This is a genomic window from Hyphomonas oceanitis (assembly GCF_036964545.1).
In the GTDB taxonomy this organism is placed as follows: Bacteria; Pseudomonadota; Alphaproteobacteria; order Caulobacterales; family Hyphomonadaceae; genus Hyphomonas; species Hyphomonas oceanitis.
In genome coordinates this window covers 1-48,133 of sequence record NZ_JBALTL010000009.1, presented here as the reverse complement: position 1 = coordinate 48,133, position 48,133 = coordinate 1, and the positions used below count along the sequence as shown (strand labels likewise).

At 58.4% G+C, this 48,133-nt stretch carries 40 protein-coding genes, 2 tRNA genes and 1 pseudogene; 12 read left to right on the top strand and 31 right to left on the bottom strand.

Annotation, left to right across the window (positions count from 1 at the left end; all coding sequences use genetic code 11):
• Positions 1–264: 264 nt before the first annotated feature.
• The 3 genes from V7651_RS18040 to V7651_RS18030 all read right to left on the bottom strand — a co-directional run bounded on the left by V7651_RS18040 (position 265) and on the right by V7651_RS18030 (position 2,834).
• Positions 265–798 carry an Lrp/AsnC family transcriptional regulator gene (locus V7651_RS18040; protein ID WP_335613943.1) on the bottom strand — a complete coding sequence of 178 codons (534 nt, stop codon included), beginning with the start codon at positions 796–798 and terminating at the stop codon, positions 265–267.
• Positions 799–1,034: 236 nt separating this feature from the next.
• Positions 1,035–1,781, bottom strand: a complete 747-nt coding sequence (locus V7651_RS18035) for an SDR family NAD(P)-dependent oxidoreductase (RefSeq protein ID WP_418887262.1) — start codon at positions 1,779–1,781, stop codon at positions 1,035–1,037.
• A 72-nt stretch (positions 1,782–1,853) separates the two neighbouring features.
• Positions 1,854–2,834 carry an LLM class flavin-dependent oxidoreductase gene (locus V7651_RS18030; RefSeq protein WP_335613941.1) on the bottom strand — a complete coding sequence of 327 codons (981 nt, stop codon included), beginning with the start codon at positions 2,832–2,834 and terminating at the stop codon, positions 1,854–1,856.
• 235 nt (positions 2,835–3,069) lie between these two features.
• On the opposite strand from V7651_RS18030, the gene V7651_RS18025 reads away from it, so the two are divergent.
• The 7 genes from V7651_RS18025 to V7651_RS17995 all read left to right on the top strand — a co-directional run bounded on the left by V7651_RS18025 (position 3,070) and on the right by V7651_RS17995 (position 14,920).
• Positions 3,070–4,257 carry a CaiB/BaiF CoA transferase family protein gene (locus V7651_RS18025; RefSeq protein WP_335613940.1) on the top strand — a complete coding sequence of 396 codons (1,188 nt, stop codon included), beginning with the start codon at positions 3,070–3,072 and terminating at the stop codon, positions 4,255–4,257.
• 201 nt (positions 4,258–4,458) lie between these two features.
• The gene (locus V7651_RS18020; protein WP_335613939.1) at positions 4,459–5,568 is read left to right on the top strand and encodes an efflux RND transporter periplasmic adaptor subunit; all 1,110 of its coding nucleotides are present in this window, start codon (positions 4,459–4,461) and stop codon (positions 5,566–5,568) included.
• Between the two features lie 5 nt (positions 5,569–5,573).
• Complete coding sequence (locus V7651_RS18015; RefSeq protein ID WP_335613938.1) at positions 5,574–8,702, top strand: efflux RND transporter permease subunit; 3,129 nt, start codon at positions 5,574–5,576, stop codon at positions 8,700–8,702.
• Positions 8,703–9,028: 326 nt separating this feature from the next.
• Positions 9,029–9,637 carry an ANTAR domain-containing response regulator gene (locus V7651_RS18010; RefSeq protein ID WP_335613937.1) on the top strand — a complete coding sequence of 203 codons (609 nt, stop codon included), beginning with the start codon at positions 9,029–9,031 and terminating at the stop codon, positions 9,635–9,637.
• Positions 9,638–10,084: 447 nt separating this feature from the next.
• A complete protein-coding gene (locus V7651_RS18005) occupies positions 10,085–12,700 on the top strand; it encodes a TonB-dependent receptor plug domain-containing protein (protein ID WP_335613936.1) in 2,616 nt (871 codons plus the stop codon).
• Positions 12,701–12,842: 142 nt separating this feature from the next.
• Positions 12,843–13,685 (top strand): sulfite exporter TauE/SafE family protein, encoded by an 843-nt coding sequence (locus tag V7651_RS18000; protein WP_335613935.1) that lies wholly within the window; start codon positions 12,843–12,845, stop codon positions 13,683–13,685.
• A 74-nt stretch (positions 13,686–13,759) separates the two neighbouring features.
• A complete protein-coding gene (locus V7651_RS17995; protein WP_335613934.1) occupies positions 13,760–14,920 on the top strand; it encodes a pyridoxal phosphate-dependent aminotransferase in 1,161 nt (386 codons plus the stop codon).
• A 96-nt stretch (positions 14,921–15,016) separates the two neighbouring features.
• On the opposite strand, the gene V7651_RS17990 is transcribed toward V7651_RS17995, so the two are convergent.
• The 17 genes from V7651_RS17990 to traG form a co-directional block, all read right to left on the bottom strand.
• Positions 15,017–15,093: transfer RNA gene (locus tag V7651_RS17990), tRNA-Arg, on the bottom strand.
• Between the two features lie 16 nt (positions 15,094–15,109).
• Positions 15,110–15,418, bottom strand: coding sequence for an ETC complex I subunit (locus V7651_RS17985; protein WP_335591412.1), 309 nt, complete (start codon positions 15,416–15,418; stop codon positions 15,110–15,112).
• 29 nt (positions 15,419–15,447) lie between these two features.
• A tRNA-Ser gene (locus V7651_RS17980) sits at positions 15,448–15,582 on the bottom strand.
• A 152-nt stretch (positions 15,583–15,734) separates the two neighbouring features.
• The gene (locus V7651_RS17975; protein WP_335613933.1) at positions 15,735–16,784 is read right to left on the bottom strand and encodes a nucleotidyltransferase family protein; all 1,050 of its coding nucleotides are present in this window, start codon (positions 16,782–16,784) and stop codon (positions 15,735–15,737) included.
• A 113-nt stretch (positions 16,785–16,897) separates the two neighbouring features.
• Complete coding sequence (locus V7651_RS17970; RefSeq protein ID WP_335613932.1) at positions 16,898–17,146, bottom strand: hypothetical protein; 249 nt, start codon at positions 17,144–17,146, stop codon at positions 16,898–16,900.
• Positions 17,147–17,189: 43 nt separating this feature from the next.
• The gene (locus V7651_RS17965) at positions 17,190–17,408 is read right to left on the bottom strand and encodes a DUF2274 domain-containing protein (protein WP_335613931.1); all 219 of its coding nucleotides are present in this window, start codon (positions 17,406–17,408) and stop codon (positions 17,190–17,192) included.
• Positions 17,405–18,664, bottom strand: a complete 1,260-nt coding sequence (locus V7651_RS17960; protein WP_335613930.1) for a TraB/TrbI/VirB10 family type IV secretion system protein — start codon at positions 18,662–18,664, stop codon at positions 17,405–17,407. The genes V7651_RS17965 and V7651_RS17960 overlap by 4 nt, the downstream gene beginning before the upstream one ends.
• Entirely contained in the window at positions 18,661–19,689 is a 1,029-nt protein-coding gene (gene trbG, locus V7651_RS17955) for a P-type conjugative transfer protein TrbG (protein ID WP_335613929.1), read from the bottom strand. Before trbG ends, V7651_RS17960 begins: the two co-directional genes overlap by 4 nt.
• A 12-nt stretch (positions 19,690–19,701) precedes the next feature.
• The gene (trbF, locus tag V7651_RS17950) at positions 19,702–20,388 is read right to left on the bottom strand and encodes a conjugal transfer protein TrbF (protein WP_045698735.1); all 687 of its coding nucleotides are present in this window, start codon (positions 20,386–20,388) and stop codon (positions 19,702–19,704) included.
• A 1-nt stretch (position 20,389) separates the two neighbouring features.
• Complete coding sequence (trbL, locus tag V7651_RS17945) at positions 20,390–21,715, bottom strand: P-type conjugative transfer protein TrbL (protein WP_335613928.1); 1,326 nt, start codon at positions 21,713–21,715, stop codon at positions 20,390–20,392.
• A 4-nt stretch (positions 21,716–21,719) separates the two neighbouring features.
• On the bottom strand, positions 21,720–22,445 hold the full coding sequence (gene trbJ / locus V7651_RS17940) for a P-type conjugative transfer protein TrbJ (RefSeq protein WP_335613927.1): 726 nt from the start codon (positions 22,443–22,445) through the stop codon (positions 21,720–21,722).
• Positions 22,430–24,859 carry a conjugal transfer protein TrbE gene (trbE, locus tag V7651_RS17935; RefSeq protein WP_335613926.1) on the bottom strand — a complete coding sequence of 810 codons (2,430 nt, stop codon included), beginning with the start codon at positions 24,857–24,859 and terminating at the stop codon, positions 22,430–22,432. The genes trbJ and trbE overlap by 16 nt, the downstream gene beginning before the upstream one ends.
• The gene (locus V7651_RS17930; RefSeq protein ID WP_335613925.1) at positions 24,853–25,125 is read right to left on the bottom strand and encodes a VirB3 family type IV secretion system protein; all 273 of its coding nucleotides are present in this window, start codon (positions 25,123–25,125) and stop codon (positions 24,853–24,855) included. The genes trbE and V7651_RS17930 overlap by 7 nt, the downstream gene beginning before the upstream one ends.
• Positions 25,125–25,436, bottom strand: coding sequence for a TrbC/VirB2 family type IV secretion system protein (locus tag V7651_RS17925; protein WP_045655697.1), 312 nt, complete (start codon positions 25,434–25,436; stop codon positions 25,125–25,127). The genes V7651_RS17930 and V7651_RS17925 overlap by 1 nt, the downstream gene beginning before the upstream one ends.
• Positions 25,433–26,458, bottom strand: coding sequence for a P-type conjugative transfer ATPase TrbB (gene trbB, locus V7651_RS17920; RefSeq protein ID WP_335613924.1), 1,026 nt, complete (start codon positions 26,456–26,458; stop codon positions 25,433–25,435). Before trbB ends, V7651_RS17925 begins: the two co-directional genes overlap by 4 nt.
• Entirely contained in the window at positions 26,451–26,912 is a 462-nt protein-coding gene (locus tag V7651_RS17915) for a CopG family transcriptional regulator (protein WP_335613923.1), read from the bottom strand. The genes trbB and V7651_RS17915 overlap by 8 nt, the downstream gene beginning before the upstream one ends.
• Complete coding sequence (gene traG, locus V7651_RS17910) at positions 26,909–28,972, bottom strand: IncP-type conjugal transfer protein TraG (RefSeq protein WP_335613922.1); 2,064 nt, start codon at positions 28,970–28,972, stop codon at positions 26,909–26,911. The genes V7651_RS17915 and traG overlap by 4 nt, the downstream gene beginning before the upstream one ends.
• A gap of 248 nt (positions 28,973–29,220) precedes the next feature.
• On the opposite strand from traG, the gene V7651_RS17905 reads away from it, so the two are divergent.
• Both V7651_RS17905 and V7651_RS17900 read left to right on the top strand, forming a co-directional pair.
• Positions 29,221–31,065 carry an SIR2 family protein gene (locus V7651_RS17905; protein ID WP_335613921.1) on the top strand — a complete coding sequence of 615 codons (1,845 nt, stop codon included), beginning with the start codon at positions 29,221–29,223 and terminating at the stop codon, positions 31,063–31,065.
• Positions 31,062–32,501, top strand: coding sequence for an argonaute/piwi family protein (locus V7651_RS17900; RefSeq protein WP_335613920.1), 1,440 nt, complete (start codon positions 31,062–31,064; stop codon positions 32,499–32,501). Before V7651_RS17905 ends, V7651_RS17900 begins: the two co-directional genes overlap by 4 nt.
• On the opposite strand, the gene V7651_RS17895 is transcribed toward V7651_RS17900, so the two are convergent.
• Entirely contained in the window at positions 32,494–33,063 is a 570-nt protein-coding gene (locus tag V7651_RS17895) for a hypothetical protein (RefSeq protein ID WP_335613919.1), read from the bottom strand. The genes V7651_RS17900 and V7651_RS17895 overlap by 8 nt on opposite strands.
• A 215-nt stretch (positions 33,064–33,278) precedes the next feature.
• Here V7651_RS17895 and V7651_RS17890 point away from each other — a divergent pair, with 215 nt between their 5' ends.
• Positions 33,279–34,073 (top strand): hypothetical protein, encoded by a 795-nt coding sequence (locus tag V7651_RS17890; RefSeq protein WP_335613918.1) that lies wholly within the window; start codon positions 33,279–33,281, stop codon positions 34,071–34,073.
• Between the two features lie 115 nt (positions 34,074–34,188).
• Positions 34,189–37,371 (top strand): DEAD/DEAH box helicase, encoded by a 3,183-nt coding sequence (locus V7651_RS17885; RefSeq protein ID WP_335613917.1) that lies wholly within the window; start codon positions 34,189–34,191, stop codon positions 37,369–37,371.
• A 172-nt stretch (positions 37,372–37,543) separates the two neighbouring features.
• Here the strand turns inward: V7651_RS17885 and V7651_RS17880 are convergent, their stop codons facing one another.
• From V7651_RS17880 to V7651_RS17850, 7 genes are all read right to left on the bottom strand, one after another.
• Complete coding sequence (locus tag V7651_RS17880; protein ID WP_335613916.1) at positions 37,544–39,355, bottom strand: DUF3363 domain-containing protein; 1,812 nt, start codon at positions 39,353–39,355, stop codon at positions 37,544–37,546.
• Between the two features lie 89 nt (positions 39,356–39,444).
• Positions 39,445–40,185: a S26 family signal peptidase gene (locus V7651_RS17875; protein WP_335613915.1), complete on the bottom strand. Its 741-nt coding sequence runs from the start codon at positions 40,183–40,185 to the stop codon at positions 39,445–39,447.
• An 81-nt stretch (positions 40,186–40,266) separates the two neighbouring features.
• Positions 40,267–40,482 (bottom strand): helix-turn-helix domain-containing protein, encoded by a 216-nt coding sequence (locus V7651_RS17870; RefSeq protein ID WP_045695780.1) that lies wholly within the window; start codon positions 40,480–40,482, stop codon positions 40,267–40,269.
• A gap of 243 nt (positions 40,483–40,725) precedes the next feature.
• Positions 40,726–41,049 carry a DUF736 domain-containing protein gene (locus V7651_RS17865; protein ID WP_034744474.1) on the bottom strand — a complete coding sequence of 108 codons (324 nt, stop codon included), beginning with the start codon at positions 41,047–41,049 and terminating at the stop codon, positions 40,726–40,728.
• 453 nt (positions 41,050–41,502) lie between these two features.
• Positions 41,503–43,482: a ParB/RepB/Spo0J family partition protein gene (locus V7651_RS17860; RefSeq protein WP_051615562.1), complete on the bottom strand. Its 1,980-nt coding sequence runs from the start codon at positions 43,480–43,482 to the stop codon at positions 41,503–41,505.
• 35 nt (positions 43,483–43,517) lie between these two features.
• On the bottom strand, positions 43,518–43,994 hold the full coding sequence (locus tag V7651_RS17855; protein ID WP_045695779.1) for a hypothetical protein: 477 nt from the start codon (positions 43,992–43,994) through the stop codon (positions 43,518–43,520).
• A 3-nt stretch (positions 43,995–43,997) separates the two neighbouring features.
• Positions 43,998–44,564 (bottom strand): antirestriction protein ArdA, encoded by a 567-nt coding sequence (locus V7651_RS17850; RefSeq protein ID WP_335613914.1) that lies wholly within the window; start codon positions 44,562–44,564, stop codon positions 43,998–44,000.
• 251 nt (positions 44,565–44,815) lie between these two features.
• Here V7651_RS17850 and V7651_RS17845 point away from each other — a divergent pair, with 251 nt between their 5' ends.
• Positions 44,816–45,286 (top strand): GNAT family acetyltransferase, encoded by a 471-nt coding sequence (locus V7651_RS17845; protein WP_335613913.1) that lies wholly within the window; start codon positions 44,816–44,818, stop codon positions 45,284–45,286.
• A 328-nt stretch (positions 45,287–45,614) separates the two neighbouring features.
• On the opposite strand, the gene V7651_RS17840 is transcribed toward V7651_RS17845, so the two are convergent.
• From V7651_RS17840 to V7651_RS17830, 3 genes and pseudogenes are all read right to left on the bottom strand, one after another.
• Positions 45,615–46,433: a DNA -binding domain-containing protein gene (locus tag V7651_RS17840; protein ID WP_335613912.1), complete on the bottom strand. Its 819-nt coding sequence runs from the start codon at positions 46,431–46,433 to the stop codon at positions 45,615–45,617.
• 307 nt (positions 46,434–46,740) lie between these two features.
• Positions 46,741–47,778 (bottom strand): 4-hydroxy-2-oxovalerate aldolase, encoded by a 1,038-nt coding sequence (gene dmpG / locus V7651_RS17835; protein WP_335613911.1) that lies wholly within the window; start codon positions 47,776–47,778, stop codon positions 46,741–46,743.
• A pseudogene (locus V7651_RS17830) lies at positions 47,778–48,133 on the bottom strand (acetaldehyde dehydrogenase (acetylating)); the annotation flags it as partial. The gene dmpG and the pseudogene V7651_RS17830, both read right to left, overlap by 1 nt.

The following is a 48,133-nucleotide window of genomic DNA, read 5'->3' as shown; positions in this document are numbered from 1 at the left end:
ACTATGAAAGGGGCAGACTCTCGAAATGAATGAGGGACTGAAGGGTCTCAGGTCAAAGCGTGTATGACCGATCGGCGAGGCAAGCTTGAACTGATTGTGTAGGACAAAACAAATGAAGCGACGCTGACCCTATCCGGCGCCAACTCAAGCGCTTAAAGAGTGTCCGGCTAAGACACGGCAGTTTATCGGGAGCCACCAGACATCCATGCAATCGGGTTATCACTTGCGTGGGGGCACTCCACCCTTGCCATGTGGTTAAGGCGCCTAAAGCGCCAGATTGCCTCGTACCGGTACAGCGGTTGTGGATTTGATCTCGCCAAGAGTGGCTGTGGAGTTCACATTATCCACACTGGGCAGGTTCATCAGGAAATTCATCAGGAAGTCCTGGTACCAGCTCATCGATTTGGCCTGTATTTTCATCATGATGTCCATCTCGCCGAAGATGGAATAGCATTCCAGGATTTCCGGTGTGTTCTCCACTTTCCGACTGAACGTCGCGCGGTCCTTTTCTGATAGTCGCTGTACCTTAAGGTACGCGAATATATGCAGGCCGAACCCAAGTTTTTCACGGTCGAGGATGGCGACCTGCCTCTTGATGTACCCTTCGTCCTTCAGGCGCTGCAGTCGGCGCCAACAGGGTGATTGGGAAAGTCCGACTATTTCCGCCAGCTCAACTGTTGAAACGGAGCAGTCCTTCTGGAGCTGTTCGAGGATTTTGACGTCAAATATCGATAGAGGATCTGTCATCAGTGTAGAATGCAAGCAAAAGTGCGACAAAGAAAGGTAGATAATGCTCATATACTTCCAGAACCGCAATATACATGTGGCATTGGTAAATAAATTATCTATATTATGTCTGAATCATATCGGCACATCTCTATTCTCAGGTCGATCTCTCTCAGGTCTTAGCTTGACAACCTGGTTTCGGAATTTGCCGTTGTCTCTCATCTTTGAGGGTGGGGTAATGCCGGGCATGGGACTGCTACACAAGCAGTTTTCTGGTCCGATTGCGTGCCGCGACTTTCGCTTGTCTTCTAGAGGGATAGGCCGCCATCGACGATGAGCGTCTGGCCGCAGACATAGGCGGCTAAGGGGCTTGCGAGGAAGATCGCGGCACCGGCCATGTCTCCGGGGGTACCCATACGGCCTACCGGTATGGCCCGCAAAGCGCCCTCAAGGCGTTTTGGGTTTTCGGTTGTTACCTTGGTGAGCTTCGTATCGACAAGGCCCGGAGCGAGGCCGTTGACGCGGATACCGTCAGGCGCCCAAGCTTGGCCCAGCGTCTTTGTGAGACTGATGGCGCCAGCTTTTGAGGCGGCATAGGCCGGGTTGCCGACATTGGCCGACAGGCCTGAGATCGAGCTGACAATAATGACCGAACCCTGTGTCTTTGCGAGCATGGGTTTGCAGACGCGGGAGCAGTGCATCAGGCTGTCGAGATTGACGGCCATGACCTTGTCCCATCCGGGTTTTTCGAATTCTCCGCGTTTGTAGACGACGATGCCCTGGCTGAGGATGAGGCAATCGAGGGTGTCGAAGTCAAGCTGTGCAGATTCAATTTCGTCGGGGCTTCCGACATCAACCTGCTGATAGAGGAGGCCTTCGAGATCGCTGCCATCGGCTGGATCATAGTCAGACGCCTTGGCGCGTGTTCCCCAGACATGTACTTCAGCGCCGCGGGCGCGGAAGGCCTGTGCGATGCCATTGCCGATGCCGCTAGACCCTCCAACGACGAGTACGCGTTTTCCGGTAAAATCTGTATCATCAAAGTTCAAAGTCATTTCCTCCGATTTTATTTTCTGCAGCAACATCACCTATCTTGGCGGTGTTATGCAATCCCGGAGGCAAGGGGATTAATTTTGCGTGCTGGCGATCAGTTCGAAAGAGCGTAGGCGTGCGCCGTGATCATAGACGTCGGATACAATGATAAGCTCTTCAGCGCCGGTTTCGGAGACGAGGGTTTCAATGCCTTTGCCGACGGTGTCCGGTGACCCGACAATGGAGCGGGCCAGCATGTTCTGGGCCTGTGCTTTTTCCGCAGGGGACCAGTAATCGTCGATATTATCGATGGGAGGTTGGCTGAAAGAGCGTGTGCCGCGCAACAGGTTGGCAAATGACATCTTCTGCGTGGTCGAAAGGCGCTGGGCCTCGGCATCTGTTTCGGCAGCGATGATGTTCACGCCGACCATGGCGTATGGCTTGTCCAGCTGTTCAGATGGCTTGAAACGGCTGCGGTAGATTTCGAGCGCGGCCATGAGATGCGCAGGCGCAAAGTGTGATGCGAAGGCGTATGGCAGGCCAAGCTCTGCTGCCAGCATGGCGCCGAAATGACTGGAGCCGAGGATCCAAAGTGGCACCTTTGTGCCTGCGGCGGGTACGGCCTGGACGCGTTGGCCCGGTTGGACAGGTTTGAAGAAGGCTTGCAGTTCCATGACGTCCTGAGGGAAACGTTCGGCCGCTTCCTGGGTTGTGCGCAGGGCGCGTACGGTGATCTGGTCGGTGCCGGGAGCACGGCCGAGGCCGAGATCGATGCGTCCGGGATAGAGTCGTTCAAGGGTACCGAACTGCTCGGCGATCACGATCGGCGCATGGTTCGGTAGCATGATGCCACCTGCGCCGACCCGGATTTTCTTAGAGCCTGCAGCCATGTGGGAGACAACCAGCGACGTCGCAGCACTGGCGATGCCGGCCATGTTATGGTGTTCAGCCACCCAGATGCGGTTGTAATCCCAGTTTTCGGCGTGTGCGGCGAGGTCGCGCGCATTGTCCATAGCGGTGCGAGCATCAGTGCCTTCGGTCACTCGGACAAGATCAAGTATGGACAGTTTGGGCATAAGTCAGCGCTCCGGAATGGCGTCGCGCGATCAGGCAGCAACGGTGAGCAGGTTACTTGGGGACGCGCGGAGCCGAAGTCAAAAAACTGGCTGAGTGCCGCCGGGGAAGGGGATTGGAAGTCTCCTCTCCGCATTGAAACCCCCCACTCAAACCCGTAGCAAACCCCTGAGAAACCCGTCGGAATCCCGTCCGCAAGGACGTGAAGCCGTTGATAGAATGATCGAGGAAATGCCCATGCCCGGCACCAATGTACTCTCCGATATCCGCATCGCTGACATGACGACGGTCATTTTCGGTCCCTATTGCACGCAGACCCTTGCTGACATGGGCGCAGATGTCGTGAAGGTCGAGCCGGCGGCAGGAGATGATTTCCGTAACGTCGGCAAGCCTGTGAACACGAAAAGCATGGGCCCGTGCCACCTTACCATCAATCGCGGCAAGCGCTCGGTTGTCTGGGATCTCAAATCGGACGAGGGCAAGGCGGCTATCACCAAGCTTATCCAGCAGAGCGATGTGTTCATCCATAATGTCAGGGAGGATGCGGTGGAGCGGATCGGGCTGACCTATGAGGAGGTCAAGGCGATCAAGCCGGATATTGTCTATGTGCATTGCACGGGCTTCGGATCGAGCGGTCCCTATGCCGGGCGTCCGGCCTATGATGACCTGATTCAGGGTCTTTCTGGCACGGCCAGCCTGCTGCCACGCGTGGACGGCAATCCCGCACCGCGCTTCCTGCCGACGGCCATTGCAGACAAGGTGTCCGGCCTGCACGCTGTCTATGCCACGCTCGCGGCGCTGCGTAAGCGCGACCGGACCGGGGAAGCCGTGCATGTCGAAGTGCCTATGTTCGAATGTGTGACCCATTTCCTGCTGGAAGAGCACCTTTACGGCGAGACGTTCGATCCCCCGAATGGTCCAGCCTGCTACCAGCGGCAGGTCGACCCCTCACGGCAACCGCTGGAAACAGAAGACGGCTGGATCACTATTGCGCCTTATGTCGACGCGCGTTGGATTCGCCTGTTTGACGTGCTGGGAGCGCCGGACGAGCTAAAGGACGAACGCCTCAATGACCGGCGGGGGCGTTATCACAACATGCCCTACATGATGGAGCGAGTTCAGTCTTACCTCACCGCTAAACCGACGCAGCATTGGCTTGAGGCATTCTCTGCGGCGGACATTCCAGCGGCACGCGTAAATGATATTACAGAGCTAAGGGATGACCCGCATCTGAGGGCGGTCGGTTTCTTCCAGAAACGTGCGCATCCCACCGAGGGGAATTATTGGGAGACGCAACCCCCGGTGATTTTCAGAGACGAGTCGGCCCGTACAATCCGCCCGGCTCCCCTCATAGGCGAGCATACAGACGAGGTTTTTGCTGAAATCGGTCTCACTGCTGCTTCAAAAACAGATTCCAAGGATTGAAAGCGGCTCTCAACCGATAAATTTCTCGTTACCATTGGGAAACTGTTCGTTTTTTGATGCTAAGCGAGGCGCTCAACATGGTATTGCCTATTGGACTTGGCGAACTACTTCGTGAAGTGCAGGGACAAAGCCATGTCGGCGCTTGTTTCCGGGCATTCGTGCGGAAGTCTCGCAGATGACGGAACATCATAAGGCATTTGAATGGCACATACTGGCCGTATCTGGAGTAAGCTGACTCTGCCGCGCGCGCTTGGCGCGGCCGTTGCGGTCATGACGCTTCTCACAGCGCATGCATCCGCTCAGGGGCGGGGGCCCTCCAGCGTGTTCGTCGCGGAAGTGGGTAAACAGGATTTTGCCATGCGGATCGAGGCGCTGGGTACGTTGAAGGCAAATGAGCGCGTGGAACTCACGCTCAATGTCGCCGACCGCGTAACTGCGATCTATTTTGACGACGGTGAGCGCGTAACGGCTGGCAAGACCCTTCTCTCCCTCGCGCAACGTGAGCAGGTCGCTCTGGTCGAATCTGCCCAGGCCACAGCTGATGAAGCGCGTCGGCAGTATGAGCGCGCCCAGCAACTCGCGAGCCAGGATGCGATCGCCCAGACATCTCTTGATGCAGCCCGCCGTGATCTCGACAGCGCTACGGCTCAGCTTCGCGCAGTTCAAGTTCGCCAGAAGGACCGCGTCCTGGTTGCGCCATTTGATGGCGTTCTCGGGTTCCGGATGGTCAGCGTCGGCTCCTACGTCAAACCGGGTGATGTGGTTGCGACACTGGTCGACGATAGCGAAATGAACCTCGATTTCGGCGTACCCTCGAATTTCCTTTTGTCACTTAGGGCTGGTGTGACTGTTACGGCGACGACCGATGACCTGCCCGGCATGGAATTTGCCGGGAAGATCGACAGCGTCGACAATACAATTGACCCCGTCACGCGATCGGTACGCGTACGTGCCGTTCTCCCAAACCCTGACCGTGACCTGAAGGCTGGCATGTTCATGCGTGTCACCATTCTGGCCGACGCTCGCACCGCCCTGTCGATTCCTGAAGGGGCAATACAGCCACTTGGACCTGATAACTTCGTTTTCGTCGCCATGGAAGAAAATGGCAAGAAAATCGCGCGAAAGCGAAAGGTCCAGATTGGCCTTCGCCAGGGCGGGAATGTTGAAGTCCTTTCCGGACTGTCACAGGGCGATCTCATTATTACCGAGGGAGCGATCAAGGCGCGCGATGGGGGTGAAGTCCTTGTGCGTGAACGTTCTGCTGTTTTCCCTGGCGCGTCCGGCAACGGCGCTGCCCTCAACGCACAATAGCCCGGATGTTGCTGTCAGACGTCTCCGTCAAGCGTCCGGTCTTCGCATCTGTCCTGTCGCTTATCCTGATCATTTTCGGCCTCGTCGCCTATGATAGGCTGGCGCTGCGCGAATACCCGGACATTGACGCGCCAATCGTGACGATCAGCACGCGTTATCCCGGTGCCTCGGCCAATGTGATTGAGACGCGCATCACGCGAGTAATTGAAGACCGTATCGCCGGCGTCTCCGGCATCCGCTTTATTAATTCGAATTCCACTGATGGCCGCTCGCGCATCAGTATTGAGTTCAGCATCGACCAGGACATTGACGCGGCGGCCAATGATATTCGCGACCGCGTATCAGGTGTCCTGAACAATTTGCCGCCGGAAGCCGATCCACCCGAGATCGAGAAGGCGGATGCGAACGATGACGTCATTATCTGGCTGAACTTCGGCAGTGACCGCATGACGACGCCTGAACTGACCGATTATGCGGACCGTTATATTGTCGACCGTTTCTCGGCTCTTGATGGCGTTGCGCGTGTTCAAGTTGGTGGCGCGCGCGACTATGCATTGCGCATCTGGATCGACAGGCGGGCACTTGCCTCTCGCGGACTCGCGGTCAGCGATATCGAGAATGCGCTGAGGCGGGAGAATATCGAAGCCCCAGCCGGTAGCCTGGAGTCGGATTCGCGCAACTTCACGGTGCGAATTGAGCGGGCCTTCAAGACGCCGCAGGACTTTGCGGGACTGGTCATTGCACAGGGAGATGACGGCTATCTCGTGCGCTTGGGCGACGTGGCGCGCGTTGAGCGAGGTACGGCCGAAGACAGGACAACCTTCCGCGGCAATGGCGTGCCCATGGTCGGACTGGGCATCATCAAACAGTCAACGGCCAACACTGTGGAAGTGGCCGCCGCGGCGAGGGATCTTGCCGACGAGATCAGCAAGACATTGCCGGAAGGCATGGTGATCGCGCGCGGGTCGGACTCATCGATCTTTATCGATGCGTCCATACGCGAGGTCTACAATACGCTATTCATCGCTGTTGGGCTGGTGACAGTCGTCATCTTCATGTTTCTGGGCAGCCTGCGATCGACGATTATCCCGGCCATTACGGTGCCGATCTCGATTATTTCCACATTCATCGTGCTGTTGGCGCTCGGGCTATCGATCAACCTGCTCACGCTGCTTGCGCTGGTTCTGGCCATCGGCCTTGTCGTGGATGATGCCATCGTTGTGCTTGAGAACATTCACCGGCGGATGGACGAGTATGGTGAAACACCGCTTGTGGCTGCCTATCGCGGCACGCGTCAGGTGGGCTTTGCCGTGGTTGCGACAACGATGGTGCTGATCGCTGTATTCCTTCCTATCACGTTCCTGCAAGGCAATGTCGGCCGCCTGTTCACCGAGTTCGCGCTGACGATGGCCGCTGCCGTTTTCTTCTCGAGTATATTGTCGCTGACGATCGTGCCGATGATGTCGTCAAAGCTTTTGAAGCCCAAGGCGACGACGGGCGCTATGCGCTATATCCCGCTGGCGATTGATAGCGTCTTTGCCCGTCTCAGGACCGGATATGGCTGGATTCTGAGCAAACTCATCTACCGGCCGATATTTGTGATGCTCATACTGTTGGGCATTTTCGGAGGCGCTGCCTCGCTTTACCAGAATATCGACGAAGAATTCGTGCCTCAGGAGGATCGCGGTACATTTTTCATCAGCATCCGCGGTGAGGAAGGCGCGTCGTTCGATTACATGGCGACCTATCTCGACGAGATTGAGCAGCGCCTTTTGCCCTATACGGAGTCGGGCGAGGCAACCCGCCTTCTGGTTCGTGCGCCGGGCTTTGGCAGCTCGAGCTTCAATCAGGGGTTTGTGGTCGTCGTGCTGGATGACTGGTCGAAGCGGCGATCCGGTGACGAGATCATTGCGGAGATAAATCGCAAACTGTCTGACATGCCTGGGATAAGGGCCTTTGCGGTTATGCGGCAGGGCCTCGGCGGGGGTAATGGAAAGCCTGTTCAGTTCGTGCTTGGCGGGCCGTCCTATGAGCAGCTGACGCAGTGGCGCGATACATTTGTGGCGGCTCTGGAGGACAATAACCCGGGCCTTGTTGATATCGACTGGGACTATAAGGAAACCCAGCCACAGTTCCGCATCTCGATCGATTATGACAGAGCTGCCGACTTGGGCGTGACTGTCTCCGATGTCGGCAACACTTTGCAGACCATGCTCGGATCGCGCCGCGTGACTACTTATACCGACCAGGGGGAGGAATATGATGTCATCCTCGAGGGGCTGAGGTCGGACCAGAATACGCCCATGGACGTGCAGAACATCTATGTGCGGTCGTCCCGCTCGGGCCAGCTTGTTCCGCTGTCCAGTCTGACCAAGATCGAGTCCATCGCCGATAGCCCAAGCCTCAACCGCTACAATCGCGTCCGATCCATCACCATCGAAGCGGGTCTTGCACAAGGCGTTTCGCTAGGTACGGCGTTGAGCGGCATGGAGCGTATCGCCAAGGAAGTTCTGCCGACAGAGGCCACGATTGACTACAAGGGTCAGTCGCTGGACTTCAAGTCGTCCGGAGGTTCTATCCTGTTCGTATTTGCGATCGGTCTGGTGATTGTGTTTCTGGTATTGGCAGCCCAGTTTGAAAGCTACCGACATCCTATCATTATTATGCTCTGCGTCCCCGCAACGATTGCCGGCGGTTTGTTGGGGCTTTGGCTCACGGGCAACACGCTGAATATCTATACGCAGATCGGATTGATCATGCTGGTCGGCCTTGCCGCCAAGAACGGCATCCTGATCGTGGAATTCGCCAACCAGTTGCGCGATGAGGGCGAAGAGTTTGATGTGGCACTAAGGGAAGCGGCACTGGCGCGCTTTCGGCCAATCGTGATGACAAGCTTGACCACAGCTGCGGGTGCTGTGCCGCTCATTCTGTCGGAAGGGGCAGGGGCCGAAACTCGCCAAGCGATCGGCGTCGTCATCTTGTTCGGTGTGATCACGGCTGCCTTCATTACTGTCTTATTCGTGCCGACGGCTTATGCGCTGATTGCACGGAAATCTGGTTCACCGAATGACGTGGCCCGCCGGCTTGAGGCCGAGGAAAAAGAGGCCGATTTGGTTCCTGCGCCTGCTGAATAGGGTTTCCACTCATTCGTCAGGGGCGGAATCGAAAGGTGCGAGATAATTACTCGCAATTGCCGCGTTGTGGGCAGAAACCCAATTTGTGTGCCCAAGGTTGCATCTCGCCAGGCTTCCGGTGGTGCCGAGCGGTGATTCGCCTTGAATTCACGGCGACGTGCCCCTGAAGCTACCTGAAATCCAGTAATAATCAGAGGTCCGGTGATATTCAGCTTCATGGAGATACCTAAGACACGATCGATGCAAGTTGGACGCGGTAGGCTGGTTTTGGCCTCATGGCCATGCGCGTGGCTGCAGAGCGTGGTTCAGCTATCGGGAGGCACACCATGAACGTGCCGAACTACGATCCGCCTGTTATTCCGCTGGAGATTCTGCTCGTCGAGGATGATGTCGCCCGAGCGGCAATATTCGATGAAGGACTTAGCAATACGGCAAATGTGCGCCGCATAGGCGAACTATCAATGCAATCCGTTATCGCCGCGACCGATACTCATAAAGCCGATCTACTTATTATCAGCCGTCATGTGCCCGATGGCGACATGATTCGCGTTGTGGAAGAGCTTTCCGGCAAGCGCCCGATGCCGATTGTTGTATTCGTTGAAGCCGACCAGGGCGATCTTGCGCGCCGGGCGATCAGGGCAGGCGCCAGCGGATATATTGTCAGCGGTCTATCTCCTGCCCGGGTTGGCCCAGTACTTGACGTTGCGATGGAGCGTTTCCGGCTGATGGATGCGCTTCATAAGGAGTTGTCACGGTCCAAGAGCGACCTGGAAGCCCGCAAGCTGATTGAGCGCGCCAAGGGGTTGTTAATGGAGCAACGGGGCGTCACAGAACATGCGGCTTATGAAGCTCTCCGAAAGATGGCCATGTCGCGAGGGAAACCTGTGCGCGAGATTGCAGAAACGATTGTCGCCATATCGAATATGCTTCCGTGAACATTATGCGTTTCGCGCGGTGAAGGCTGATTTGCTTAGCCTACAGCGCTCTCACCTTCCCAATACTCAGCACGTGTTAGTGCACCGACATTAAGCTTCCCTCATGTTGCGGTGCATCATTCCTGTGCGTCCACCCATAGTAGAGCCAGAAGCATATAGATTTCAGTATGAACCGGCCTTTGCTCCGGCTCTCCTGAAAACTGGTTCAATGTAGAACCGATAATGCGGCTCGATGTTGGGCCCGTAATGCGGTCGCCTGGCGACAGCGAATTTTCCAAATATCGTGAGGTCTTCGGGATCTCTTATCGACTTATCCAGTGTGACGCTTTGCGACGCATACGGAGAAGTACTGAATTTGTCCGCTCTGCGGATGGGGTCGCGCTGCCCGACAAGCAGCGTAACAAAACGGGGTAGTAAACAATGAGAACTTCTTTTCGAACATATTTGATGTCTGGTGTCTTTCTTGCGGCAGGCGGGCTGACGGCAACCGCGCAGGAAATTGCCGCGGCGCAGGAGCTTGCCGTTGCAGATTCGGTGTCGGTGCAGCAGACCATTACTGTGACGGGCTCACGCGGCAAACCAAGGACGGTCGCCGATTCTGCTGTTCCTATCGACGTCCTGGACGAAGCCACTATTAAGGACGTCTCGTTCACTGATACGAATGACGTGCTCAAAACACTTGTGCCATCCTACACGATTGGCCGTGAGCCGATTTCTGATGGATCCACGTTCGTGCGCCCAGCCGCACTTCGTGGTCTCTCGTCCGACAAAACTCTGGTTCTCGTGAACTCGAAGCGCCGCCATCGCGCTGCGCTCGTCTCGATTGGTGGGTCGGGTACGCAGGGTCCTGACGTTGCGACCATTCCGGCATCCGCTTTGAAGACAGTTGAAATCCTGCGCGATGGTGCTGCGGCCCAATACGGTTCCGATGCTATCGCCGGGGTTATCAACTTCATCCTCAAGGACTCGGCAGAAGGTGCGGAAATTACGGTCCAAGGGGGACAATATTATGAAGGCGACGGCGAAGACCTCCTGATTGCAGGCAATATCGGTCTGCCGCTCGGCGAGAATGGCTTCATCAATATCAGCCTTGAAGGCACAAGTGCGCAGCCGACGAGCCGTGGCAAGCAATGGGATGAGACCACTTCGTTCGATGTCGATGCCTACGTCGCAGCAAATCCGGACAAGGCCTATCTCTACGGTCCTGGCGGGGATTATGATTCAAGCAACGTCCAGATCTGGGGGCAGCCCGAATCGGAAGCTTTCCGTTCGTTCGTGAATATGGGCTACACGCTGCCAGGCGGTCAGGAACTCTACGCTTTCGCCAACTATTCGAACTCATCAGCGGACGGCGACTTCAACTATCGTTTCCCGGGAAACTCTGTAAACGGTCCGCTGATTCGGTTGCAAGACGGCTCAACTTACAAATTTGACAGCCTGTTCCCGGCCGGATTCACGCCGCGCTTCTTCGGTAACGTTGTCGACTATTCAACAACCGGCGGTATCCGTGGTGAATTCACGCCAGACTTCACTTATGATTTCTCGGCTCGTTACGGGAAGAACCAGATCAACTACAAGCTTGGGAACACAGTTAACCCATCGCTGGGCGATAGCTCGCCAACAGTCTTCCATCCTGGCGATCTAATCTCGGATGAAGTCGCAGTCGCGGCGGATTTTGTTTATTCTTATGAGATGGGCAGCTTCGCCAGCCCAGTCGATTTCAGTTTCGGCGCGGAATGGCGGGACGAGGGCTATGAGGCTGTTGCGGGTGACGAAGCCTCCTACATTGCTGGCCCGTATGCCTTTGCAGATCCATGGGATTTCTGCGAGGGCGCAGCTCCGACGGTAGCAGGACTTGGTGTTATTGCCGATGGCTCCTCGCTCGATTGTGCCGATCCTTCGGACCCTGTGTATACACTCAATGGTGTCGGTTCGAATGGCTTCCCGGGCTACTCGCCTGATTATTCGGGTTCGCTTAATCGCGACAGTTACGGCATCTATGCTGGCGCCGCAGCTGACCTGACGGACGCTCTGTTCGTGGAAGTTGCTGGCCGGTTCGAGAACTATTCCGACTTTGGCGAAACGACCAATGGCAAGATCGCCGCGCGCTGGTCGGTCACCCCGAACGTCAATATCCGGGGCTCTGTCGGCACAGGCTTCAGGGCACCAACGCCAGGCCAGCTCGCCACGACGAACGTATCCACACGCTTCCCGGCAGGTGAACCGGTCGCATCTGGTCTTTTCCCGGCCTCCAACCCTGTGTCGCAGTTCCTTGGCGCCGAAGAGCTGAAGCCAGAAAAGTCGACGAACTACTCGCTTGGTGCAACGGGCACCTTTGGCCCGTTGAGCGTAACGCTTGACCTCTACAAGATTGACATCAGTGACCAGTTCTATGCATCACGTTCTATCACCGTGACGCCGGAAATCCGGGATCAGCTGATTGCGGCAGGCGTACCGGGCGCTGATACGATCGGTGCTGTTCAATTCTTCCAGAACGCGTTTGACTCCTCAACAGAGGGTGTCGATCTGGTCATGACCTATCTCGCTGATTGGGGCACGGCGGGTTCGACGGCCTTCACGCTGAGCTCGAACTACAACACGTTCTCGGTTGAGAAGGTCAACATTGACGGTCTGTTCCTCGAGGAAGATGTGTATGACTTCGAGAATGGCACGCCTAACTATCGGACGACGTTCACGGTATCGCACACGATCGGGGCATATACTTTCCTCGGCCGGGCAAACTATTTCGGCGAGTACAATCCATCACAGTGTTTCACTGGCGCAGGAGCAGATGGTTACACTTGTCCAGAAAGCGCAGCATACCCAACCGGACTCGTTACAGAAGATTCGGGCAGCGAGATTCTGTTCGATATCGAGGCGAGCTACGCCTATGACGATACAACCAAGTTCACGGTCGGTGCACGCAACGTGACAAACGAATATCCGTATGAGCCGGACTACAATACGCTCAAGGAAACGGGAAACGGTCGGATCTACCGCTCTGACTCAATTGTCGATTGGCAAGGTGGTTTTATCTATTTGAAGGCAACCAAGAGCTTCTGATGCTTATGAGCACAATCTGACTGTCCTTTAGGCAGATGACAAAAAATACAGGGAGCGAGGCAACTCGCTCCCTGCTTCGCTTTCAGGACTGTGCTTATCGTCCTTGCGAGCCCCTCATCATCAAATAGAAGCACTCAATTACATGTCATTATCAAATCTCGATCTGGCTCACATCAGCCAGCTGATCGCCGTTTTGCTTGCTGCAGGCCTTGTTGCAGGATTCGTCGCAGGACTTTTTGGTATCGGGGGCGGCTTCGTTGTCGTTCCGGCCCTTCTGCTCACTTTCAACGTCTTCAATGTCGACAGTAATGTGATCACTCACTTGGCGATCGGCACATCTCTCGCGACCATCATTGTCACCTCTCTGCGCTCGCTGCATGCGCACAACAAGCGCGGTGCAGTCGATTTTCAGATCATTAAGGACTGGACAGTTTGGCTCGTGGTCGGCGCAGTCATCGGCATTCTCATTGCCCGCTACATGGACGGCCGTTCGCTGAAATGGATTTTTTCCCTCGGTGTTTTCCTGATGGGCGTGCACTTCATCGCACCCGTCATGCAGCCGAAAAAGGCGATCACGACGGATATGCCTAAGGGGCCACTTCTTGCGGCCATTGCGACATTCCTGGGCGGGTTCTCGGCTCTGCTCGGCATTGGTGGCGGTACAATTGCCGTGCTCGTCATGACGGCATGTGGTCGTCCGATTCACCAGGCTGTCGCGACGGCAGCTGGTTTTGGCGTGATCATCGCAGTGCCGGGGGCGATCGGTTTTGCGATCCTCGGCCTCGGCGAGGCGGGCTTGCCATTCGGTTCGATTGGCTACGTCAACGTGATTGCCGTTCTAGCAATTACTGCTATGTCTTTCATTACCGCGCCTCTCGGAGCGCGCGCCGCGCACAGTCTCAACGCCGTAGCACTGAAGCGTATATTCGGGATTTATCTCGTCGCAACGTCTGCGATCGTCCTGTACAATTCGTTCACTTCCTGATCCTTCATTGGGAGCCTCGGAACGCCTGCCGGGGAACATCCCATTTATAAACAACCAACGACTGGGGAAATAAAATGGCATTTGATATTTCACGACGCTTAGTTCTGACGGGAGCCGTTGGCGCTACCGTCGCGTGCGCAACGGCGTGCACGACAGCACAATCCGCATCAGCCCAAGGTGCTTTTCCAGCAAACGCTCCGTCTGCTGATCCTGATCCGGAGCTGCTTGGCCCGCGCGGCGGGGTAGCCCTCCTGTCGCGCAACGAGAACCCTTATGGTCCGGCGCCATCAGCTCTGAAAATGATCGAATATGCCGGCAAGAAAGGCGCATATTATCCGGACATCGCCGGCGCAAAACTTGCAGAAATGATCGCCGAACGGCACGGCGTGACGCCTGACATGATCGCCATCACAACCGGGTCGGGCGAAGCGCTCAGCGCCATCGCTCTGATCTATGGCAAGAACGGGCCTATCGTTGCACCGCACCTATTCTGGGACACGACGGCACTTTACGCCGTGAACCTCGGCATGGCGGAAATTGATCGTGTGGCGCTTGCGCCTGACATGAGCACTGACCTGGCCGCAATCGAAGCGAAGGTCACGACCAGCACGGGCCTCGTGCAGCTTTGCAACCCGAATAACCCGACCGGCCTGGTTGCTGATCCGGTTGCCCTGAAGGCCGCCGTAGTGCGCATGTCCAAGCTCACGACTGTGCTCGTTGACGAAGCGTATATGGAACTGGCTGACGACCCTGATGGCAACACCTGTATTGGTCTTGTGAAGGCAGGACACAATGTCATCGTGTCGCGCACCTTCTCGAAGATTTACGGCATGGCCGGCATTCGCGTTGGCTACACGATCTCGTCGCCAGAAATCGCCGCCAAGATCCAGTCGACTGCCATGTCATGGATTTCCGGCGTCGGTCTTGCTGCTGCAATCGGCAGCTACAATGACACCGCCTTCCTCGACTTCTCGAAGGGCAAAATTGTCGAGGGCCGCAAGATGGTTCTCACCACGCTCGATACGCTCGACCTGGAATACCTGCCGTCCCAGACGAACTTCGTCTACTTCAAGTCAGGCAAGCCGGCGAACGATGTGGCCAAGGCGATGAAGGATCGTGGCATCTATATCCGCGGCCAGTACATGGATTACACAGATTGGACGCGCGTTTCGATGGGCAAGATCGAAGATGTGGAGCGTTTCTGCAAGGCGCTTCCGGAAGTCGTCGGCGCCTGATCGCCATCTATTTTGAAACGACTGAAAGACCGGGGCGAAAGCTCCGGTCTTTTTCGTTTGGGGGAAGGGGAGGTGTGTCGCCAATTTTCGAATCAGTGGTGACCCCTGCAGGACTTGAACCTGCAACCGTCGGATTAGAAGTCCGGTGCTCTATCCAGTTGAGCTAAGGGGCCACGCTTGTGACGCGCCTTAGTGCGTCCAGGGTTGCTTGCGGTCAAACGCGAAATTCTCGCTGTACGTCTTTACCAGACGTTTGCGCTCACGTGACTCTTCGACACGGAATGTCATGCCTTCGCGCTGCGCATATTCGACGGCTTCATCCTGTGTATCAAATTCGAGGCGGACCTGGCCGGATGTATCGTCGATGCTGGTCCAGCCCATGACGGGGTCGGCACTGCGATGTGCGCTGGGTTTTACGAATTCGAGGACCCAAGCCTTGGTATTGCCGCGACCGGACGTCATGGCGCTTTTGCTGGGTCTGTAGATCCGCGCTTCCATGTGACCGCCTCGTCTCGTCGAGAAGTTGTTGGTCGGAGCGAGAGGATTCGAACCTCCGACCCTCTGGTCCCAAACCAGAAAGTTGGCGGAACGAATCTTTCGCAAGACCCCTTAAAAAACAATGCATTAAGTGGGTTTGGACCCCGCTTTCCGCAATACCTCCAAACGCCAAGCCACCAATAAGCCACCGTCTGAGTTACAATGCAGCCGGAATAGCGAAGCTTGGCCCCGTGCGCAACCATTATGGTGCTTTAGGCTATTGAATTACCCCCTCCAAGAATTCCACCGTATGAGGCGAAATTTTTGACAGAGCAGGTCAGTTGTCTGCTTCCAGGAGTGTTTGAATGATTTCCCGTGATTCATTCCCAAGGCGTGCAGCGCCCTGGCTGAGCCTTTCCTGCCAGGCCGGTCCTCGCGCGGCGGCCTCGTTGAGGGCGCCGATCAGATCGTCTTGCCTGCGTTTGGCAACGAGCGCTTCGACGAGAAGGCCAGCCTGAATAATATCCTTGTCGGACTTTACGGCACTCTCGCCAGTGTCCTTCCGCATGGTTGAAACAATCAGTTTGTGGACAGCGTACCGCTCCGGGGATGGAACGTTTACGAGTGCTCCGAAGCGCGTGAGGATCGCTGCTTCGACCGTGTCTCTCAGCAGGAAGTCCAGAAAACGCAAGGGCAGCGCATCGGATCTGAGGCTGGGCAGGTTAACTGGGGCGTCCCGATCAGGGCCGCGATTTGTCGTCAGGACGTCTACCCGGTATCCACCGGGGCGAGCGTACGTTGTTGCAATGTTGGGGCCCGCAAGGGAGGGGACCGGCGCGAACGCCGCGTCGACTGTTTTCAGGACATCAATCAGTGAGACGTCGAGTGAATCATTGAGCGCAACTGACACGCCATAGTCTTGGGCAAGGTCGACATCACCGGTTCGTATGGCGACGCTCGGCAGCTTGACACCGAGAAGGCCGGCATAGGTCTGGAACGCGATTGTGCCGACAATCACGCCCCTCAAACGGAACACGCCTGCATCCGCGAGCGCCTCGATAACGGCTCCCGTCAGCCCATCTGGCTCGGGCAGGCCGGCGCCGGAAAGCGATCGACGGATCGCCTTGCGCGTATCGGCATGGGCCTTCGCACTCATCGCGCTGTCAATGGCGGTACGGCGCTCTGGTGTGTCAACACCCAGATATCGTTCCGGTGGACGTCCCTGTGGGGTCGTCGGTTCCTGAACGTACCAGTAGTTCTTGCCGGAGATGGTTCTCTTTCGGAAGGTCGAGCCTTCCGGAAAGTCGGACGCTGTGGCCAGCCGCAGCTGATCCAGCAGCTCGGCGTAACTGGTCTGGATGACAAGAGGAAGTTCTTGGATAGTCATTTACCGGCAAAATACAAAAATGCCGGTAAAAGTCAATACTTACTGCATTATGCCAATTGGAAGACCTTCAATCGCGGTCAACACACCGGGCCGCGATTATGACCATGGGGCTGCTAAAATTTGTCGCTGGTAGTCGACGCCTGAACGGTATTGGTCACCACTGCCTCGGCGAATTGCCGCCGGATATAGTCTCCAGGATATCGCGGACGACCGGCGCGTATGGAAAATGGGGGCCATTGACCGCGTACCCGGCGTTTTTCCAGACCAGACACGGTCCACCCAGTAAGGTCGGCGCACTGTTTGGGTGTTAGCCAGCTTGTCTCACTGGTGAAATCGGCTTCACTGGTTTTGCCTTCTGCCATTGGTTATACTCCACAATCTGACGATGATCCGTCGCCGTCGCGATCAAGATTTTTTTGCCTTCCGGAATCCAGTGTCACTCGCCAGAAAGGTTTCCAACATCAGCGGCACCAGTGCCGAGGCCGAAACTTCCGCCCCGTACTTCTGCGAATGGATCCGCGCATACGCGTCCAACTCCGACGCAAGCAGGGGATCGACGAGCACCGTCAGTTTCTGCGGTGTCCGGTCGGGCAACGCCCCGATCTTCAAACTGATGTCACTCATGGCTGGTCTCCTCCTTCATAGGGTTTCAGGACAATGTCCTTGTTGACGAGGATGCCGAACCGCCAGCCAGGCCGGATCGTGATCGAGGGCTGGACGTCGAGATTGCGGCGCACGATTTCCTGACCGGCCTCATTGGCGCCGGTCTGTGCCGAACGGCGAAGCGCCCGGGCAATGTCGCCTTCGTCATCGCTTGCGAGTTCGGAGCCGACACCCAGCAGTGTCGACAGTGCGACACCCTGCAGCAGTTTCCAGGAATGATAGTCGACCTTGTCTTCGAGCCCGGCGTAGCCGCGCGCATCGACCCCGGCGAGATTGTCAATCCGGATGGAGGATCCGTCCGGCATGACGATCCGGCTCCATACAAGGAGTGCGCGTGACTGGCCGAATGCGATGACGCTGTCATAGCGCCCGATCAAGCGCGCGCCCTGTGGTACGAGTACTGTCTCGCCCGTGACAGTATCGTAGACCGGGCTCGTCACCTGCGCGATGATCTGGCCCGGAAGATCGGAGTTCACGCCTGTCAGCAGGGTTGCCGGAATAATTGTTCCCGCCATCAGCTGGTAAGGTGAGACCGGCGTTTCCAGCCGATGCGGATTGTAGATCGACGGATCAGGCTCGGCACCGAGAAAGTCAAGCTTGCGAACCTGACGGTTCGGGTCTTCACTTAAGGATGACCCGAACGCGCTGCCGTCAGATGGCGCAAATGCCGAGAGGTCTGGAAAGTTCAGCGAAGGCGCTGACAATGCCGCAACTGAACTGCCGATGCTCTTCGCTCCTGCGCCTGATCCCACCTGGAAAAACACTCCGCTCCCGCGCGCCGCATCGGAGAGCGCTGCTTCACGCGCCCGCAACTCTGCCTCGAGCTCCGCCAATTGTTCATGCATGGGGTCAGATTGAGGTGCATCCTGCTCAGGCAATCCCATCCGCCCTTCACGCTGCGCCTTCAGGATTGGCGTGCCGAGGTCTCCCGGCAGCGGCGGCCCGAGGATATCGTCTTCCGGCGCAATCTCACCATAGGATTTCGGAAGCGTGGCCAATCCATCCGCCTCTGGATTATGACCGGTATTGTAAAGCTCCCGCGCCGGACCGTCAGTGCCTTCCTTCGGTCCCTGCAGCGCAAAGGCTAGCGAGCCAAGCACGATTGCGCTGCCGGTTCCGAGCAGGATCATCAGCGCCCGTTTGGAGAACCGCTTCACGGGTCTCGGGCGCCCGCGGATTTCGAGCGGTTGGGCTGGAGGAGAAACGGCCTCTGTCATGGCTTCGCGCTGCCAATGTCATTGCGTGCGATCTTCACGACATCCTGGCGTTTTTCGCCGAGACGCAGTTCGGCGCGGGCGAACAGGCGGTCAACGACATAATAGTCGCCGGACATGCGATAATTCACGAGCTGGGACTTGCCGTCCCGGCCGATGACGAAGAGAGCCGGGGCCTCACCCTGGTCGAGCCGAGCCGGGAACTGGATATAGACCTTGCGACCATCATCGAACACGCGGTCCGGTCGCCAGTGAGGAAAATCGCCATCAAGGTCGTAGCGGAACTTCAGCCGGTCGAGCTGCAACCCCGCAGACGACGGCGATTCCGACGCACCTGCCGGCCCAGACCGCGCCACCCGCGTTACCAATTGCTGGTCGGCATAGCGCCAGGAGACAGCCGCCATATAGGTTTCTTCGAACGCGCGCAGTTCAAGATGGTAGGCGCGAAGGCTCGTCGTGATGATGAGGTTGGTCTTCAGGCCCGCCTGCGTCGGCTTGATCAGGATGTGCGCCTGGGCGTCCGTTCCGGTCCCTGAGACCGTATCCCCGAGTACCCAGCGAACTGTGTCACCGGCTGAGACGGACACGAGTTCCTCGCCGGGCTGCAGGACAATGTCGGTGACCTGCTCCGGCGCGCAATAGACCTGGTAGAGCGCACCGACCGTATAGGGATAGACCTGGATTGCGTTCATGTAATTGTCGAGCGAAGGCTCGATCGCCGCCTTGCCGTTTGCGGTCTCAATGGCCTGGTAGGGCTTGAGGGATGGCGCCTCTGCCTCCGTTGGCATGGGCTTCAGCTGTCCGGGCATCGCGCCAGTAACGGTCGTCGGCGTATAGGTCCGGTAGACGACCGGGGTCGGGGAAACGTCCGCGCCGGCGATATCGATCTCTTCCGCGTCAGGAGCGAGATAGAGGTCTTCGACATAATCCGGCTCATCAAGTGTGATGTCGGGACCGACGGCGGCAGGGAACGTCTCGCAGGCCGCAAGGACCGTCGAGGCGAGGAGGATCAGGGCAAGGCGTTTCATGGGGGAGTGCTCCTATTGATGGTCTTTCGACCAGTTGAGGCCGTGGACGTAGAGGCCGAGGGGATTGGCCCGGAGGGCTTCTTCGGTGCGCGGCGGGTCGATGATGATCGAGAACACGCCGGTATGGTTCGACTGGCCGGTCTCGGTGCCGTTCCGGTAGGCGGTCTCGCGCCAGCGGACGGTGAAACTGTCGTCCGACGCCCGCACGACGCTCGCCACGTCGACAGACACAGAGCGCCGTCCGAGATCCGCAAATGGATCATTCTCACGGGCATAGTCGTTCAGCGTCGCAGCGGCCCGGTCGGTCGCATAGGCATAGGCCTTCAGCCAGTTCTGCCGGACGACCACCGGATCGATGGAGATGGACCGCGTATTCTTCACAAATTCTGCGAGGTGGAACGCGATCTGCGCATCGGTCGGTTCATAGCGTCCGTCGGCCGGGCCGACGGCGCGCACGGCGCCTTCGCCGGTCAGCTCGACCACATAGGGCGTGACGAAGGACTGGGTGGAGCGCCAGACAAGGCCGCCTGCGAGCAGGAACGATAGGGCAAGGCTGCCCAGTGCGGTCAGCCGCCAGTTTGCCGCCTGCACGCGCGCCGACCCGATCCGGTCGTCCCAGGCCTGCGCGGCGCGCTGGTAGGGGGTGACCGGTTCCGGTGTCTCGCCATAGCGGGTGGAAGTTCGCCTCCAGAGCTTCATGTCAGTCCTCGTCGTTCCTGAGTTGTATCGAAGTCCCGCCGCCGGGCCGGTCGCCGTCGCGCACGGCAGAGGCCGCCATCATCCCGGCATCACGGGTTGACTGGTCGCGGCGGATACGCCGGGCCCAGTCCGGGGATGAGTTCTGCCCATTGGCAGGACCTGCATTTGGCGCGCCCGTACCGCCCGTCGCCGCAAAGGCAGCGCGTGCTCCGGCCTGATGACGCTCACTTGGAGTTCCAAAGGCCCGCCGTGCAAAGCCCTTGGCACCCGAGGCGGCGGCGCGAACGCCTGCGCCTGCGACACCGCTCATGCCCGCCATCTTGGCGGCGGCACCGGTCTTGCCGGAAGCGGCAGAATTCATCTGGTAAGCCGTACGGGCGCCGCCTGCCATGGACGCTGCCGCGCCGACCGCGCTGCGCGTGCCACCCGCAGCCGCTCCAATCCCCGCCTTGGCGAGCGTGCCGCCCGCGACCGTTCCGGCGGCGACACCGGCGGCTGTGCCGATGGCGGCACCAGCCCCAAGCTGTGGTGCGCCGGAGACGAGGCCCGTCGCGATCCCAGGCCCGAACAGGCCGAGCGCGAGAAGGGAGAGCGATCCGAGGATGACGGAAGCTGCCTGTTCAAGCGTCACCTCATCCGGCTGGAAGGTCGATGTGATCGATCCGAAGATGGTCGAGCCGATGCCGACAATGATCGCCAGCACCATGAGCTTGATGCCGGACGCGATGACGTTACCGAGCACTTTTTCGGCGAGGAACGAGGTCTTGTTCCAGAGCGCGAACGGGATCAGCACGAACCCGGCCAGCGTCGTCAGCTTGAACTCAATTATTGTCACGAAGAGCTGGATCGCCAGGAAGAAGAACGCCAGCAGCGTGATGATCCAGGCGAGGAACAGAACCGCGATGATGACAATGTTCTGGAAGAAGGCGATCGGGCCTGTGAGCTTTTCGATTTCGTCAAGCAGGGGCAGCGCCGCATCGAAACCCGTCGCCGCGACGAAGCCGGGTTTCATGATATCGTCAGCGGTGATCGTGCCGCCGGTGGCATTGAGGCCGAGCTGCGCAAAGCTCATGAACACGACGTCCGACAGGAGCGCGAAATTGCCGAGGATCAGCGCGAAGGCGCCGACATAGAGGACCTTCTTCAGGAACCTGCCGACAATGTCGGTATCGGGGCCCATGGCCCAGAAAAGTCCGGCGAGCGTGATGTCAATTGCGATGAGGGCGCTTGTCAGGAAAGCGACATCCGGCTGCAGGAGACCGAACCCGCTATCGATGTAAGCCGAGAAGGTCGCAACAAACTGGTCGATGACGCTCAGGTCTTCCATGGCCCTAATCCCGCCTGTAGGCGACGCCGTCGCCGCGGAAGCGTTTGTGACGAATGCGGGCCTGTTCCTCGATGGCCGCCCGGCGGGATTCTTCGAGCGCCACCATCCGGTATTGCGCCGCCATCAATTGCTGCATCTGCATCTGTTGTTCGACGGAAAGTGCGACGAGCTGGTTACCCGCCTGGGCGACTGACAGGTTGCCGGTTGCCGCCTGGCTCTCGCGGGCGAGGTCGCTCAGCGTCTCACGGGATTCCGCAATCGAGGTCACAATCCCCGACTGGACCTGGATCGAGGCCCGGAACGCGTCCCGGCTGATCCGCCACTGGTCTGCGGCTTCGACGACGATTTCCTCATTGGAGAGGTCTTCGTACGTTTCCGGGAAGGCTTCGCGGTACTGGCGCCCGCTCTCCTCGACTTCATAGGTCACCTCGCCCGCTTCGCGCATCAGCGTGTCGATCCGTTCGAGCAGGCGTTTCAGATGCTCGATCGAAGCATAGTCGAGGCGCTTCAGGTCCTCGGCCTGGTTCACCAGCATCTGCGCCTCGTGCTGGAGTTGCTGGATCTGGTTGTTGATCTGCTCGAGCGTATGCGTGGCGGTCAGGATGTTCTGCACGAGGTTTGTCGGATCGATCACGACATCGCCGACGCCGAACAGGGCATGGGCGGGGGGCGCGACCAGCCCAAATGTGGAGACCGATCCGAGCATAAGGGCAATCATTCGGCGGCGCATGGCATCTCTCCTCTTGTTTCGATCAGGTCTGCGGCCCAATGGAGCCCGCACGCGTCCAGCCAGGCCGGCGCGAAACCCTCCGCTCCGGCCGCGGCATAAATCTCCGAGATCAGTTTCTGGTCGGCTTTCGAACCGGCCGCGCAAAAGGCGAGGGCCACTGGCCCGAGGTCGAGATCGAACAGCCGGTTTCCGTCCGGTGTCTGAACATAATAGTCTCGCTTCGGCGTGGCCCGTGCGATCAGTTCGACCTGTCGGGCTGTCAGCCCGAAAGCTTCATACGTCGCCCGCTGCGAAGGCTCTTCGGCCCGCGCATTGGCGAGGAAGATGCGCGTCGGCGCGCTTTCGATCAGGCTCGGCGCAATCGAACTCGTGGAGACATCCGACAGGCTCTGCGTCGCGAACACGACGGACACGTTCTTCTTGCGGAGTGTCTTCAGCCAGTCGCGAAGGCGCCCCGCAAACATGGGATGATCGAGGAAGAGCCAGGCCTCGTCGAGGATCAGCAGGCTCGGCCTGCCGTCAAACCGGGCTTCGAGCGTCGTGAAGAGATGCGCCAGAACCGGCGCTGCCAGACGCTTGTCCTGCATCAGCGCGTCCATTTCGAAGCAGAGCATATCTCCTCTAGCCAGACTGTCCTCATCGGCATCGAGCAGGGCGCCATAGGGACCGGCCAGCGTGTAGGGTTCAAGCGCCTGCCGGAGCTCTGACGACTGCACCAGTGCTACAAGGCCCGTCAGCGTGCGTTGAGAGACCGGTGCCGCGCCAAGACTTTGCAGCGCGGTCCAGATGGCCTGTTTCACCTCTGGGGTAACCGTGACGTTCTCCTGAACAATCAGGCCGAGCACCCAGGCTTGCGCTGAGGCGATACCAGATTCGCTGCCTAAATCCCGCAAAGGCTGGAACGCGAGGTCACCATCGAGACCCAGATCATACCAGGTTCTGCCGAGCGCGAGCGTCGCGCAGCGTGCCGAACCGCCCTTGTCGAAAATGAAAACCTGCGCGTCTTGATAACGACGGAACTGCAACGCCAGGAGAGATAGCAACACCGACTTACCAGCGCCCGTCGGCCCCACCACCATCATATGCCCGACATCACCCTGATGCGTGACCAGCCGGAACGGGGTCGAACTGGCAGAGCGGGCCATCAGCAGCGGGGGGCCATCGAGGTGGGTGTTACGCTCCGGACCAGCCCAGAGCGCCGAGAGGGGCGCCATATGGGCGAGATTAATTGTGTTGAGTAGCGGTTGGCGGACATTGGCGTAGGCCTCGCCCGGCAGCGTGCCGAGCCAGGCCTCCACCGCGTTGACGCTCTCCGTCACGCAGGTGAAGCCGCGTCCCCGGATCACGCGCTCAACGGCGCGGATCTGGTCTTCGGCGATCGCGGCATCCGCATGCCGGACCACGATCGCCGTCGTGCAGTATCCGAACGCGACATGGCCTGCGCCAAGCGCCTGCAGGGCTTCGTCCGCATCGGCTGCCTGGTTGTCCGCATCTGTGTTCAGCAACGTGGCCGGTTCGTTGGTGAGGATTTCCCGCAAGTAGGAAGTCAGCGACCGGCGCTTTGCAAACCAGTTGCGGACATAGGCGTTCAGCGTCTTCTCCGCCTCGGGCTTGTCGAGGGGCAGGAACCGCGTCACCCAGCGATAGGCAAAACCGAGCTGGTCAAGTTCGGAGAGCAGTCCCGGCTCGCCGGTTGCCGGGAACCCGTTGATGGTGAGGACTTTCAATGTCTCTTCGCCAAGGCGTGGGCTGAGCCCGCCGGTCAGTGGCGTATCGACCAGGAGCGCATCGAGGCACATCGGTAGCAAAGGGGCATTTACGTTCTGGCGCGCCGTAGAGATGCAGGCATGGAGATAGGTCAGCGTCTCATCATCATCGAGAAAGCGCGCTTCCGGCATCAGGTCCGCCATCATGTCGCGCGCCCGGGATGTTTCGGTTTCGAAATGTACGAGATGCTCGCTCCAGAACGCCGCCGGGGCTTCCGCCGGATCCTCGATGAAGAGCTGTTCGATCCTTGCCGTCCGGTCCGCCGGCGGCATCCAGGTGAGGGTGAGGTAGCAGTCGGTCTCGAAATGGCGCCCGGCTTCCTCAAACGCTGCGCGGCGCTCCTCGTCCACGAGCCAGGCCACCGGATCGCGCCAGACACTTTCCGGATAGGTGACCGACGGCCTGCGACCCGCTTCGATATGCAAGGCCCAGCCCGAGCCGAACCGGCTGAGGAGATTGTTCATGCGGGCCGTGACCGCGACCCGTTCTTCGGGGGTCGCGCTTTCAAGGTCGGGCCCGCGATAGCGGATCGTGCGCTGCAGGCTGCCATCCTTGTTGAGGACAATGCCGGGCGCAATGAGGCAGGCCCATTTGAGATAATCTGCAAGGCTTGTCGGACGCTGGCGGTATTCACGAAGGTTCAGCATGCGTAATAGCCCCTGTGCCGGACATGCCGGATCAGAACGTCGGCAAATTGCGGATCGCGCCGGGCGGCGAAGACGCAGATGCCCTGCGCCACGATCCAGAAGACGAGCCCCACGCCCCAGAGCTGCAGGCCGATGCCAAGCGCGGCCGCCAGCGTGCCGTTGACGATGGTCGCAAGCCGTGGCGCGCCTGCGAGCAGGATCGGCGCGGTGAGTGAGCGATGCACAGGCACGCTAAAGCCAGGCGGCAGGGGGCGCGTGTCAGCCATCAGAGCGTTGCCCCGCCGCCGAACGAGAAGAAGGAGAGGAAGAACGAGGTCGCGGCAAAGGCGATCGAGAGACCGAACACGATCTGCAACAGTTTGCGCATTCCGCCGCCGCTCTCGCCGAAGGCAAGGCCGAGGCCGGTCAGGATGATAACGATCGTTGCGAGGATCTTGGCGACCGGCCCTTCGATGGAGTCGAGAATGGATTGCAGTGGGGCTTCCCAGGGCATGCCGGAGCCAGCCGCATGAGCTGGGAAGGCGAGCGCTGCGACGAACGCCGTCAAGCTCAGGGCTTTGATTATATCTCTGTTCATTTTGGATGTATCCTTTCGGGAGCGGTGGAGAGAAGCGGTTCGGAAAAGGGCAGGCTCGGCAGGACGAGCTGCAGGTCGGGCTGGACGGGCATGAGGTCATAGCCGCCGCGTCCGAGCCCGTTCATGCGCGCGACTGTCTCGACGCGGTGGATCCCGGCGCGCCGGGAAATGTAGACGACGCAGTCAATCGTCTCGGCGATGAGATCGTGCGGCACCTGGGCGGAGGTCTCACCGATCAGCTGTTCTAGCCGGGAAAGGCCGCCAAGGGCCGAGTTGGCATGCAGGGTGGCGATGCCACCCGGATGGCCGGTATTCCAGGCCTTCAGCATGTCGAGCGCTTCGGCGCCGCGCACTTCGCCGATAATGATCCGGTCGGGCCGGAGGCGCAGGGTCGAGCGGACAAGGTCTGCGAGCGTCACCGAACCCGGCTGCGTCCGCAGCTGCACGGCATCGCGCGCAGTCGAGATCAATTCGCGCGTGTCTTCGAGGATGACGAGCCGGTCGCCTGTCTGGGCTATCTCGGCGAGCAGCGCATTGGCGAGTGTCGTCTTGCCGGAGCCCGTGCCGCCGACGACGAGAATGTTCTCGCGGTGCAGAACGGCCTGCCGCAGGGCTTCTGCATGATGCGGCGCCATTACGCCGGAGGCGACATATTCATCCAAAGCGATCACCCGCCCGGCAGGCTTGCGGATCGAGAAACAAGGCCCCGGCGCCACCGGCGGCAGGACGCCTTCGAACCGCTCTCCGCCCATTGGCAGCTCTGCTGACACGATGGGAGAGGCCGCATCGACGCGGCGGCCCATATGGCTTGCGACCAGCCGTATGACGCGCTCCACGTCGCCAGCGGTGATGATCAACCCGGACTCGGCCCGGCCAGACCCGTGCCGTTCGATCCAGAGCTTGCCATCGGGATTGATCATGATCTCGACGACGGACGGATCCTCCAGTGCCGCCACGATCTCGGTTCCCAGCGCTGTCACCAGCATGGCGCGGGTGCGTGTCAGACTCTCAACCTCACGCATCGGCCCGCTCCCCATTCAAATGCTCAGGGTGGGTTTCAAGGGGAGCTGCTTCTGCCGTCACGTCCTCGACGGCGTTCTGGAGAATGCGCTGCCCGGAGCGGAGGGCCTCGGCGACCTGCCGGACGAAGAGGTCAAACCGCATGTCGCCCTTGGCGCGGGCTGCCTCAACCTGGTTGGCAGGCACCGGCGGTGTCACCGTCAGGAAATAGTGCACGAACGTCGCGAGCGTTTCGGCAATGACCAAATTATCCCGTTCGATCCGCCCGAACTGGCGCGTCAGACGGTCGAGTCGGCGATTGATCGCGGCTTCACGCTTGTTCTCCGCTTCGCCTGCCCTGTAGGCCGTTAGCGCCCGGTCAACGATGACGCTTTCAGAAAGACCCGGGCGTTTGGCCATGGCCTTGAGCGAGTGATAGTTCTCTGGTGAGATATAGGGTTGGATGCGGGGCTTCATTCGCCACTCCCCGTCAGGTCAATGCCGGTCGCCTGTTCGAGACTGTCGGCCTGTACCAGCGCATCGAAGAGGCTGGCCTGCAGGGGATTGCGCGCCTGTGCCCGAGACCTGCCAGGCTTCGTGGGTGCTGAGACCCGTGCGCGATCCTCGGCCGCATCGCGTGCCTTCTGAGGCCCAAGGCCCTCGACTTCAGGATCGAGCTCGGCTGCCTGCATCAGGTCTTCATGGATGGCGCGGACTTCGGACCCCCAATCATCGACCCGCACGTCCGGAATGCTGGCCGCGAAGGCAGGCGCATCTTTGAGGCGCTCGGTGAAGTTCTGGTCTTCATAGTAGCGAAGCTTTAGGGCCCGCACCGGCGGCGACCCTGCGACAAGGACAAGTTCCTGATCGGACGGCAGCTGCATCACTTCACCGGGGGTCAACAATTGGCGGGCAGTTTCCTGGCGCGACACCATCTTGTGGGACAGCCACGGCGCAAGCCGGTGGCCGGCATAATTTTTCATCGCTCGCTGTTCGGTCTTGGTGCCGAGCGCATCGGAAATCCGCTTGGCCGTCCGCTCATCATTGGTCGCGAACGCCACCCGGACGTGACAATTGTCTAGGATCGCATTCGAGGGGCCATAGGCCTTTTCGATCTGGTTGAGCGATTGCGCGATCAGGAAGGCTTTGAGACCATAGCCTGCCATATAGGCCAAAGCGCTTTCAAAGAAGTCGAGCCGGCCGAGGGCAGGGAACTCGTCCAGCATGAACAGGACCCGCCGGCGGGATTTTGGTTCGGCTAGAGCAAGCTCAGGCGAGACGAGCCCGCATGCCCCGAGCATATTCGCGATAAGCGACTTGCCACGCGCCAAGACCGACGGGCGCACTTCGAGATGTTCGGTCAGGCGCCGGCCCACCTGGTTCAGGATAAGGCGCATCAGCGGCTTCGTGCGCGACAGGTCCGAGGGCGGCACGACCAGGTAGAGCGACAGCGGCCGGTCGCCGGACACAAGGTCCTCGATCCGGAAATCGCTCCGCGAGGTCACTTCCGCGATCACAGGGTCGCGGTATAGCGACAGGAACCGAAGCGCCGTCGAAAGCACACCGGAGAGTTCATTCTCCGACTGGTTCATCAGTTCACGGGCTGTTTCGGCGACAACGGGATGAACCTTTGGTGCATCTCCCGTGCCGAGATGGTTTGTCCGCAGCATGATCGACAGGGTCGTACGAAACGTCCGGTCGGGATCGGCGAGGAAGCTCGCCACCCGTGCCAGCGTTTTTTCCCGCTCGGCATAGAGGACATGCAGGATGATCCCGACGAGGAGCGAGTTCGCCTTGTCGACCCAGTGCCCGAGATCACCGAGTTTGCCCTGAGGGTCGACCAGGATGTCGGCAATGTTCTGGACATCCCGCACTTCGCAGGGGCCCTTACGCACTTCCATCAGGGGATTGAAGTGAGCCGAGGCCACATCGGTCGGATCGAACCGCAAACAGTGGGAGAATTCCGACCGCCAGCCGGCTGTCAGCTGCCAGTTCTCGCCCTTGATGTCGTGTACAAGAACAGAATGCGGCCAGGAGAGTAGGGTGGGCACGACAAGCCCGACGCCCTTGCCGGACCGCGTCGGGGCAAACGCCATAACATGGTCGGGGCCGTCATGGCGGAGATAAGAACCCTCAGCTTGGCCGAGGAATACGCCTGTAGGCTTCAGCAAACCCGACTTGCGCAGATCCTTGCTCTCAGCCCAGCGTGCCGAACCAAACGTTGAGACCCGCTTGTCCCAGCGTGCGCGGAGGATCGACCCAGTCACCGCAATCACAATCGCAGCAACCCCGCCCGAACCGGCGATAAGTCCGCCGCGGTCAAACACATCCGGCGCATAGGCATCGAAGGAATACCACCAGCCGAAAAAGGCCCACGGCACATAGACTGGCATGTCCAGGATGACGAAGAGCGGCTCACCGAGCCGGGGCGACCAGTCAAGCGACCATGCCGTCCATTCCGTTGCGCACCAGAGCGCCGTGAGGACAACAGCCAAGACGAGGAGGATCTGCCAGAAGAGGTTTGTGCCATGTTTCATGACACAGAACCTGACCAATCAGGGCCTCAGTCTCCAGAGAGGGAATTGGGGGAAATAGGGGGGTATTCTGAAGGTTTGGGAACAGTAAGGCGGCGAGCGTGAAGTTCCGGGAAGAATTCGGAGGTCAGAAAATCTTGTTGAGGAGAGATGAGAGTCGGGTCGCCCGGAATGCTTAAGATGCATTTAGAATAAGCCGCAACTCCGGCGCCACGGGCTATCGCTGGATGACGATCCGGAATCAATGTATCATGCTTCAACTTATCGTTTATGGCCGCATACGAGGGTTTGTACCGAAGTGGCATGCCGTTGATGTCGAAGGTACCGAAATGTCCGCAGATGAATTGTCTGAGATGCGCCCAGATGAGTTGCTGGATCTCGCAACTTTTCTTCGGAAATTTGAGCAGCGTGCCTCCGGGATCATGTGGCTACTAGGAGCGGGAGCGTCTCGTGCTTCTGGGATTAGGACGGCGAACGACATGATCTGGGACTTCAAGGCTCGGCTTTATCGCTCGGCGAAGAGCGTTGCTGCCTCCTCTGTCTCTGATCTAGGTGATGAACGTACTCGCCAAATTCTTCAGAACTATTTTGACAAGGAAACCAGCAATCCGGCGAGTGGCAGCGAAGAGGAATATGCAGTCTACTTCGAGCAGACTTATCCAGAGGCACAGGACCGACAGAGATATATCGCGAACGCGATGCGCGACGCAAAACCGAGTTATGGACACCATGCGCTGGCTCATCTCGTCAAGAAAGACATGGTGCGGATAATTTGGACGACGAATTTTGATCGGCTCGTTGAAGATGCAATCCACACGGTGTTCGAAACAACAACTGTTTTAACTATCGGCGATCTAGGAGAACCGACAAAAATCTCTCGTGCTTTTGCGGACCAACAGTGGCCGATTTATGCCAAGCTCCACGGTGATTTTCATTCGGAGGCGCTTAAGAACACGAGTGGGGAATTATTGGCTCAGGATCAAAACATGCGTCGCATCCTCCTCGACGCGTGCCGCAATCAAGGTCTTGTCGTGACAGGATATAGCGGGCGGGATGCGTCCGTGATGGACGTGCTGCGAGAAGCCGTCAACGAGGGGGTAGGTTTTCCTAACGGCTTATTTTGGTTCGTACGCGAGCAGGACACACCTTACGCTAGTGTGCAATCCTTGATACTGGATGCGAAGGCCGCCGGCATCGATGCGAGCTTCGTCAGATATGGCGGATTTGATGAATTACTCTCCGATATCGTTCGATACCTTCCTCAGACCGAGCAGTTGTCAATTAAGCTAGACGACAAACGAAAAATCAGACCACGTCCGATCGATCTCAGTGCCCGAACCTGGCGAACACCGTTTGTGCGCACCAATGCAATTCCTGTTTTAGAATACCCAAAAACTGCTCGCCTAGTAGATTGCGACATCGGCGGCGCAAAGGAGATTCAAGCCGCCATATCCGAAGCAGGATCAGATCTTCTGGCATCGCGAATCGGCAAAGGTGTCCTTGCATATGGTGATGATGTGGAGATCAAGCGGGTGCTTGGGGATCACAATATTAAGAGCTTTGATATGCATGGTATCCTAGCGGACCGATTGCTGTTCGAATCGGGGGAACGCAGCCTGCTGCGCGACGCGCTGTTCCGAGCTCTTTCAAGTTTTTGTGGTCTTGATCTCGTGAAACGGGGATCGCGCTCAATGTTTCGAACAGATAAAGGGTTTTTCAAGTTCAACAGCCAGAAGCTTGTCAAAGCAACTGGGCGGCTCAACGGTGAATTAGGCGGCGGTATAAGCTGGGCTGAAGCATGCGACGTGCGGCTCGATTACCGACTTGATCGGCTCTGGATCATGCTTGATCCGAGTATTATCTTCGACGATGACGAAAACACGGCGCCAGACGATTTGCAGGCTGCGAAGGATTTCGTGCGGGAGAGACGGGTAAAACGCTACAACAATGTATCGAATGAGATTCTCGACGGGTGGGTAGAAGTCTTGTTTGGTCCAGGTAAGGCTCCGATTCAGCTGGGCATTAATGGCGGTACGGGAATCGGCGCGCTATTTGAAATTCTGCCTGTAACTGCATTCAGCGGGCTTGCTGCATGACAACAGAATTTCAACCCTACCATCTACCTCAACATCGCCGACTTGGTGAACCTGAGTTGAAGTTTGGAAACCCCGAACCGGCCGCAACAGATGTTCATCCGCTCCGCGGACTTCTGGACTATGGTCCGTTTGGAAAACTTCGGCTCGCAAGCGTTCCGAGCCCCATACGCATCGCTTTCATCGGTCAGGCGAGTATGCTGGCTCGCCTGCGCCAACTCGGCCGTGAGTTGCAGACCAAGCATGACCCAAAGGAGCGAAGGCAATTCCTTATCACGTACCCAGGATTCACGCGGGTGTTCGGAACGTCTGTGGCTCCAGCTGATGAAAAAACCACAATCATGTTACCTGACGGTTTGGACCAAGAAATAGTGGCTTCGAACGTACCTCACCGTGTCCTGGCGGACGTCCTAACTGGCGCTATATCTTCTCTTCGGTCGCAGCGGCACGCCTTCGACGTCGTGTTTTTAGGCCTTGATGAGAAATGGTCGGCAGCGTTTGAGGGTAATGACACCGATGACTTTGATCTACATGACTACCTAAAGGCCTATTCGGCCTCTGCCGGCATATCGCTCCAAATTGTTCGTGGTGGGCAGTCTCAACGGGCGCTCGACTATTTCTGCCGCTGCAGTGTTATGTGGCGGCTCGCCATTGCCACCTACACTAAGGCAGGTGGTGTGCCTTGGGCTCTGGCTGACGCTGTCCCAGACACGGCTTACATCGGTATCGATTACGCTCTTCGACCGAACGTCGCCCCGAGTGAACGTTTCGCGATCTGCTGCGCGCAGGTATTCGATTCGGATGGAGCGGGGCTCGAGTTCATCGCCTACGAGGCTGATGATATCCGGATCGACCGAAGCAATCCTTATCTTCGCGAGGATCAAATGCTTCGTGTCATGTCACGTAGTCTTCAGATTTATCAGCACCGTCATGCTGGTGCTGTTCCTGCTCGTGTAGTGGTTCATAAAAATACCGAGTTTCGCCGTGATGAAGTCAACGGGTGCATGGCGGCGTTTAGCAATGTTAAAGATGTTGAGTTGCTTCAGGTTCAAACGCGTCATGGCTGGCAGGGGGTTCTATTTAGCGAATCTGGCAAAGCTGACGGTTATCCTTCACATCGGGGGCAGGCTCTAGCTTTAGGCGAGAATGAAGCGCTGCTCTGGACCCAAGGGATCATACCCACAATTGGCAAGGGGAGCGGCTACTACAAGGAGGGAAAGGGCATCCCTCGCCCGCTCCTGATCACGCGGTACGCCGGACGCGGAGACTTTTATGACCTTTGCCGAGAGACGTTGGCGCTTACCAAGATGAATTGGAATAATGATGGGCCTTATACCCAGATGCCGGTTACGCTTGAGTATGCAAACGTGCTCGCTCAAGTTGTGAAACGCATGCCGAAGCTAGAGGCGCGACCGTATCCCGTTCGGCTCTTCATGTAGTGGTTCGAAAAATAGACGTGAACTTTCGGCGAAAGGGAGTATCAATCTCGCTGGGTGCACTAAGAATGTACTCGATCGCGAGGCGTTTTGTTTCGGCTGGCAGCGAACCTAAATACGTAATTGCATTCTCAGTTGAAAAACTGGAGAGGCCTGTTCTGCGTTCGAAATTGCTTCCTAATGCGGTCCAAATTACCGCGTCCCATTTATGCTTGGTTGCCCAGGACATGATTTCTTGAGCTGCACCTGGATGTCGTTCGAAGGCAGACGAAGATATTTCCTGACCGCTCGTCTTGACCCAGCCAATTCCATTGAGAGTGGTGCCTTCACGAGAACGTAAGTTCTCTACAGCTTGAGCTAGTTTACTGTGTGTACTTTGGGCAAACTGCGTGGAGCAGAGAGTCCCGTGAACGGGATCAATTACAAGTGTAAGCCTTCCATTTCTCGATACCCTTGAGAATTCGATGGGCAGCACTGGTCCGCCAGTTTCGAATGCTCCATTGCAGGCAAGTGTACGAGGATCCCAAATTAGGGAACCCCATGCGAGAACGGCGATGTTCATCATTATCCTCCCGTATGGGGCAGCGAGTCGGCTATTGGGTCTGGCCAGCTAACTGTTTTTCCTTTCCTCAACGCACGCCGGCATGAATTTCCGGACGAGTGAAAGGTGCGATGGCCGGAATAGTAAACCATATTCCGGAATAATATCGACATAGTGAGGTTTCATTTCACTTTCCATTCTAAGAGTGTGGCATAGAGAATAGTAATTGGATGGTAGATATGCCGGTTTCATTTACCCCGATCAACAATGGCAAGAAATGGACCGGCGCCGCATGGGTAGTTGCGTGTGATGAAACGCTTGCCTTACACATCGCTAAAGTCGCCCTTGGGCAGGCACGTCACGTCGCACGTATACTAAGGGAAACTGACTGCGCAGCCGTGGCGGCGCCGAAGTCGGCCTATGCGGGCGCGCGAGACGTCCTCACGGTTCAAGCAGGAGAGAAACCCTACCATCGGGACGGCTGGATCTTTCAAGTTATTTCCTGGATCGCCGCTCACAAACAGTCCCCCGGTGACCTGATCCGCGCACCGCAGATGATCAAGGCCGACAAAGGCTTTGATGGCATTCAAGTCCGTTTCATCCCGACCAAAGGGGGCTCAGCGACGGTTATTATCTGCGAAGAAAAAGCGACAACTACACCTCGCGGAAAGATCACGAGCCAAGTGTGGCCCGAATTTGAATCACTTGAAACCGGCACGCGCGACAATGAACTGGTTGCCGTAGTGACCGACCTGCTCACCATTCACAGCCTGGGCGAAGAAGCCGACCAGATTGTATCGAGTATATTATGGGAGAGTGCCCGCGCGTATCGCGTGTCTATGACTGCAGGTGACCGTCAGAGCACGCCGGATGGTCTGAAGAAGCTTTTCAAAGGTTATGAAGACGTGGTGACCGGAGACGTTTCACGGCGCCGCGCTGAAATTCTACACTTGTCCAATATAAGGGGCTGGCTTGACGCCATAGCCAATCAGGCTCTGAGACAGCTCGATGAGATGGAGGCCGCCCATGTATGACGCGGTGACCACAGCGCTGATCCAGTCAACGCCTGCTTTGCCTGAACTCGATCGCGAGGCCCTTCCTGATCGATTATCCCGGGCCTATGCCGAGATTGCTGCCGCACGTGTCAGATTGCGCGAAGATGGCCCTGATGCCGGTCTCGAAGAGATCATTGATTTTGCGACGCGACTTGCTCAGACAAATGAGGCGCTTGTCGCCATCTCACCTGATCGGGACGACCGCGCCTCCGCTGCTTTCGTCGCCGCGACCGCCTATCAATTGATCTTCCAGGCAGAACGCGTAGGCGGAACGGAATTGGACGGGTCAGTGCTCTGGCAGCAGGGGATATCCTCCAGTGTCTCTGCTATGCTTCTGTTTCTTATTGGCGACGCCACGGCGGATGCAATCGAAGTCTCCAAACATGTCGGGCTCCCAGCTGGCCGGCGGGTCGAGCGCGAGCTTGTGCGGACCTTGCGCTGGCTCGCGCGCGGCGAGGTGCGGAGGATCACGGATCGTGACCTTCTCTCCCGGCGGTATGTCGCAGGAGATACCGATGCTGAAATGGCTGCATCAGCGCTTTACTATACGCTGTTGCGCGCAGTTAGATCGCTCGCGACGTCTCTCCTAGGCGGCACAAGCGATGTCGATCCTGTCCAGGCTTGCCGTCAAGTGCAGCAACTGAGCCATGCATCGGCTCATGCCGCAGATCGCATGGTGCCTGAAATCATATCTAGCTTTTCGGGCCCGCATCAACTGGCGTCCTTGTTGCTTGGCGTTGTAAGCTCATTGGACGGCGGCGCCGTGGTCACCATTCCTTCTCCGCCAGGGACAGATCCTGGCAAATGGCGCGGCGCCCTGAAAGTGATCGCGCGTACCCGGCCATATCTGTGGCCAAATCACCGCGACGCGATCACCCAGCGTCTGCTGGAAACCGGGGTCTCCGCTGCGGTGGGATTTCCGACAGGCGCCGGAAAATCTACCGTGTCTCAGCTGAAGATTGCCGCCCATCTCTTTGCGGGTCGTAAGGTCGTATTCCTGGCGCCAACGCATGCGCTGGTCGATCAAACATCCCGAGATTTGAGAAGCGCGTTTCCCCGCGCGACCGTGCGAGGCGAACGTATTGACGAATTCGGCTTCGACACTGGCAGCGAAGAGCTTCCCGACATTCTTGTGATGACGCCCGAAGCGTGTCTGACCCTGACCCATTTTGAACCGACCGCCTTCGATGATGTCGGCCTGCTTGTGTTCGACGAATGCCACCTGCTTCACGACAAGGGAGATGGAAGCCGCAGGGCGATCGACGCCATGCTCTGCCTCCTCAATGTCGTCCGTCTCCGGCCGGAAGCCGATCTTCTATTGCTGTCGGCGATGGTCAAGAATGTCGATGAGATTGCGGCCTGGATGGCGGAACTGACAGGCCGAAAGGCGCTTGGCCTTGCGCTCGGATGGAAGCCGACAAGGCAGTTGCGGGGATGTATCGTTTATGAAGCCGACACGCTGGCATATCTAGAAGACCTTCTCAAAACAGAGCATGAGAAGAAACCCAAAGGCGGCGTCCCGCAAAGCGTCAAAGCACAGCTGACGGCCCAGCCCTTCGGATTTTTCAGTGTCAAACAGACCTGGGCTAGTATGGAGCGCGATGATTACGCCTGTCTGCCCTTTTTGGATCAAGAGGTTGCCCTCTCCACGAACGCCAACTGGAAGCTGACGCCGAATGCTAACGAGCTAAGCGCACATCTGGCGGCGAGAGCGGCGCAGTCGGGTTTGAAAACGCTGGTCTTCTCTCAATCGACCATCAATGCCAATTCGATTGCCAATCAGGCGTCGGACTTGATTGGCGCCGTCAAAATCGATCTGACTGACGCTGAAAAAGTCTACCTCGCGACCGCCCTTGATGAAATCGGAAGCCCCGACCAGCTCTACCTGGCCGTCGACGGGGACAGCGTCATCGCATCGGCATCGGTTCATCATGCCCAGCTCCTTCCCGAAGAACGCCGACTCGTAGAATCCCTTTACAAGCGCCGGGAAGGCCTGACGGCTCTGGCCGCGACGCCGACACTCGGTCAAGGCATGAACTTGCCAAGTGAGATGGTGATCATCGCCGACGATAGCCGATTTGATGAAGCCAAAGGCCGCAAGGAAGTTCTTGAAGCGCAGGACCTGCTAAATGCGGCGGGTCGTGCAGGACGCGCAGGGCAGAATGCAACAGGGATCGTCATCGTCATTCCCGGAAAAATCGTAGCGCTGGATGAATCCGAGAGCACGATCGGTTCAAGATGGACGGCGCTCAGAGAAGTGTTCGGCCAGTCCGATCAGTGCCTTGAAATTGATGACCCTTTGACCGCGCTACTCGATCGCATCCACGCTCAGGCGGATGATCTGGGGGATACTGAACACTATGCAATCTCCAGACTCCTGCAATCGGGCCGCGAGGACGGGGCTGATCCTGCAGATGACGAGATCGCGCTGACAAAAGCACTTCGGCGCTCGTTCGCCGCCTATCGGCGTAAAAAGCTGGACGAGTCATGGATCGAGACTCGGATTTTCGCCGCTGTCGCCTTCGCGCGGGGCAGCGAAGATCTCACCGACGAGGCGCGCGCCAATCGTGAGCTCTCATCGACGACAGGTGTACCGGAAGACATCGTTGCAGCGCTCAAAGCCAGCCTCCAGTCCTCACCCCCAGAAGACAATGCCCACATCATGGATTGGTCCGTCTGGATGATGGATTGGCTTGATGCCAATCCTGATGCCCTCGAACGAGTGGTTAAATACGGGGACCTGGAAAGCCAGTTTGGCAAGCCCTTCAAGGATTTGGCATCAGCCGCCGCACGCGCAAAATACGCTCTTCCCCGGTTACGCCTTCTTCTGAGGGTGTGGATGGCCGGCAAGACGCTCAACGAAATGCAGGCAATGCTGCCGCCCAATAGCCGGCAAAAGCGCTACAGCACCAGCGCACGGAAATTCGTGATGAAAATCATTCCCTCTCTGGCGTATCTATTCGGCGTTCCGGCCTTGATCCTCCGCAGCAAAGCTGCCGCGGCGGGCATTGAGGACTATGATACCCCCCCGAACATCGCTCACCTGGGACGATGCGTCAGGCGCGGTTATGATTCTGTCGAGAAGTCCGCACTGGCGCAGCACTTGGCGTCGGCGGGTCTCGCGCGCCGCGCCCTGCATCGTCACTTCGGTCTCGTCGTGCCTTTTCTAGCAGCAGGCAAACCTGATGAATCATGGGGTGACATTTTGGACCGTGTCGAGCACGCCATGGACGAGGAGCTGAACAATCGAACATGGGATATCGATGATTTGCTTTGATATGACTTGTGCAAACTTTCTGCTTCAACCATGCATGTAGTCAAAGGGAAGCATCGAAATGGAGTGACCCAGCACCGCTGATCTGATCCCTTAATTTAGACACTCCTGCTTCTAAGTCTGAGACGGTCGTTTGAACGGCTGAGTTGAGCTTTCAGTATGACTAGTGCCGCGTTCAATCCGCATTCCCGATCCCACGGCCCAATGTCCAGGAAATCCGCCCCCCACGCACAACACCAGACACCGCCATCCCGCGCCGCTGCTCCAGCACTTGTCTCCATGGCACAATCGTAAAATCCCGCTGCCGTTCGATCACTGCAAACTTCCCGCTCACCCTGGACACGGGCTCGCGATAAGTGCCGTCAACATGACCCCGCTCTGGCGCTGGCGTATATGGCTTTCCGATTCCCTCACTCAACGTCCGGCCAGCCTGCGCAAGATCGCGCTTCAGTAACTCAGTTCTCTGCGCGGCAGACAAGCCAGCGTCGACTCCCACCTCCATACCAATGCCAGCCAGAAATGCGCGCCGTTTCACCCGCGCCTCAGCCACCTCTCTCCCAAATCCGAGCGGCACGCCGGAGGGGGGAGGCGCCTCGTCCAGCCACGTCACGCCGAGCGCCGTTTCCTGCTCTCTCAGGCCCAGCTCCGAGCGCACCAGTAATTGCGCGGACCTGAACCGCGCTTGTACCCGCTCATACGCTCTCGCGCGATCCAGATAGTCCGGTGGAATTTTCCAGTCGGCATCGGCCGTCCGCTCGACATGACCGGCGCGCCGCAATGCTTCCAACCTTCGCACATGGGTCGCGATAAATTCCGGACTGGACCGCGGATCATCGGTCTGGTGCAGCCCCGCAGAATAGACTCCATCATTTGCCCGCGCGATCCGGTCTATCGTGAGGTCCGATGGTTTCGGTTCAAAGTTCGGCGGCGACACGGTTACAATAGAGCCGCGTTTCAGTTCTTCGACGTCTCCCGCGACACCCAGTTCGACAAACACCGCTCGGCCATCCAGACCATCGATTATGGCGTAGGCGCGGTCATGCGCTTCACCCGTCAGACCCGTCTGCAAGACAGCACCCGTCACGCTCCGACCGTCCGGATCAGACTTGTCAAAAATCACATCGACATCGAGACGTCGGTCGCTGCGTCCTGCGAGTGCGCGATTCATCGTCTTGATGATGTCGTGCCGTTCGGACAGCCCTTGCAGAACCTCGCGGAAATTCTCCCGCATCTGCCAGCGTCCAGCACCGAGTTTCTGGGCGAGCCCTAGCCGCTCCAGCGTCCGCAACCGGGCGGCATGCAAGGTGCGATAGTGCGACGGGCTTTCCTTCAACCGGAACTCATGTTCGGGACTTACCTGACGCGCGATAAAATGATCGAGCCGCGTCACACGCTCGGCAGCGATATCCGATTGGAGTTTCCGCTCCTGTTCAAGCCTTGTCTCCGGGCCTAGCTCCAGCGTGACGAGATCTACGGCACGCTCGCGGATCCCATGCGAGATGTACGCCCGCGGCATGACAAGGTCCGAGCCGTCTTCACGCCGCCCGCGGATGGCCAAGTGCGCATGCGGCCTGCCGGTGTCATGATGAACGGCGCCAACCCATTCGAGCCGCGTGCCGAGATCGGTTTCCATCTGTGAAACGAGATCACGAACGAAGGGTTTGAGGTCGGCCATTTCGGCGCCATCCTCCGGCGAGACAATGAACCTGAAATGGTGACGATCATCGGTGATGGTTTTGACCAGACCTGATGCGTTTGCATCCTCGCTCGTGGCATCAAACAGTTTTCCGCGGTCCTTCTCCTCGAGCGCGGCGTCGCGCCGGATATATCCGATATGGGCTGCCAGGGCCGCTGCGCTGGACGCCGACATCCGCACGATGCGTGCCTTGACGATCACGCGTCTCTGTCCGCCGCGCGGGCCGATACGGGGCCGGGCGGGCAGGGCCGTCCGCCTGACGCCGCCAGCCGAGGACAGAGCCTTCGTCATTCGCATCAGGTACGTCTTCGCCCGTCTCCCTGATCCGGCCGATCGAATCCTGCCAGATCTCGGGATGAAAGGATTGTCCGGCGGCGTGCTCATTCGGGCCAATCCGGTGGAAAACAAGCCAGATTGCGCATATGGAACCATGCCAACCTGTTGTCCTCATTGAGGCTTCCATCAGACCACAGAGCTGCGCAAGTATCTGTGGAGCCATAAAAATCGATGTGCAGACAAGGCGATAGCCCCTCATTGGCTCCATGAGCTTTTATCTTGCATTCCGATCTGTCCCCATTTTTCCCAATCAACCCTTCTGCATGCTCCTTCCGATCACCGCCTATCCACACCGCACGACCAATGATGTCGCCCTCCCTGACCGCTCCAAAATACCGTCCATCAAAGGAATCCGGTGTGCGATCAGAAAGGAGCAGAACCTCTTCTGCCTGAAGCTGCCTGCAGCCCGTCCAGGGAGACGGCAGGGCGCGTCCCATACTATCTGTTGATAGCAGGCGGACAGTCGAAGTCCCGTTGATCTGTAACACACCCTTGATCTCACAAACCGTGTCGCCTTCGAGCGCCCGGACGTTCTTGATGACGGGGATGCCTGGCGCAAGATAGCGCCTCTGGATCGCGAGTCTCGAAGCGGCCTCTGGCAGGTTCGAGACAACCAGATCACCCCGCGAAATCACCTCCAAAGGTTCGACGCGATACCACCCAAGCGGAGCACTTTCGCTCGGATTGTAGAGTAATATGGGCGGTAAAACACCAGTCGCCGGAAGGCCTGTCAATGCCACTCCGAGCACAGAAATACCGCTCCAAAATACTGCGCGGAGGCTCATGAAAAGCCCCTCCAGTTGCTCGAAAGAAGTCTCCAATTGGCCATCGACAATGTGATTGAATCTGTTCTCAATGCCCTGATTTCAAGCGCCATGACCGCCTCCCCGGGACCTATTCCAGACGGTCGAATAATCATTCAAATCATCGACATGATAGACGACGGTGCCGCCATGTTTTCTGTATTGCGGTCCATTGTTCGACCAGCGCCAGTTCTCCATCGTGCGAACCGTGATACGCAGATAAGCCGCCGCCTCTTTCGTCGTCAGGAAAGGACTTGGACGTCCTTTTGCCTCGTTCATTCCCCGTACCCCGTCTTGCCGGGCACAGATCAACGTGGCGGCTTCAACACGTCCCAGAAAACAAAAGAAAATTCTAATTGGGAGTCACGAAGATATGCGGCTTCGCGGCGATACCCTGTTTAACCATGCGCAGCGCGCATGACTTCGTAAGCATACAGATGCCCCTCTATCGAGCGAATTAAACATGCCAGAAGCCGCCCCGGAATGATCTCCGGAGCGGCCAGTTTGGCGATGAGTGCGGGGCTAGTCCTTGGGGTTCCAGAGGATCACGTGGCGGCCTTTCTTGCCTTTGACCGGTGCGAGGTTCGCGTAGATGCGGCGCGGGCCAATCTGCGGATCTGCGAGGGTCAGGGAGACGTATTCGCGGCCGGAAGACTTTGCCTTGCGCATCCAGCCGCCGCCGATTTCGGTCGCGGTCTCACCGGCGAAGATGCGGTAGTCCGGCTGGGCCTCTTCAGCTTTGTCCGCGTTCTTTTCGATGCGGATGGCGGCTGAGAGGTTCATCATTGCGAGGGCGCCTTCGAAGCCGGTTTTGGTTTCGCTGACATATCCGAGTGCGTTTGCCATGGGGGTCTCCTTTTCGTTTCCGTGGCTGTCTTCGAGGGACACCTTGTCCCCGTCGACGCCGGACCGCCCGGACGGCGCGGGGCGGGCCTGAACCTGCAAGGGCGCAGCAAAGCGGAGCACCGGACAGGCGCATGAATTTGTCTCGCGAGGAGCCGCAAAGCGGCGGGGAAATTCGTGGGACTGTCCGGTTTCAGGGCCGTTTCGTGTCGTCCAGGTCACACGGCAATAGACGGGAACAAGGGGTCTTTCGGGGCAAGCGGAGAGCGGAACAGACCGCTTTGGCAATCGCACTCGGAGGCAAAAAGAAACCCACAGACGGGCGATTTTTCGGAGGCGCATCTGTCTTGATCTGAACCGCAGGAGTACACACTCATCCGGTAGAAGCATGTGGAAATGCCGCCCGGCATGCTGCCGAACGGCTTTCGCTTCCACGGACAAGGAGACTGCAACATGTCAGGCGGCGTCCTGCTCTGCGACAGACTGGTCTTCGGGAGAAGCTTCGTCCTCGCCAGAGGTAAACAGGCTGGCGATCCGGACCCATGCATCTGCTGGCGGCGACCCTGCGTTTGTAACAAGGCGCGTAGGCGGCACCTGCATCCATCCCGGACGCCAGCCCGGATTGGCCTCACACTCTTCGCCAGTGATCCGGTTCCAGACCAGTTCCTTCTGGGCTTTGCCCGTGTCTGTGAGCGCTGCTTTCGCCGTCGATGGAGACGCAATGTCTGCCACCATGGCGTTAATGGCGCGCTTGTCCCGAACGAGATCAAGGAAGACACGCTCCGGCTTCCAGTAAGCGGCCATGTCGGTTTCGGTGGCGACAGCGACGGCTTCCACAACCGGGCCGCCCGCTTCCAGCGTATCCGCCATCACAAAAGCCAGCACGGTCAGGGTTTCCGCATCGTTCATTTCGAGCAGCGCCGCAAAGACCTCGCTGAGGTGATAGGCGTCCCCGTTTGCGCGCAGGGATGCGACCCCATGGGCGTCAAACAGGCTGCGGACATGGTCCCCGGCGGCCCGCATTTCTGCGGCGGCGCGTGATGCCTCCACGCTGGCCTGTATGTCCTCCTTCCGGGCGAGGAAGTCGTGCCGCCTGACAGTCCAAAGAGCGGACCCGACCATGGCATGCGCCACCATCAGCCGGAGGGCGATTCCAGGGTGTCCAAGCAAGGTTGTACGCGCTGCGCCATGGCGGTGGAGGGCAATGTATTGTGCGAGCGGCCCGGACATTTCGGGCTTGGTGTCGGCTGCTTCCGCATCACCGTCCGGCCTTGCGCGCTTCTCCAGTTTCCGGGCTTCGGCCTGCGTAATGTAGCCCTCATGGAAGGTCACAGTGCCATCATCGCGGACTTCGACAATCACGCTGCCGCCCTTCGTCCGGGGGCGCTTCAAATACTCCCAACTGGCAAAATATTTCCCGCGTTCGAGAACCTCTACATTGCGCCACCCGGCGTCAATGTAGGTCTCGACCTTGGCCGCAAGCGCTGCCGATTGGGCTTTCCAAAACGTGTCGGCCTCTGCGAAGACACCTGTCTCACCGAAGAGGTCAGCTGCCACTTTGCCTTCATAGATCGCCAGATCAAACAGCGCCTTGTCGGTCGTGATGGTGGCCCCGCCCGTGATCCATGCCTTGCAGGCGCGGCCCATGGGCGCGCGCTCTGTTTCACTTCGAAACAGGGCCAGCCAGTCTGCCTGCTGGTCCTTCGTAGCAAGTGTGAGCGCGCGGATTGTCTCCGGGTCGATTTCGTCTTTGGCGTAAAGCGCACGGATCGGGCTGGAGAGATTGGCGAGGGCGAGGATACGCCGGACTTTCAGGTCCGTGACCCCGAAATGTCCGGCAATCTCTTCCACCGTCCGGCCTGCATGCGCCAGCTTTCCGAACGCATTGTATTGCTCCATTTCCGTGGCGGGCAGGCGGGCGACATTTTCGATGAGCGAGGCCTCCACCGCTGCGGCGTCGTCATCCGCTTCCATGATTGCGCACGGGACGGCGATTGACTTGCCGGTCTCAGCGGCAATGACCTGCAAGGCATGGAAGCGCCGCCGTCCCGCGACGACGCCATAGCCATCACCTTCGGGGCGCACCAGAAGTGTCTGGCGGATTCCTTTCTCCCGGATGGAGGGCAAGATGTCGGAGACATCAGGCGCCTTGCGGTTGTGCCGCATGTTGAGCTTGCTGATATGGAGTTGCTCAAGGGGAAGTGTTTTCAGTGCGGGTTGTGCCATGGGATTGTCCTCCTGTTCTGGCGGGTAAAGTGAAAGGCCAAGCGCCCATGCCGGGCCTTTCCAGTTGATCGGGCTGAAGGGGAGGCCTTCCGCGTCGCGGTTTGCGTCCGGATCGGTCTCGCCCCAGTCATAGTCATGCAGGCCAATCAGCGGCGCGCGGCCATCGACCCAGATTTCGACGACGCGGGACTCCTCTATGACGAGGGTCATGTGCGGACGTGGCCCTAATAGGTCATCCAGCGCGCTCATGCCTGCGCGACCCGTGCAGGTGCGGACGCCATCAAACGCGCTAAGGCTCTGTGCCCGGCTTGCAAGGCTTCGGGGAGCAGTTCGCATGCGACTTCAGTCAGGTAGGCGTTCTCCGACCTCGGATCGTTGGCCTCTATACCCCAGATGCTGGCGGCATGAGATTCCAGTTCCACGCTTTCGCGTTCAATGGCGAGCACGATTCCGCAATAGAACCACTCATCCTTGCGCCACGCGTCCATGACGGCTTCGGCGTCTGCTTGCGCCTTCGTCAGCCGCTCGCGGAAATTGTTTCCGGGTCCGATAAATCCCGGGTCGCCAATATTGAGCGATGGCCAGAATCCGTCCTGGCGCTCGTCTGGACTATCCGGACAGTCGTCGCGGACGATCCGCGCGGTGACGCGAAAGCCGTCAATCTCGACGGCAATGCTGTCGCCCTCGCACACATAGCGGTCAAATCTCTCCCGGAACGCCATGACTCAGCGGCTCCAGAAAATGTGGACTTCATCAAAGCCCGTCTGGAACACCATGATCTCGCCATTCATCGCCATGTCGCGGGCAAGCGCGGTCCAGTCGATATAGTAATCGAGCGAGGCCGGAATCTCTGTCCCGCTTTCGCGCGTCACTTCCTCGGCAAAGTCTGCGGCGCTGCGATATTCGCCTGCATAGTCTTCAAACGCGGCGTGAGCCTGTTCAAGGTCATCGCCGAATTCGCGGTAGAGTTTCGCTCCAAGGCTCCCGTGTTCGGTGATGAAGTCCGCAAGGGCGCAAACTGTCTCGAAGGAGGCATATTCGGAAATGCGCGCGCCTTCGAACCCCTCATAGTCATGAATTGACCATTCCTCCGCACCCGGTTCAGGCGACGCCGCCAGCATGGCGCGGACGCCCTGCATCATCTCGTCCGGTTCTGTCGCGTCGATCCACGCCCCGTGGAGCCGTCCATTATTATACGCGGCAAGACAGGCGACATAGATGCGGGGCGTGTCCCGCAAATCTGGTCCGGTCGCTGTTCCAAGGGGAGCGGGAGTCTCGTGTGAAGGGGTCATGTCAGCCTCGCAAAATTGAACCTCGCCCGCGTGCCTTTCCCGGCAGGCGGGAGGGGGCGGACGAAAGGTGCGGGCGCCCGGGCGTATGAGGGCCGGGGGCAAGGCGGAAAGGTAGGAGGCACGGAAAGAACCGGCGGACCCAGGTCACCGGCGCCTTGCGCGCGGGCCGCGCCCGGGCAGACGCGCCGTCCGCCCCCTCCCGGCTGCTGGGAAAGCTTGTCCACGCTTTCAAACACCAAACAGGCAGGCTGGTGCCGTGGATACGAATCCTTCCAGACCCGACAGCCATGGCCTTGGATATACGAGACTTCCGGGAAGCTGACCGCGCAGCGCTGATTGCGCTTTGGGAGGCGTGTGCGCTGACCCGGCCATGGGACGACCCGAATGCAGACATGGACCGGTCGATCGCATCCCGCGATGCCACGATCCTCGTCGGTACATTAGATAACGATGTCATTGCCAGCGCCGTGGTCGGCCATGACGGCCATCGCGGCTGGATCTACTATCTGGCTGTCAGCCCAGACCGTAAAGCCTGCGGCCATGGGCGCGAAATGATGGCCGAAGCCGAGCTTTGGCTGACGGCGCGGGGGACGCCGAAGGTGCAGCTCATGGTGCGCGGGGAGAACGAGACCGCGACTGCCTTCTACAATGCCCTCGGCTACGAGCGCCAGGATGTGACCGTTCTCGGCAAATGGCTCATGCCATCGCCCGAGGCAGATTGAGGTATCGAGAGGCCACGCGCGCCTGACCCCTCTGGCCGTAAGGCCAGTGGGAAGCAAAGCGCGGCCCCCGCCGGCGAGCCCCCGCAGCGCGCGGCGACCCGAACGGGTGGCCGCGTGACCGGAGACGAGCCGGGCCCGGTCAGGTGACGTGGACGAGGTGGAGGGCTCTCGTCTCCCGGACAGCCCCGCGTCAGCAGGCGGGGGAGGGGCGATGCTTACAAGTGCTTTGAGATACTAAGAGGTGTCTACCAGTTCGTAAGCCGCTAATCGAAATAGAGCGTTCGACCGGATGACGTCGTATGCGCTCTTCGATGTGCGGAGGGGCAGGTCAAAGGTTCTCTTCCAAAAGGGAGAAATATTCGCCGTCCCGAAGGCGCTGGCCCTTGGCGAGCAGGCGGGCCATTTCGGACTTCATGGCGGACGACGGTCCGCCCCATTCTTCCGAGATGCGCTTCTCACCATAGAAAATCGTCGCGGTTTCACGATAGGTGAGTCCCGCGTCGTGGGCATCCAAGGCGACAAGAGCGTTGCGATAGCCGAGGCCCTTGCGTGACCAGACAGGAGGCGACATGTCGTCGTCGCCGTAGACCTTCTGGGCACGGTTCAGCGCATTCACGTGATCCTGCATTGTGCTGAATCCCGAGATGGAGAATTCCATTTTCACAGGCTCCAGGGATAACAGCGACTTGCCACTGCACCTGACCTGAATCGAGCACTTCTTGCCTTTGACAAGGATGTGCTCGTGCTCAAAAGCGTCCACAAGATGGATAATCTTGCAGAGGCGTGTGCTCTTTTCGAAGATTTCATCGATCTCGCCTGGTTCGCGTTCACGCACGTGAACAGCGACCTTTCGGGGATACGTCTTGTCGGACCAGAAGACATGCGTGGTCAGTGCCGATTGATCCGGGTTCGGAAAAAAGAGGAGGCCCCAGTTCTCGGCTTGGTGGTCCTGTTCGCGAATCCGGAGAAGCTGGATGTCACAACACGCCGATCTTGTTTCGAGTATAGGTTGCGCAGAATAGGCGGCGGCTCTCAGCGAAGAGTTACGCCGGGCGAACTCCCAGGCCCAGTTCCCGCGTGAGAGATTGGCGGTGTAATCATACCTAACAAGCGTATCGTTCAGGTCTTCTATCGTGTGAACAAGCATGGATCAGCCTCCCGCGTCAGGGGAATGCAGGTCATGTGCCAATTTCAATCTATCATGGAAGTTTAAGGTTGCTCGCTTAGGCCAAAAGGCCGTGAAAATGTGCGCTCACTTAACTAAAAGCACTGTACAAACATAAGCTGATTGAGCAGTGTTCTGACTGCGTCGTTCGTCCAGACAGATTGAAGCCCGCAGCCACCATTACAACATGCTGCATTGAGAGATTGATATCAGATATATGATTGTAGTCTCGCATCGTGATCGCGATGCGAGACTACGGTCTATAAGAATTGGCCTCTCACGTCGCAAGTTATTGGGTGGATTGTTGTTCTTTCAATATGTCCAAGGCTACGTCGACGATCATATCTTCCTGACCACCAACCATACGCCTACGTCCTAGTTCAACCAGGATTTCACGTGTATCGATCCCATAATCTTGCGCTGCCTTCTCTGAATGCCTGAGGAAGGACGAGTAGACCCCGGCATAGCCTAGCGAGAGCGTTTCGCGATCAACGCGGACGGGGCGGTCCTGGAGTGGGCGAACAAGTTCCTCGGCGGCATCCATGAGCGCGAAAAGATCGCATCCATGCTTCCATCCCTTTCGCTCGGCGGCAGCGATAAACACTTCAAGCGGTGCGTTTCCGGCCCCGGCACCCATGCCGGCCAGCGAAGCATCCACGCGTCTTGCGCCATGTTGAACGCCGACAATGGAATTGGCGACGCCCAAGGACAGATTGTGGTGGGCGTGGATACCCCGTTCAGTTTCCGGCTTCAGGACTTTGTCATAGGCTTGAAGCCGGGCGATGTATCCATCCATGTCGAGCGCGCCGCCACTGTCGGTGACATAGATACATTCGGCACCATAGCTTTCCATCATGGCGGCTTGTTCAGCCAATTTCTCAGGCTCGACCATGTGGGACATCATAAGAAAGCCAACCGTGTCCATACCCAGATCTCTGGCAACACCGATATGCTGTTTCGATACGTCGGCTTCCGTGCAGTGTGTAGCGATCCTGACAGACCTGACGCCAAGCTTGTAGGCATGCTTCAGCTCCTCGATCGTTCCGATCCCAGGAAGGAGGAGCGTCGTCAGTTTCGCCGTTTTCACTGAATCCGCGACGGCTTCAATCCATTCCCAGTCGGTGTGGGCGCCAAAGCCATAATTGAAGCTTGAGCCATTCAGGCCGTCTCCATGGGCAATCTCGATTGCGTCGACTCCGGCCTGGTCAAGGGCTGCGGCAATCTTGCTGACGTGCTCGATACCGTATTGGTGCCGGATCGCATGCATCCCGTCGCGCAAAGTGACGTCCTGAATGTAGAGATTGTCGGATTTGGGATCAAATGCCATCAGGCAGTCTCCTTGGCTCGCCGCCGTGCGGCGATCTTCTCAGCGGTCGCAATGCCAGCTGATGTCATTATGTCGAGATTTCCCGCGTATGCAGGCAAATAGTGGGCGGCACCCTCGACTTCCAGGAAAACGCTGGTCTTGATACCTTCGAATGTGCCCAGGCCGGGAATCTTGACTGGGTTGTTCGAACCGAGCCGTTCGAACTGAACCTTTTGCTTCATCCGATAGCCGGGCACATAGGCGTTGACCTTTGCAACCATTGCTTCAATTGAGGCCTCAATTGCAGGCTCATCCGCGCCACTAGAGAGGGTGAATACCGTATCGCGCATAATCATCGGAGGCTCTGCCGGGTTCA

Bases quoted from the DNA above. Each gene is read 5' to 3' on its own strand.
- V7651_RS18040 (WP_335613943.1), bottom strand. From the start codon at position 798: ATGAGCATTATCTACCTTTCTTTGTCGCACTTTTGCTTGCATTCTACA.
- V7651_RS18035 (WP_418887262.1), bottom strand. From the start codon at position 1,781: ATGACTTTGAACTTTGATGATACAGATTTTACCGGAAAACGCGTACTC.
- V7651_RS18030 (WP_335613941.1), bottom strand. From the start codon at position 2,834: ATGCCCAAACTGTCCATACTTGATCTTGTCCGAGTGACCGAAGGCACT.
- V7651_RS18025 (WP_335613940.1), top strand. From the start codon at position 3,070: ATGCCCGGCACCAATGTACTCTCCGATATCCGCATCGCTGACATGACG.
- V7651_RS18020 (WP_335613939.1), top strand. From the start codon at position 4,459: ATGGCACATACTGGCCGTATCTGGAGTAAGCTGACTCTGCCGCGCGCG.
- V7651_RS18015 (WP_335613938.1), top strand. From the start codon at position 5,574: ATGTTGCTGTCAGACGTCTCCGTCAAGCGTCCGGTCTTCGCATCTGTC.
- V7651_RS18010 (WP_335613937.1), top strand. From the start codon at position 9,029: ATGAACGTGCCGAACTACGATCCGCCTGTTATTCCGCTGGAGATTCTG.
- V7651_RS18005 (WP_335613936.1), top strand. From the start codon at position 10,085: ATGTCTGGTGTCTTTCTTGCGGCAGGCGGGCTGACGGCAACCGCGCAG.
- V7651_RS18000 (WP_335613935.1), top strand. From the start codon at position 12,843: ATGTCATTATCAAATCTCGATCTGGCTCACATCAGCCAGCTGATCGCC.
- V7651_RS17995 (WP_335613934.1), top strand. From the start codon at position 13,760: ATGGCATTTGATATTTCACGACGCTTAGTTCTGACGGGAGCCGTTGGC.
- V7651_RS17985 (WP_335591412.1), bottom strand. From the start codon at position 15,418: ATGGAAGCGCGGATCTACAGACCCAGCAAAAGCGCCATGACGTCCGGT.
- V7651_RS17975 (WP_335613933.1), bottom strand. From the start codon at position 16,784: ATGACTATCCAAGAACTTCCTCTTGTCATCCAGACCAGTTACGCCGAG.
- V7651_RS17970 (WP_335613932.1), bottom strand. From the start codon at position 17,146: ATGGCAGAAGGCAAAACCAGTGAAGCCGATTTCACCAGTGAGACAAGC.
- V7651_RS17965 (WP_335613931.1), bottom strand. From the start codon at position 17,408: ATGAGTGACATCAGTTTGAAGATCGGGGCGTTGCCCGACCGGACACCG.
- V7651_RS17960 (WP_335613930.1), bottom strand. From the start codon at position 18,664: ATGACAGAGGCCGTTTCTCCTCCAGCCCAACCGCTCGAAATCCGCGGG.
- trbG (WP_335613929.1), bottom strand. From the start codon at position 19,689: ATGAAACGCCTTGCCCTGATCCTCCTCGCCTCGACGGTCCTTGCGGCC.
- trbF (WP_045698735.1), bottom strand. From the start codon at position 20,388: ATGAAGCTCTGGAGGCGAACTTCCACCCGCTATGGCGAGACACCGGAA.
- trbL (WP_335613928.1), bottom strand. From the start codon at position 21,715: ATGGAAGACCTGAGCGTCATCGACCAGTTTGTTGCGACCTTCTCGGCT.
- trbJ (WP_335613927.1), bottom strand. From the start codon at position 22,445: ATGCGCCGCCGAATGATTGCCCTTATGCTCGGATCGGTCTCCACATTT.
- trbE (WP_335613926.1), bottom strand. From the start codon at position 24,859: ATGCTGAACCTTCGTGAATACCGCCAGCGTCCGACAAGCCTTGCAGAT.
- V7651_RS17930 (WP_335613925.1), bottom strand. From the start codon at position 25,125: ATGGCTGACACGCGCCCCCTGCCGCCTGGCTTTAGCGTGCCTGTGCAT.
- V7651_RS17925 (WP_045655697.1), bottom strand. From the start codon at position 25,436: ATGAACAGAGATATAATCAAAGCCCTGAGCTTGACGGCGTTCGTCGCA.
- trbB (WP_335613924.1), bottom strand. From the start codon at position 26,458: ATGCGTGAGGTTGAGAGTCTGACACGCACCCGCGCCATGCTGGTGACA.
- V7651_RS17915 (WP_335613923.1), bottom strand. From the start codon at position 26,912: ATGAAGCCCCGCATCCAACCCTATATCTCACCAGAGAACTATCACTCG.
- traG (WP_335613922.1), bottom strand. From the start codon at position 28,972: ATGAAACATGGCACAAACCTCTTCTGGCAGATCCTCCTCGTCTTGGCT.
- V7651_RS17905 (WP_335613921.1), top strand. From the start codon at position 29,221: ATGCTTCAACTTATCGTTTATGGCCGCATACGAGGGTTTGTACCGAAG.
- V7651_RS17900 (WP_335613920.1), top strand. From the start codon at position 31,062: ATGACAACAGAATTTCAACCCTACCATCTACCTCAACATCGCCGACTT.
- V7651_RS17895 (WP_335613919.1), bottom strand. From the start codon at position 33,063: ATGATGAACATCGCCGTTCTCGCATGGGGTTCCCTAATTTGGGATCCT.
- V7651_RS17890 (WP_335613918.1), top strand. From the start codon at position 33,279: ATGCCGGTTTCATTTACCCCGATCAACAATGGCAAGAAATGGACCGGC.
- V7651_RS17880 (WP_335613916.1), bottom strand. From the start codon at position 39,355: ATGACGAAGGCTCTGTCCTCGGCTGGCGGCGTCAGGCGGACGGCCCTG.
- V7651_RS17875 (WP_335613915.1), bottom strand. From the start codon at position 40,185: ATGAGCCTCCGCGCAGTATTTTGGAGCGGTATTTCTGTGCTCGGAGTG.
- V7651_RS17870 (WP_045695780.1), bottom strand. From the start codon at position 40,482: ATGAACGAGGCAAAAGGACGTCCAAGTCCTTTCCTGACGACGAAAGAG.
- V7651_RS17865 (WP_034744474.1), bottom strand. From the start codon at position 41,049: ATGGCAAACGCACTCGGATATGTCAGCGAAACCAAAACCGGCTTCGAA.
- V7651_RS17860 (WP_051615562.1), bottom strand. From the start codon at position 43,482: ATGACCCTCGTCATAGAGGAGTCCCGCGTCGTCGAAATCTGGGTCGAT.
- V7651_RS17855 (WP_045695779.1), bottom strand. From the start codon at position 43,994: ATGGCGTTCCGGGAGAGATTTGACCGCTATGTGTGCGAGGGCGACAGC.
- V7651_RS17850 (WP_335613914.1), bottom strand. From the start codon at position 44,564: ATGACCCCTTCACACGAGACTCCCGCTCCCCTTGGAACAGCGACCGGA.
- V7651_RS17840 (WP_335613912.1), bottom strand. From the start codon at position 46,433: ATGCTTGTTCACACGATAGAAGACCTGAACGATACGCTTGTTAGGTAT.
- dmpG (WP_335613911.1), bottom strand. From the start codon at position 47,778: ATGGCATTTGATCCCAAATCCGACAATCTCTACATTCAGGACGTCACT.